The 57,671-nt window shown below is 54.5% G+C and carries 50 protein-coding genes (2 of these 50 only partly in view); 31 read left to right on the forward strand and 19 right to left on the reverse strand.

The window, feature by feature from the left end:
• Together mrcB and hrpB are read right to left on the reverse strand one after the other, a co-directional pair.
• Positions 1 to 1,042 carry the 5' end (the start) of a bifunctional glycosyl transferase/transpeptidase gene (gene mrcB, locus GY169_RS19240; protein ID WP_167576724.1) on the reverse strand. The gene continues 1,493 nt to the left of window position 1, outside the view, so 1,042 of the gene's 2,535 nt are visible here — the first part of the coding sequence; its start codon is at positions 1,040 to 1,042; the stop codon falls past the left edge of the window.
• A 162-nt stretch (positions 1,043 to 1,204) separates the two neighbouring features.
• Positions 1,205 to 3,637: an ATP-dependent helicase HrpB gene (hrpB, locus tag GY169_RS19245; RefSeq protein ID WP_167576726.1), complete on the reverse strand. Its 2,433-nt coding sequence runs from the start codon at positions 3,635 to 3,637 to the stop codon at positions 1,205 to 1,207.
• 73 nt (positions 3,638 to 3,710) lie between these two features.
• On the opposite strand from hrpB, the gene thpR reads away from it, so the two are divergent.
• The 17 genes from thpR to panD all read left to right on the forward strand — a co-directional run bounded on the left by thpR (position 3,711) and on the right by panD (position 19,370).
• Positions 3,711 to 4,241, forward strand: coding sequence for an RNA 2',3'-cyclic phosphodiesterase (thpR, locus tag GY169_RS19250; protein WP_064547537.1), 531 nt, complete (start codon positions 3,711 to 3,713; stop codon positions 4,239 to 4,241).
• 13 nt (positions 4,242 to 4,254) lie between these two features.
• On the forward strand, positions 4,255 to 4,977 hold the full coding sequence (gene sfsA / locus GY169_RS19255; RefSeq protein ID WP_167576727.1) for a DNA/RNA nuclease SfsA: 723 nt from the start codon (positions 4,255 to 4,257) through the stop codon (positions 4,975 to 4,977).
• A gap of 156 nt (positions 4,978 to 5,133) precedes the next feature.
• The gene (dksA, locus tag GY169_RS19260) at positions 5,134 to 5,589 is read left to right on the forward strand and encodes an RNA polymerase-binding protein DksA (protein ID WP_001155227.1); all 456 of its coding nucleotides are present in this window, start codon (positions 5,134 to 5,136) and stop codon (positions 5,587 to 5,589) included.
• A gap of 68 nt (positions 5,590 to 5,657) precedes the next feature.
• Positions 5,658 to 6,554: a tRNA glutamyl-Q(34) synthetase GluQRS gene (gene gluQRS, locus GY169_RS19265; protein WP_167576729.1), complete on the forward strand. Its 897-nt coding sequence runs from the start codon at positions 5,658 to 5,660 to the stop codon at positions 6,552 to 6,554.
• 55 nt (positions 6,555 to 6,609) lie between these two features.
• Entirely contained in the window at positions 6,610 to 8,007 is a 1,398-nt protein-coding gene (gene pcnB / locus GY169_RS19270; protein WP_223804103.1) for a polynucleotide adenylyltransferase PcnB, read from the forward strand.
• The gene (gene folK / locus GY169_RS19275; protein ID WP_167576730.1) at positions 8,004 to 8,495 is read left to right on the forward strand and encodes a 2-amino-4-hydroxy-6-hydroxymethyldihydropteridine diphosphokinase; all 492 of its coding nucleotides are present in this window, start codon (positions 8,004 to 8,006) and stop codon (positions 8,493 to 8,495) included. Before pcnB ends, folK begins: the two co-directional genes overlap by 4 nt.
• Before the next feature lie 589 nt (positions 8,496 to 9,084).
• The gene (locus tag GY169_RS19280) at positions 9,085 to 9,684 is read left to right on the forward strand and encodes a fimbrial protein (protein WP_167576733.1); all 600 of its coding nucleotides are present in this window, start codon (positions 9,085 to 9,087) and stop codon (positions 9,682 to 9,684) included.
• A gap of 236 nt (positions 9,685 to 9,920) precedes the next feature.
• On the forward strand, positions 9,921 to 10,526 hold the full coding sequence (locus GY169_RS19285) for a fimbrial protein (RefSeq protein ID WP_163448019.1): 606 nt from the start codon (positions 9,921 to 9,923) through the stop codon (positions 10,524 to 10,526).
• A gap of 81 nt (positions 10,527 to 10,607) precedes the next feature.
• Positions 10,608 to 11,348 carry a fimbrial chaperone gene (locus GY169_RS19290; protein WP_167576734.1) on the forward strand — a complete coding sequence of 247 codons (741 nt, stop codon included), beginning with the start codon at positions 10,608 to 10,610 and terminating at the stop codon, positions 11,346 to 11,348.
• Positions 11,349 to 11,384: 36 nt separating this feature from the next.
• Complete coding sequence (locus GY169_RS19295; protein ID WP_167576736.1) at positions 11,385 to 13,982, forward strand: outer membrane usher protein; 2,598 nt, start codon at positions 11,385 to 11,387, stop codon at positions 13,980 to 13,982.
• A gap of 15 nt (positions 13,983 to 13,997) precedes the next feature.
• Positions 13,998 to 14,567 carry a fimbrial protein gene (locus tag GY169_RS19300; RefSeq protein WP_167576738.1) on the forward strand — a complete coding sequence of 190 codons (570 nt, stop codon included), beginning with the start codon at positions 13,998 to 14,000 and terminating at the stop codon, positions 14,565 to 14,567.
• Between the two features lie 14 nt (positions 14,568 to 14,581).
• Positions 14,582 to 15,166 carry a fimbrial protein gene (locus tag GY169_RS19305; RefSeq protein WP_167576740.1) on the forward strand — a complete coding sequence of 195 codons (585 nt, stop codon included), beginning with the start codon at positions 14,582 to 14,584 and terminating at the stop codon, positions 15,164 to 15,166.
• 4 nt (positions 15,167 to 15,170) lie between these two features.
• Positions 15,171 to 15,746: a fimbrial-like protein gene (locus GY169_RS19310; RefSeq protein WP_167576742.1), complete on the forward strand. Its 576-nt coding sequence runs from the start codon at positions 15,171 to 15,173 to the stop codon at positions 15,744 to 15,746.
• A 15-nt stretch (positions 15,747 to 15,761) separates the two neighbouring features.
• On the forward strand, positions 15,762 to 17,027 hold the full coding sequence (locus GY169_RS19315; RefSeq protein ID WP_167576744.1) for a fimbrial protein: 1,266 nt from the start codon (positions 15,762 to 15,764) through the stop codon (positions 17,025 to 17,027).
• 123 nt (positions 17,028 to 17,150) lie between these two features.
• The gene (gene panB, locus GY169_RS19320; protein ID WP_167576746.1) at positions 17,151 to 17,945 is read left to right on the forward strand and encodes a 3-methyl-2-oxobutanoate hydroxymethyltransferase; all 795 of its coding nucleotides are present in this window, start codon (positions 17,151 to 17,153) and stop codon (positions 17,943 to 17,945) included.
• A gap of 11 nt (positions 17,946 to 17,956) precedes the next feature.
• The gene (gene panC, locus GY169_RS19325) at positions 17,957 to 18,805 is read left to right on the forward strand and encodes a pantoate--beta-alanine ligase (protein ID WP_167576748.1); all 849 of its coding nucleotides are present in this window, start codon (positions 17,957 to 17,959) and stop codon (positions 18,803 to 18,805) included.
• 184 nt (positions 18,806 to 18,989) lie between these two features.
• Positions 18,990 to 19,370, forward strand: a complete 381-nt coding sequence (panD, locus tag GY169_RS19330; protein WP_035891933.1) for an aspartate 1-decarboxylase — start codon at positions 18,990 to 18,992, stop codon at positions 19,368 to 19,370.
• A 35-nt stretch (positions 19,371 to 19,405) separates the two neighbouring features.
• Here panD and GY169_RS19335 read toward each other — a convergent pair whose 3' ends face one another.
• The 4 genes from GY169_RS19335 to GY169_RS19350 form a co-directional block, all read right to left on the reverse strand.
• Entirely contained in the window at positions 19,406 to 20,635 is a 1,230-nt protein-coding gene (locus tag GY169_RS19335) for a polysaccharide deacetylase family protein (protein WP_167576750.1), read from the reverse strand.
• 63 nt (positions 20,636 to 20,698) lie between these two features.
• The gene (locus tag GY169_RS19340) at positions 20,699 to 21,139 is read right to left on the reverse strand and encodes a PTS sugar transporter subunit IIA (RefSeq protein WP_163448029.1); all 441 of its coding nucleotides are present in this window, start codon (positions 21,137 to 21,139) and stop codon (positions 20,699 to 20,701) included.
• A gap of 111 nt (positions 21,140 to 21,250) precedes the next feature.
• On the reverse strand, positions 21,251 to 22,021 hold the full coding sequence (locus GY169_RS19345) for an ABC transporter permease (RefSeq protein WP_167576752.1): 771 nt from the start codon (positions 22,019 to 22,021) through the stop codon (positions 21,251 to 21,253).
• Positions 22,018 to 22,944 (reverse strand): ABC transporter ATP-binding protein, encoded by a 927-nt coding sequence (locus GY169_RS19350; RefSeq protein ID WP_163448031.1) that lies wholly within the window; start codon positions 22,942 to 22,944, stop codon positions 22,018 to 22,020. The genes GY169_RS19345 and GY169_RS19350 overlap by 4 nt, the downstream gene beginning before the upstream one ends.
• A 101-nt stretch (positions 22,945 to 23,045) precedes the next feature.
• On the opposite strand from GY169_RS19350, the gene can reads away from it, so the two are divergent.
• A complete protein-coding gene (gene can, locus GY169_RS19355) occupies positions 23,046 to 23,708 on the forward strand; it encodes a carbonate dehydratase (protein ID WP_065356543.1) in 663 nt (220 codons plus the stop codon).
• A gap of 93 nt (positions 23,709 to 23,801) precedes the next feature.
• On the opposite strand, the gene hpt is transcribed toward can, so the two are convergent.
• The gene (gene hpt, locus GY169_RS19360; protein WP_064547513.1) at positions 23,802 to 24,338 is read right to left on the reverse strand and encodes a hypoxanthine phosphoribosyltransferase; all 537 of its coding nucleotides are present in this window, start codon (positions 24,336 to 24,338) and stop codon (positions 23,802 to 23,804) included.
• A 204-nt stretch (positions 24,339 to 24,542) separates the two neighbouring features.
• Between hpt and GY169_RS19365 the strand changes: the two genes are divergently transcribed.
• Positions 24,543 to 26,933: a glucose/quinate/shikimate family membrane-bound PQQ-dependent dehydrogenase gene (locus GY169_RS19365; RefSeq protein WP_167576754.1), complete on the forward strand. Its 2,391-nt coding sequence runs from the start codon at positions 24,543 to 24,545 to the stop codon at positions 26,931 to 26,933.
• Positions 26,934 to 27,009: 76 nt separating this feature from the next.
• Here GY169_RS19365 and GY169_RS19370 read toward each other — a convergent pair whose 3' ends face one another.
• Together GY169_RS19370 and cueO are read right to left on the reverse strand one after the other, a co-directional pair.
• Entirely contained in the window at positions 27,010 to 27,534 is a 525-nt protein-coding gene (locus GY169_RS19370; protein WP_163448033.1) for a hypothetical protein, read from the reverse strand.
• Positions 27,535 to 27,656: 122 nt separating this feature from the next.
• The gene (cueO, locus tag GY169_RS19375) at positions 27,657 to 29,222 is read right to left on the reverse strand and encodes a multicopper oxidase CueO (protein WP_167576756.1); all 1,566 of its coding nucleotides are present in this window, start codon (positions 29,220 to 29,222) and stop codon (positions 27,657 to 27,659) included.
• 144 nt (positions 29,223 to 29,366) lie between these two features.
• Between cueO and GY169_RS19380 the strand changes: the two genes are divergently transcribed.
• Positions 29,367 to 29,714: a YacC family pilotin-like protein gene (locus tag GY169_RS19380; RefSeq protein ID WP_062772020.1), complete on the forward strand. Its 348-nt coding sequence runs from the start codon at positions 29,367 to 29,369 to the stop codon at positions 29,712 to 29,714.
• A gap of 27 nt (positions 29,715 to 29,741) precedes the next feature.
• Here GY169_RS19380 and GY169_RS19385 read toward each other — a convergent pair whose 3' ends face one another.
• Positions 29,742 to 30,737, reverse strand: a complete 996-nt coding sequence (locus GY169_RS19385; protein WP_167576758.1) for a LacI family DNA-binding transcriptional regulator — start codon at positions 30,735 to 30,737, stop codon at positions 29,742 to 29,744.
• Between the two features lie 240 nt (positions 30,738 to 30,977).
• On the opposite strand from GY169_RS19385, the gene GY169_RS19390 reads away from it, so the two are divergent.
• Together GY169_RS19390 and GY169_RS19395 are read left to right on the forward strand one after the other, a co-directional pair.
• Positions 30,978 to 32,381, forward strand: a complete 1,404-nt coding sequence (locus tag GY169_RS19390; RefSeq protein WP_167576760.1) for a sugar porter family MFS transporter — start codon at positions 30,978 to 30,980, stop codon at positions 32,379 to 32,381.
• Between the two features lie 18 nt (positions 32,382 to 32,399).
• Complete coding sequence (locus tag GY169_RS19395; protein WP_223882116.1) at positions 32,400 to 34,451, forward strand: glycoside hydrolase family 36 protein; 2,052 nt, start codon at positions 32,400 to 32,402, stop codon at positions 34,449 to 34,451.
• A 47-nt stretch (positions 34,452 to 34,498) separates the two neighbouring features.
• Here the strand turns inward: GY169_RS19395 and yacL are convergent, their stop codons facing one another.
• Positions 34,499 to 34,861, reverse strand: a complete 363-nt coding sequence (gene yacL, locus GY169_RS19400; protein ID WP_163448035.1) for a protein YacL — start codon at positions 34,859 to 34,861, stop codon at positions 34,499 to 34,501.
• Positions 34,862 to 35,106: 245 nt separating this feature from the next.
• Between yacL and GY169_RS19405 the strand changes: the two genes are divergently transcribed.
• On the forward strand, positions 35,107 to 35,949 hold the full coding sequence (locus GY169_RS19405; RefSeq protein ID WP_167576762.1) for an HNH endonuclease: 843 nt from the start codon (positions 35,107 to 35,109) through the stop codon (positions 35,947 to 35,949).
• A 50-nt stretch (positions 35,950 to 35,999) separates the two neighbouring features.
• Here the strand turns inward: GY169_RS19405 and acnB are convergent, their stop codons facing one another.
• Positions 36,000 to 38,597 carry a bifunctional aconitate hydratase 2/2-methylisocitrate dehydratase gene (acnB, locus tag GY169_RS19410; protein ID WP_163448036.1) on the reverse strand — a complete coding sequence of 866 codons (2,598 nt, stop codon included), beginning with the start codon at positions 38,595 to 38,597 and terminating at the stop codon, positions 36,000 to 36,002.
• Positions 38,598 to 39,058: 461 nt separating this feature from the next.
• On the opposite strand from acnB, the gene GY169_RS19415 reads away from it, so the two are divergent.
• On the forward strand, positions 39,059 to 40,723 hold the full coding sequence (locus GY169_RS19415) for a DUF3300 domain-containing protein (RefSeq protein WP_167576764.1): 1,665 nt from the start codon (positions 39,059 to 39,061) through the stop codon (positions 40,721 to 40,723).
• An 11-nt stretch (positions 40,724 to 40,734) separates the two neighbouring features.
• The gene (locus tag GY169_RS19420; protein WP_167576766.1) at positions 40,735 to 41,541 is read left to right on the forward strand and encodes a DUF2950 family protein; all 807 of its coding nucleotides are present in this window, start codon (positions 40,735 to 40,737) and stop codon (positions 41,539 to 41,541) included.
• A 56-nt stretch (positions 41,542 to 41,597) separates the two neighbouring features.
• Here GY169_RS19420 and GY169_RS19425 read toward each other — a convergent pair whose 3' ends face one another.
• The 5 genes from GY169_RS19425 to pdhR form a co-directional block, all read right to left on the reverse strand.
• On the reverse strand, positions 41,598 to 41,882 hold the full coding sequence (locus GY169_RS19425; RefSeq protein ID WP_163448039.1) for a hypothetical protein: 285 nt from the start codon (positions 41,880 to 41,882) through the stop codon (positions 41,598 to 41,600).
• A gap of 275 nt (positions 41,883 to 42,157) precedes the next feature.
• Positions 42,158 to 43,582, reverse strand: a complete 1,425-nt coding sequence (gene lpdA, locus GY169_RS19430) for a dihydrolipoyl dehydrogenase (RefSeq protein WP_064547498.1) — start codon at positions 43,580 to 43,582, stop codon at positions 42,158 to 42,160.
• A gap of 206 nt (positions 43,583 to 43,788) precedes the next feature.
• Positions 43,789 to 45,681: a pyruvate dehydrogenase complex dihydrolipoyllysine-residue acetyltransferase gene (gene aceF, locus GY169_RS19435; protein ID WP_167576768.1), complete on the reverse strand. Its 1,893-nt coding sequence runs from the start codon at positions 45,679 to 45,681 to the stop codon at positions 43,789 to 43,791.
• 14 nt (positions 45,682 to 45,695) lie between these two features.
• The gene (gene aceE / locus GY169_RS19440; RefSeq protein ID WP_163448041.1) at positions 45,696 to 48,359 is read right to left on the reverse strand and encodes a pyruvate dehydrogenase (acetyl-transferring), homodimeric type; all 2,664 of its coding nucleotides are present in this window, start codon (positions 48,357 to 48,359) and stop codon (positions 45,696 to 45,698) included.
• Positions 48,360 to 48,515: 156 nt separating this feature from the next.
• Positions 48,516 to 49,280: a pyruvate dehydrogenase complex transcriptional repressor PdhR gene (pdhR, locus tag GY169_RS19445; protein WP_064547482.1), complete on the reverse strand. Its 765-nt coding sequence runs from the start codon at positions 49,278 to 49,280 to the stop codon at positions 48,516 to 48,518.
• A 537-nt stretch (positions 49,281 to 49,817) separates the two neighbouring features.
• Here pdhR and aroP point away from each other — a divergent pair.
• The 3 genes from aroP to GY169_RS19460 all read left to right on the forward strand — a co-directional run bounded on the left by aroP (position 49,818) and on the right by GY169_RS19460 (position 53,713).
• A complete protein-coding gene (gene aroP, locus GY169_RS19450; RefSeq protein WP_167576770.1) occupies positions 49,818 to 51,188 on the forward strand; it encodes an aromatic amino acid transporter AroP in 1,371 nt (456 codons plus the stop codon).
• A 165-nt stretch (positions 51,189 to 51,353) separates the two neighbouring features.
• Positions 51,354 to 52,763 carry a glycoside-pentoside-hexuronide (GPH):cation symporter gene (locus GY169_RS19455; protein WP_167576772.1) on the forward strand — a complete coding sequence of 470 codons (1,410 nt, stop codon included), beginning with the start codon at positions 51,354 to 51,356 and terminating at the stop codon, positions 52,761 to 52,763.
• On the forward strand, positions 52,763 to 53,713 hold the full coding sequence (locus GY169_RS19460) for a family 43 glycosylhydrolase (protein ID WP_167576774.1): 951 nt from the start codon (positions 52,763 to 52,765) through the stop codon (positions 53,711 to 53,713). Before GY169_RS19455 ends, GY169_RS19460 begins: the two co-directional genes overlap by 1 nt.
• Positions 53,714 to 53,751: 38 nt before the next feature.
• Here GY169_RS19460 and ampE read toward each other — a convergent pair whose 3' ends face one another.
• Positions 53,752 to 54,606 carry a beta-lactamase regulator AmpE gene (gene ampE / locus GY169_RS19465; RefSeq protein WP_167576776.1) on the reverse strand — a complete coding sequence of 285 codons (855 nt, stop codon included), beginning with the start codon at positions 54,604 to 54,606 and terminating at the stop codon, positions 53,752 to 53,754.
• The gene (gene ampD / locus GY169_RS19470) at positions 54,603 to 55,166 is read right to left on the reverse strand and encodes a 1,6-anhydro-N-acetylmuramyl-L-alanine amidase AmpD (protein WP_167576778.1); all 564 of its coding nucleotides are present in this window, start codon (positions 55,164 to 55,166) and stop codon (positions 54,603 to 54,605) included. The genes ampE and ampD overlap by 4 nt, the downstream gene beginning before the upstream one ends.
• A gap of 87 nt (positions 55,167 to 55,253) precedes the next feature.
• Between ampD and nadC the strand changes: the two genes are divergently transcribed.
• The 3 genes from nadC to gspE form a co-directional block, all read left to right on the forward strand.
• Positions 55,254 to 56,147: a carboxylating nicotinate-nucleotide diphosphorylase gene (nadC, locus tag GY169_RS19475; RefSeq protein ID WP_167576780.1), complete on the forward strand. Its 894-nt coding sequence runs from the start codon at positions 55,254 to 55,256 to the stop codon at positions 56,145 to 56,147.
• A 176-nt stretch (positions 56,148 to 56,323) separates the two neighbouring features.
• Positions 56,324 to 56,761 carry a prepilin peptidase-dependent pilin gene (gene ppdD / locus GY169_RS19480; protein ID WP_167576782.1) on the forward strand — a complete coding sequence of 146 codons (438 nt, stop codon included), beginning with the start codon at positions 56,324 to 56,326 and terminating at the stop codon, positions 56,759 to 56,761.
• Positions 56,762 to 56,775: 14 nt separating this feature from the next.
• Positions 56,776 to 57,671, forward strand: partial view of a type II secretion system protein GspE gene (gspE, locus tag GY169_RS19485; RefSeq protein ID WP_167576784.1) — the 5' portion only. The gene runs 490 nt beyond the window's last position; 896 of the gene's 1,386 nt are visible here — the first part of the coding sequence; the start codon lies at positions 56,776 to 56,778; its stop codon lies off the right edge, out of view.

Here is a 57,671-nt window from a genome sequence, read left to right on the forward strand (position 1 = left end):
GCGCCTGCTGGTCAAGGCTCAGCTCTTCCACCGGACGGCCAAAGTAGTAGAGGCTCGCCAGCGGGAAGCCGCGAATTTCGTTGTCACCGCTCTGACCGAGGTACACCTCGTTCATATACAGCTCAAGAATGCGGTCTTTGCTGTAGCGGGCGTCCATAATCAGCGCCATGTAGGCTTCGTTGGCCTTACGCCAGTAGGAACGCTCGCTGGAAAGGAACAGGTTCTTCACCAGCTGCTGGGTCAGCGTACTCGCCCCCTGCACCGTCCGCCCGGCAGTCAGGTTCGCCAGCACCGCACGGCCCATGGAGTAGAAGCTGATGCCATCATGCTCGTAGAAGTGGCGGTCCTCGGTCGCAATCAAGGTATCGATCAACAAGTCCGGGAAGCCGCTGCGCGGCACAAACAGACGCTGTTCGCCGTTCGGCGAGGACATCATGGTAATCAACCGCGGATCGAGTCGGAAATAACCGAACTGACGATTGTTATCCATGTTTTCGATGCTATCGAGACGCGCGCCGTCGAAGGTCAGACGCGCGCGCACCTGCCCCTCTTTGCTGTCCGGGAAATCGAACGGACGACGGATCATCTCGATGCTGTTGGCCTGCACGGTGAATTCACCCGGGCGCGTCATCGCCGTCACCTGACGATACTGGGTCGCCGTCAGCAGTTGAATCATCTCGTTCTTGCTGATGGCCATATCCGGCTCGAGGCTAACCATGCGGCCATACACCGCCGCCGGCAGCTGCCAGACTTTACCGTCAATGCGGCTACGGATTTTTTGATCCAGATAGACGCCATAGATAGCAATCAGTACCGCGAAGACGATCCCCAGTTTGACCAGGAACCAGAACCAACGGCGTTTGCCGCGCGGTTTTTTCCCCTTGCCGCCTTTACGCGCACGTGGTTTTTCGTCGTCGTAGCCATCATCATCATAATCGTCGTCATACTCATCATCTCTGAGCTGTCGACGGCTTACCTTTTGTTTTGCCGGACGTGCAGGCTTGCCCTTCCGTCCAATCGGCTCGCGGTCATTCCCCGCCATGCTTTTTCTCCGCAACATTCAGGCATAAAGGCCTGATTCTCAATTCTTCTGTCACAGGACAGAAGAAGATATCTCTCAATTTTACGCTGTGTTTATGCCGGATGGCGGCTTCGCCTTATCCGGCCTACTCGCTTAACCGTAGGCCTGATAAGCGTAGCGCTATCAGGCAGAATACTTCTTCGTCCGCCGCGTTGGCGCGGTATTCGCCGGATCGTCCGGCCAGACGTGTTTCGGATAACGCCCTTTCATCTCTTTTTGCACCTCGCGGTACGCCCCCTGCCAGAACGCGCTTAAATCGCGCGTAATTTGCAGCGGCCGCTGCGCCGGTGACAGCAGCTCCAGCACCAGCGCTACGCGCCCCTCGGCGATAGTCGGCGTACTGGCTTCGCCAAACATCTCCTGCATACGTACGGCAAGCGCAGGCGGATTATCTTCGTGGTAGCGAATCGCAATACGGCTTCCCGTGGGCACAGTGTAATGAGTTGGCAGCGAACTCACCAGACGTTGTCGTAATGACCACGGCAACCAGTCGAGTAGCGCCTGGTGAATATCCAGCGATTTCAGGCCACGCAGCGAATGTATGCCGCTCATCTGCGGCAACAGCCAACTCTCCAGTTCCGCCAGCAGCGACGCGTCATCCACCGCGGGCCATGCCTCTTCCGGCAGCCACTGCGCCGCGCATTGTAACCGCAAGCGTAGCTGTTCCGCTTCGTTCGTCCAGTTCAACACGCTTAATCCTTTCTCGCGAATACCCGTGAGCATCGCCTGATGCAATTCACTTTCGGACGGCTTGGCCAACGGGCGTACACTCAACGTCAGTTGGCCAATTTGACTACGCCGCAGCGCTTTCAGCGTGCCCTGCACATCATCCCACTCAATGGTGTCGGATTGTTGAAGCAGCGGCGGGCAGCGGCTGACCAGCGCGTCGATATCCACCGCGCAGGCCTGCAAAATACGCGCGTCCGGCGAGGCGCTGCCCTGCAACAGTAGCGGCGCAATCAACCACTCGTGACGGCCTAACGCATCGTCAGCATCCAGCATTGCCCCCATGCCATTCGCCAGCTGATAGCGGCCTTCCTGGCCGCGGCGGCGGGCAATACGGTCAGGGAACCCCTGCGCCAGCAGCGGCGCAATGGCGTCCACATCCGGCTGCCCGGCGCGACGGTTCAATCGCTTGCAAAGCTGCTGGCTACGCTGCTGCCATGGCCCATGAGCGCGGGAAAACGCCTGCAGCAGGTCGCTATTGCCGCCGCGCGGCGGTTCTTCAAGGATGGCCGCCAACCGGGCCGCCGTCGCCACCTCGTCGTCGCTCTGCGCCGCCAGCAGCATCGCCGCCAGACGCGGATCGATGCCAAGCGCCGCCATCTTTTGCCCTTTCACCGTCAGGCGTTCGCCCTCCAGCGCCTGAAGCTGCGTCAGCAGCCGACGGGCCGCCGCCAGGTTCACCGCGGGCGGCTGATCGAGCCAGCTCAGTTGCGATGGGTCGGCACAGCCCCACTGCATCAGATCCAGCAGCAGCGAGGAGAGATCGCTTTGTAAAATCTCCGCGTCGCTCTGCGCCGCCGCGCGCTCGGCCTGTTCCTTCGCCAGCAGATGCACGCACACGCCCGGCTCCAGACGTCCGGCACGCCCCGCGCGCTGGGTCATCGAGGCCTGGCTGACACGCTGAGTGAGCAGACGCGTTAACCCGGTGCGCACGTCAAAACGCGCCACCCGCTCCTGGGCGCTGTCCACCACCAGACGAATGCCTTCAATGGTCAAACTGGTTTCGGCAATATTGGTCGCCAGCACCACCTTACGCTTGCCGGCTGGCGCGGGCAGAATGGCCTGCCGCTGTTCGCTCAGCGGCAACGCGCCGTATAAAGGGCACAGCAGCACATCATCGGCCACGCGTTCAGCAAGGTGATTCTGCACTCGCTGAATTTCACCGACGCCGGGTAAGAACAGCAGCAGCGAGCCGTGCTCATGACGCAGAAGCTCGGCCGTCGCGATCGCCACGGCCTCATCAAAACGCTGATGCGCGGGCAATGATTGATAGCGGCGTTCGACGGGGTAAGCGCGCCCTTCGGAAACCACTGTAGGCGCGTCCGGCAGCAGGCGCTGCAGGCGCTCGTTATCCAGCGTGGCCGACATGATCAGCAGCTTGAGATCGTCGCGTAGCCCCTGCTGAACATCAAGCAGCAGCGCCAGCGCCAGATCCGCCTGTAAACTGCGTTCGTGGAACTCATCGAGGATCACCAGCCCCACGCCCGTAAGTTCGGGATCGTGCTGGATCATGCGGGTGAGGATCCCTTCGGTCACCACTTCTAAGCGGGTATTTGGCCCCACGCAGGTCTCTGCGCGCATCCGGTAGCCCACCGTCTCGCCCGGCTTCTCGCCGAGGAGCTCCGCCAGACGCTGGGCGACGTTACGCGCCGCTAGCCTGCGCGGCTCCAGCAGCAGGATGCGACCATCGATTCCGCCCTCGCGCAAAATTTGCAGCGGCAGCCAGGTGGATTTACCCGCGCCCGTCGGCGCGTTCAGCAGCACCTGCGGGGCTTGCCGTAAGGCGTGGAGAAGTTCAGGAAGGACGCTTGCGACCGGCAACAGGGACACGAATGGCTCCAGAGGGTTAACATTAAACGGCGGACATTGTAGCATCGCCTCAATTCATAACCGAGTCCCCACCATGTCTGAGTCAAAAAGACTGTTTTTCGCCATTGCGATTCCGCCGAAAATCCAGAAGCAACTGGTGCAATGGCGCGCGGATCATTTTCCCGCCGATGCGGGCGTGCCGGTGGCGGCAGCCAATATGCATCTGACGCTGGCTTTTCTGGGCGAAGTCAGTGCGGAAAAACAGCGCGCGCTGGCGGCCATGGCGGGGCGCATCCGTCAGCCAGGCTTTACGCTACATCTTGACGACGCAGGCCAATGGCTGCGCTCGCGCGTGGTCTGGCTTGGCACGCGCCAGCCGCCGCGCGGTCTGCTTCAGTTGGCCAACATGCTGCGCGCCCAGGCCGCACGCAGCGGCTGTTATCAAAGCCCACAGCCGTTCCACCCGCATCTCACGCTACTGCGCAACGCCGGACAGGCAGTGCCGATTCCCGCGCCCGGTTTTCACTGGGAAATCCCGGTCACCGAGTTTGCGCTGTACGAATCGCGCTTCACCGGCGGTCGTACGCGATATACCTCATTGCAGCGCTGGACGCTCAGCGAATAACGAAGGAAACCCGATGCAGTTTATCCCCGCGCTTCAGTCCGCGACGCTTATCAAGCGTTACAAACGTTTTCTCGCCGATGTCATTACGCCAGAAGGCGAAACCTTTACCCTGCACTGCCCTAACACCGGCGCAATGACCGGCTGCGCAACGCCAGGGGACACCGTGTGGTATTCCACATCAGAAAATACTAAGCGTAAATATCCCCACACATGGGAATTAACCCAGACGCAAAACGGGGATTTTATTTGTGTGAACACGTTACGCGCAAATACCCTGGCCAAAGACGCGATTCTGACAGGCTGTATTCCCGAACTTACTGGCTACAACACCCTGAAAAGCGAAGTGAAATATGGTGAGGAAAATAGTCGAATTGACCTCATGTTACAGGCAGATGATCGCCCCAACTGCTATATTGAAGTGAAGTCGGTCACACTCGCGGAAAATGAGTTCGGCTATTTTCCCGATGCCGTCACCGTGCGCGGACAGAAGCATTTGCGCGAGCTGATGGGCGTTGTGGCCAGCGGCGAACGTGCCGTTTTGCTGTTTGCAATATTGCACTCAGCCATTGAATATTTCTCTCCAGCACACCATATTGATGCTAAATACGCACAGTTGTTGCAAGAAGCGCAAAAACAGGGGGTGGAAATTTTGGCTTATAAAGCGGAACTTTCTGCCGATAAGATGACTCTGATATCGCCGTTACCCGTTGCGTTAACGCGGGGTGGAGTTGAATAGAAAGTGTTCGGGCTGCGGCGCAAATACGCTTTTCCTCACAGCATTGTCAAGTGTTACGTTTAGATAATTGCCATCCGGAAAAGCATCTGCTATTTATAGCGGCCTGATTTTTCCCCCGAACACGGGGATCGATAGTGCGTGTTAAGGAGAAGCAACATGCAAGAAGGGCAAAACCGTAAAACATCGTCCCTGAGTATTCTCGCCATCGCTGGGGTGGAGCCGTACCAAGAGAAGCCAGGCGAAGAGTATATGAACGAAGCCCAGCTGGCGCACTTCAGACGTATTCTTGAAGCATGGCGTAATCAACTTAGGGATGAAGTCGATCGCACCGTTACACATATGCAGGACGAAGCTGCAAACTTCCCGGATCCGGTAGACCGTGCCGCACAGGAAGAAGAGTTCAGCCTCGAATTGCGTAACCGCGATCGTGAACGCAAGTTGATCAAAAAGATCGAGAAGACGTTGAAGAAAGTCGAAGACGAAGATTTCGGCTACTGCGAGTCCTGCGGTGTTGAAATTGGTATTCGTCGTCTGGAAGCGCGTCCAACGGCTGACCTGTGTATTGACTGCAAAACGCTGGCAGAAATCCGCGAAAAGCAGATGGCAGGTTAAGAGAACGCTAACACTCTATCTTCAAGGCGGGAATCTCTCCCGCCTTGTTGTTTTTTATTGCACTAAACATGTCAACACAACCTTATATCGGGCGCTTTGCCCCTTCTCCTTCCGGTGAGCTACATTTCGGCTCGTTGATTGCCGCCCTTGGCAGCTATCTCCAGGCCCGCGCTCAGCAGGGTATCTGGCGCGTCCGCATTGAAGATATCGACCCCCCTCGTGAAGTTCCCGGTGCTGCAACCACCATTTTGCATCAGCTGGAACATTACGGCCTGCACTGGGACGGCGACGTGCTGTGGCAGTCGCAGCGCCACGATGCCTATCGTGAAGCGCTGGCTTGGCTGAAAAGCCAGGATCTGTGCTACTACTGCACCTGCACGCGCGCGCGCATTCAGAGCATTGGCGGTACCTATGACGGCCACTGTCGCGATCTCAGAAACGGCCCGCAAAATGCCGCCCTGCGTCTACGTCAGACACATCCGGTGACCGAATTCACTGACCTGCTGCGCGGCACAATCAAGGCCGACGAACGCCTGGCCCGCGAAGATTTCATTATTCATCGCCGTGATGGATTATTTGCTTATAATCTCGCCGTGGTGGTCGACGACCATTTTCAGGGGGTGACGGAAATCGTCCGCGGGGCCGATTTGATCGAGCCAACCGTCCGCCAAATCTCGCTGTACCAGCAGTTTGGCTGGCCAGCGCCCGACTATATTCACCTGCCGCTGGCATTGAATGAAGAAGGTGCTAAACTTTCCAAGCAAAATCATGCACCTGCTCTTCCTGTTGGGGATCCACGCCCGGTACTTATTGAGGCGCTGCGCTTTTTAGGCCAGCCGGTTCCGACGCAATGGCAGGATGTCAGTACGGCGGATTTATTGCACAATGCGGTTGCTCAGTGGTCGCTGACGACGGTGCCTGAGACGGCGAAGATCAATCCGCCATTCTCAAATGCGTTGTGCTGAGCTATGATTAGCCGCTATTTTTTTGTCCTAAAGTCAGATACTACCGAGGTGCACCATTTTTACCCGAGTCGCTAATTTTTGCCGCAAGGTGCTGAGCCGTGAGGAGAGCGAGGCTGAAAACGCCATCGCAAAACCTGCTATGACCGTCATTCCGCGCGAGCAGCACGCTATTTCCCGCAAAGATATCAGCGAAAACGCCCTCAAGGTTCTTTATCGTTTGAACAAAGCAGGCTACGAGGCTTACCTCGTTGGCGGCGGCGTTCGCGACCTGCTGCTTGGCAAAAAACCAAAAGATTTCGACGTGACCACCAGCGCCACCCCCGATCAGGTGCGTAAGCTGTTCCGCAACTGCCGCCTGGTTGGTCGTCGCTTCCGCCTGGCCCACGTCATGTTTGGCCCGGAAATTATTGAAGTTGCCACTTTCCGTGGTCACCACGAAGATGGTCAGTCCGATCGCACCACCTCCCAGCGTGGGCAAAACGGCATGCTGCTGCGCGACAACATCTTCGGCTCTATTGAAGAAGACGCCCAGCGTCGCGACTTCACCATCAACAGCCTTTATTACAGCGTGGCGGACTTCACCGTACGCGACTACGTTGGCGGCATGCAGGATCTGTCAGACGGCGTCATCCGTCTGATCGGCGATCCGGAAACCCGCTACCGTGAAGATCCGGTACGTATGCTGCGCGCCGTGCGCTTTGCCGCCAAACTGGATATGCGCATCAGCCCGGAAACCGCCGAGCCGATTCCGCGCCTGGCGACCTTAATGCACGACGTACCTCCGGCGCGCCTGTTTGAAGAATCGCTGAAGCTGCTACAGGCGGGCTACGGCTTTGAAACCTACAAGCTGCTGCGCGAATACAACCTGTTCCAGCCGCTGTTCCCGACCATCACTCGCTACTTCACCGAAGACGGCGACAGCCCGATGGAACGCATCATCGCCCAGGTGCTGAAGAACACCGACAACCGCATTCGTAACGATATGCGCGTTAACCCGGCGTTCCTGTTCGCCGCGATGTTCTGGTATCCGCTGCTGGAAATGGCGCAGAAAATCGCTCAGGAGAGCGGACTGGCCTATTACGACGCTTTCGCGCTGGCGATGAACGACGTGCTGGATGAAGCCTGCCGTTCGCTGGCGATTCCAAAACGCATTACCACGCTGGTGCGTGATATCTGGCAGCTGCAGCTGCGCATGTCCCGCCGTCAGGGTAAACGCGCGTGGAAGCTGATGGAGCATCCTAAATTCCGCGCCGCCTACGACCTGCTGGCGCTGCGCGCCGAAGCCGAAAACAACCACGAATTGCAACGCCTGACCCAATGGTGGAGCGAATTCCAGGTGGTCGCGCCGCCGGCGCAAAAAGAGATGCTCAACGATCTGGGCGACGAACCGGATACCCGCCGTCGCCATCGCCGCCCGCGTAAACGCGCACCGCGCCGTGAAGGTAGCGCGTGACCGTCGTTTATATCGCCATCGGCAGCAACCTCGCCTCTCCGCTGGAGCAGGTGAATGCTGCCATTGAGGCGCTCGGTGCCATCCCCGAAAGCCGCTTGCTGGCGGTATCGTCGTTTTACCGCACGCCGCCGTTAGGCCCACAGGACCAACCTGATTATCTGAACGCCGCCGTGGCCCTCGATACTGACTTGTCGCCTGAGGCGTTGCTGGCTCATACCCAGCGCATTGAGCTACAGCAGGGCCGCGTGCGTAAAGCCGAACGCTGGGGCCCGAGGACGCTGGATCTGGATATTATGCTGTTTGGCGATGCGGTGATCGATACGGAACGTCTGACGGTTCCGCACTACGATATGCACAACCGCAGCTTTATGCTGTGGCCGCTGTTTGAAATTGCGCCTGAGCTACGTTTCCCGGGAGACACCCCGCTTGGCGACTATCTGGCGGCTCGCTATCCTGAAAGCCCAGCCCTCTGGCACACCGCCCGCTAGACAACTCCCCGCAATGTGTGGGGAGTAACATGACAACAGCCTCTGCTCCCGACCATATTCCCCCTTTATCGCACTGATGTTACTTTATTTGCATAATACGATCGCTAGTGGAGATATTAATTAATATCAGAGGTTCAAATTTATTACATTGTATAAAATATTTAACAAAGAATCGGTTATTTTTTTTAAATAACTTTTTTAAATTTTCTAATCAGAAATAATTCATTACATATGGTGATATGAACGGGAAAACAATCGTATTTATCATCCTACCATTCCCTCCTCTCCCCCTACAAATTATCAATATTGATCGCCGTAACATCACCATCAGGCATGTTAAATTTGTAAAAGCATTCGTAACCCCTTAATTTAAACACCAATCAATAAGTAGTAAAAATACAAACAAAAAGCAAATTGGTCAATAAAAATACAATCTAAAAATAAAATTCACAAAACTAATCTTTTATTGATTAGAAATAATTTCTAGTAATTTTACAAATTTGGTTATTTTCCGGTTAAATACGCAAGGAATAATTTATCCACCAGTTATTCCTGTAACCTAAATTAATATATATAAGGACATTATAGAATGAACAAGACGCTACTCGCTGCCACATTGTCAATGGCAACGCTCTCCTCCTCAGCCTTTGCCCTGGACGGCGGTCAGATTGATTTCGCCGGTCTGGTCAGCGACAACACCTGCGTGATGAGCGTAAACAATGGCGCTCAGGATGCCCAGATCCAGCTGGAAACCGCTTCCGTTGCTGAAGTGAATAGTGCAGGTATGGTAAAAGCCAACACCGTTGGCGCGAAAGCGAAAGCCTTCACCATCAGCGTTGACTGCAGCAAAGCCGGCTTCGACACTCAGACAACGGCTAACCTGACCATGACCTCCCAGTTCCGCAGCAACGGCCAGGGTACGCTGAACAATGACTCCAGCATTACTGATGCCGCGAAGGGCGTGAATGTGGCTATCCACGAAGTAAACCCGACGACGGGCACCTACACCATGGTAACCGTTGACGGTAAAGATACCCACACCCAAACCTTTGATACCAGCAAAAAAGCACAGTGGAGCTTCGTCGCTTCGTATGTCGCCCAGACCGATCCAGCCGCGACTCCGGTTGTCGTGCCGGTCACCGCTGGCTTTGTTAAAACCAACGCGGCATATACTATTGCCTATAATTAATTTTTATTAATTATCCACTAAGGAAATGGGTTAACCATTTCCTTATTTACCAGACACAATTAGCGCCCGTGAAATCGCGGTTATTCACCATAGCAATATCAATTAATCGTGACAAATAACATGGAAGAGAAACATACACCTTGCTTATTTTACTCAGCGAAATTGAATAACGTATGCTTACCCGGTGAAAAATTTATTTTCACTCACCGTTGATTTATTTAAAAGGACGTTTAATTGTGAACAAAAAATTACTTGTCATCTCCCTGGCATTTTCTGCGGCAACGCTTTCCTCTTCTGCTTTTGCATTAGATGGCGGCCAGATTGACTTCGCCGGTCTGGTTAGCGACAACACCTGCGTGATGAGCGTAAACAACGGCGCTCAGGATGCCCAGATCCAGCTGGAAACCGCTTCCGTTGCTGAAGTGAATAGTGCAGGTTTGGTAAAAGCCAACAGCGTTGGCGCGAAAGCGAAAGCCTTCACCATCAGCGTTGACTGCAGCAAAGCCGGCTTTGAAACCCAGACAAAAGCTAACCTGACCATGACCTCCCAGTTCCGCAGCAACGGCCAGGGTACGCTGAATAACGACGAAAGTATCACTGATGCCGCGAAGGGCGTGAATGTGGCTATCCACGAAGTAAACCCGACGACGGGCACCTACACCATGGTGACCGTTGACGGTAAAGATACCCACACCCAAACCTTTGATACCAGCAAAAAAGCACAGTGGAGCTTCGTCGCTTCGTACGTCGCCCAGACCGATCCAACCGCAACACCGGTTGTCGTGCCGGTCACCGCGGGCTTTGTTAAAACCAACGCGGCCTACACGATTGCCTACAACTAATTCCGTGTTGTTAGTCGTGATATAAGCCTGAAAAAGGAAATGGCTACGGCTATTTCCTTTCATGAATATTAAGGAGAGCATATGACCAGGATGCGTCATCTTACCCACTGTTTACTCTGTGTATTGTGCATGGCCTATGGCACGCAGGCCAGCGCCGATATTGTCCTGTCCGGTACCCGAATTATTTATAAAGAATCGCAGAAAGACGCCTCTATTCGTATGGAGAATAAAGGAGAAAGACCGCTGCTGGTACAAAGCTGGCTGGATAACGGTAAAGATAACGAAGATCCCAGCACCATTCAGGTTCCCTTTACCGTGACGCCTCCCGTTTCGCGCATTGACGCCAAACGCGGCCAGACGGTGAAATTTACCTATACCGGCAGTATTGCGCTGCCCAAAGACCGGGAAAGCGTATTTTGGTTTAACGCGCTGGAAATCCCCCCCAAACCCAGCGAAGCCGATGCCAAAGGTAAGAACCTGCTGCAGTTAGCGTTCCGCACGCGCATTAAGCTGTTCTACCGCCCGGAAGGGCTGGCGGAAACATCATCAAAAGCGCCAGAGAAGCTAACCTGGCAGGCCAAAAAAGCCGCGACGGGCGCTGTCGTTCATGTCACTAACCCTACGCCTTATTTTGTCTCTTTCAGTTCCATCGCGCTGGAAAGCGCGGGCAAAAAATATGAAGTCGCGGCCACGATGGTTGCGCCGAAAAGCAGCGCCGATTTCCCCATCAAAGGGCTGAACACGCCGCCGTCGCCAGCCAGGCTTGAATACCACGCAATCAGCGATTTTGGCGGTGATATCAGCGGCAACGCCTCTCTGTAATTCATTTGCGGTTTTTTTCTTTACTGTGGGAAAGCTATGTCACGCGTATCAAAAAAATGCCAGATAACCCGGCTTGCCTGGGCTATCGCCTGCTGCATATTGACCTCCAGCCATTACGCCCGGTCCGAAGAAAACCTGGAGTTCGATCGGACATTCCTGATGGGCACTTCCGCAAACGGTATCGACCTGGATCGTTATGCTAACGGTAACGCGACGCTTCCCGGCACCTATGATGTGGGTGTCAGTGTAAACAATCAAACCGCGGGCAATATGCAACTGACGTTTATTGATATGGGGGATAAACGCAGCGCCAGAGCCTGTATTACACCATCCATGCTGATGCGCCTGCATATTCGCCAGCCGGAATACAAAGGCAACGAAGGCATTCTGCAAAAGCGCGACAGTGATATAGAAAACTGCCTGGACCTGGCCAAACTGATACCGCAGTCGTCAATCGAGTATAACGTCAACGATCAGCTACTGAATATTTCAGTTCCCCAGGCGTGGGAAGAGAAGATCTATAGCAACTATATCGACCCCTCCTTCTGGGAAGATGGCGTTAACGCAGCGATGTTCTCGTATAACGCCAACGCCTGGCACAATGAATATGCCGATGACTCCGACGATAGCTTCTACTCCGGCCTGAACGCGGGGATCAACCTCGGGGGCTGGCATCTGCGCTCACAGGGCAACTACTCCTGGCGCAACGATGAAGGCGGGTCTTTCGATCTGCAGCACAGCTACGTGCAACATGATATTCCGGCGCTGCGTTCGCAATTTGCCGTGGGCGAACAAGGGACTTCCGGCAATACCTTCGACTCAGTGAGCGTGCGCGGCGTTCGCTTATACAGCGAAACGTTAATGCTGCCGCCAGTCCTGGCCAGCTACTCCCCCAGCGTGCATGGCGTTGCCAGAAGCAACGCGAAAGTCACTATCACGCAAAACAACTATAAAATTTACGAAACCACTGTCCCACCGGGGCCGTTTGAGCTGACCGATTTTACTCCCGGCGGCTACGGCGCCGATCTGGTGGTCACCATTGAAGAAGCCGACGGCTCTAAACGAACCTTTACCCAGCCCTATTCCTCGCTGGTGCAAATGATGCACCCAGGCGTCGGCAGTTGGGATATGAGCCTCGGTGAAATTCAGCAAGACGATCTGGTCGAAGCGCCAATGCTGGCGCAGGGCACCTTTTATTACGGCTTCAATAACACCTTTACCGGCTATACCGGTTTTCAGATCACCGATAACGACTACTATGCCGGTCTGCTTGGCGTGGGTATGAACACCGTCCTGGGGGCTTTCTCCCTCGATGTGACGCATTCGCAAACCACCATACCCAATATAAAAACCTATACCGGCCAGAGTTACCGTATCTCGTGGAATAAATTCTTCGCGCCAACCAACACCTCGCTGAACATCGCGGCTTATCGCTATACCACCAAAAACTACCTCAGCCTGACTGATGCGATGGAGCTAATCGATAGCGCGAAGCATATGACGCACGATGAATACCAGAACATGAATAGCTATAGCCGACTGAAAGATCAGGTCAATTTGAGTATGAACCAGTCATTACGCGACGGTAAAAATGACTATGGTTCCTTTTACCTGACCGGGACATGGAGCCGCTACTGGGTCACCAATGATAGCCAGAGCAGCTTTTCATTCGGCTACAGCAACAGCTTTAAGTGGGCAAGCTACAGCGTTGGCATTCAACGTTCTTACGATGAGGAAGGCGAGGAAGACGACGCTATCTACCTGACGCTGAACGTCCCTCTCGACAAACTGTTTGGTAAAGAGTCGGGCAGCGGCGGTTTCAACTCGCTGAGCAGCTCGGTGAACAGCGATCTGAAAGGCAACGATCAGTACAACACGACGGTGAACGGCAACAGCAAAGATAATCGCTGGAACTACAGCGTGAACGCGGGCTACAACCGGGTGAATGGCGATCAGAACCTCTCCACCGTCGGCACCTATGCTTCGTATGAGTCGCCATGGGGCACCTATTCCGGTTCCGCCTCGGCCAGCAACGACCAGTCCCGTCAGTACTCGCTGAGCACCGATGGCGGCTTCGTCTTGCACCGTGGCGGATTAACCTTCTCCGGCGACGGCTTCAACGAAAACGATACGCTGCTGGTGGTGAACGCGCCAGGAGCGCAAGGGGCACGAATTGGCTATGGCAGCAACACCGTCGACCGCTTTGGCTATGGGGTCTTCAGCTCACTGACGCCTTACCGCGAAAACACCGTCTCGCTGGACATCAGCGAGCTGGATAACGATGTCGAAATGAAGAGCACCAGTACCACCGTTGTTCCCCGCCAGGGCGCGGTGATTTTCAGCACCTTTGAAACTGACCAGCGTCGTTCGGCAATCTTTAACCTCACGCGCAGCGACGGCCAGCCGCTGCCTTTCGCCGCCAGCATCTTTGATACCAAGGGTATATCGCTGGGCGCCGTTGGTCAGGGCGGTCAGGCGTTTGTACGCGGCGTGGAGGATGAAGGGGATATAGTGGTGCGCTGGACGGTGAAAAATCAGCCGCAGAGCTGTAAGGCACATTATCAACTACCGCAAACTGACGCAGACAAAGGGCAGATGCCCATCGTCAACGCCGCCGTTTGTCAAATAGAATAATCTCAGGAGGAGATAATGAGAGCGCCTTCTTACATCCCGGTTTCATTGGTCACGCTGCTCCTTCTGGCCGGTGAACTGCACGCGCAAAACCTGTCGGTCAACTTTGACGCCACGGTGGAAGAAACCACCTGCGCCATGACGATAACAGCGCTGGGAAGCGCGACGGCAAGCGGCAGCGTAGCCGACGGCTACACGCTGAATGTTCCTCAAATGACCGTGCTGGATATCATCAACCAGACTGCGAATACGGAAGGCAGTTTCAAACTTATGCCCGCCGAGTGTAATAACGAAATCGTCAGCATCGTGATGACCATTAGCGGCAACGTTAACCCCGGAAACATCTACTTTATCGATAACGATACCAGCATCAGCGGCTACGCCGAAAACGTCTCGATGGCAATTAAACCAAAAGGCGGTACCGACGGCCAACGCATCAAGCTCAATGGCGCTCAGAGCGTCACATGGACCAGCGATCAAATAACCAACGGAATGGATCTCTCCGTTTCATTCCGTCGCCTGACCACGGCTCCTCCCGTTGCGGGGGTATTTCAGGCTAACGCCACCTTCTCCTTTACCTATCAATAACAAGGACGTTCACGATGCCGCGTATTTTCTCACTGTGTCTGGCGCTGCTGCTCACGTTGAGCGGTCACCTCCTTGCAGCAGGCACCACGCAGCTCACCGTAAAAACGACGATAACCCCCAGTACCTGCACGACGCAGCTATACGATAGCAATAACCGTCCGGCCACGGTGATTGATATTGGCGACGTGTACGTGCCGGAAATCGTCAAAAAAACCAACGTAAAGCGCTTTTCACTCGTCTTTAGCGCCTGTGAAGGGCTGATAAAATCACAGGCGCTGGTGACGCTCAGCGGGCAGAGCGGCTGCGGCGGAACCGCGGGCAACGGCGCGGGCTTTAAAAATAGCCTGAGCGGCACCGACGCCGCCACCGGCGTGGCGGCGGAAGTCTGGACCACCGCCACGCCAGCGGGCGCGGGCAGCACCCAGCTCAACTGCAATACCAAACCCAAATCTACCGTTGATGTCAGCGGGGCGATAGATGATCAAACCGTTTCCTGGCCACTCAGCACCCGTATCGTCTTTGAGACAGGGAAAAGCATCGTCGACCTTCAGCCTGGCGCGTTTTCAACCCAAACCGTTTTTACCGTCGAGTATGAGTAACACCATGATGAAACGCTTACTTTCGTTGCTTGCTCCGGCGTTATGCGCCATACCGTTGCTCTGCGCGGCCGATACCAGCATGGAGATTAAGGCCAATATCATTAACCCAAGCTGCCAGATTAGTCTCGATAATAATGGCACGGTCGATCTCGGTACCGTAAGTCAGGACTATTTTGCCAACAATGAAACACCGGAAGATTTTCTGGCCGGCGGCAGAACGTTCTATATTGAGGTGAATAACTGCGCTTCCGTGGGCGGCAAAACGCCAACGCAAATCACTTTCCAGTTTGCGCCGCTGTCAGGCAGTTTCTCCCCCTATTCCGGGCAAATATTTGCTAACGAAGACAAAACCGGGCCAGATAACGTGGGGGTGGTGATTTTCTCCACTCACGACGAGCAAAATATCTTTAACGTGCTGAACACCGACGGCACGCCGCGCAGCGTTTATAACGTCACCCAAGCTGATTACACCAACGCAAAATATACGTTTTATGCCCGGATGCAAAAGGTGGTGGCTTCCCGCTCCGTTACCGGGGGAAAAATCAAATCCAGCGTGCTGGTTTCTGTCTATTATGAATAATTCAAAGGATAGCCGATGAGTATTTTTTCCAGCACCTCGCCGAAATGGATTAAGCGCACACTGATTCTGACTCTATCTTCAGTCGTGAGCTATATACCTCATGCTCTTGCCGATGGCCCTGCCACCTATATTGTCGGAAACAACGCACATACGGGTAGCTATGATCGCCAAGGGCCAACCGGAGAAGGCATTACCAATACCACGATATCACTCACCGGAAACCAAACGGTTATTTTCTACAAGTCCAGCACGTTACAGCCGAGCAACGTCTCTACATGGGTAACTAACTCATCCAACAGCGGCTCAAACAACGGCACAATTTATTGTACCACCAACGAGGGAGCGACAGGCGCAGATCTTGTACTGGAAAATAATTTTCAGGATTCAGGTTTGGTCTATGGCGGACATAAATTACTGAAGACAAATATCCAGGGGCTCTATTTCACCTACAGTATAGCCAATATGGGTTCCTGGAATATAAGCTTTACCCCCAACCCATTATACGTTGGAGATTATTCAGCCCCCGTATCACTCATTGAACACGATAAGAGTGGTGGTAGCGGCTGCGCTGACCAGAAAACAGGGATGGGTTATAAACCGATTGGCGGTTTTACCGGTGGGGCAACAATTACCTTTTATAATGACGCCACATTTGACCCTAAGGGCGCAGAAACGATTTCGCTGTTAAACAACGGCGGGTATTCCTACCGCATCTACAACCCAAATCCGGGGCCGGGCATTATTTCTTATCATGATACCTATACCATTTCGACCAGTAACTTTAAGATTTCGCTACCAACCTGTTCGGCAGCTGTTCTGGGCGGTGATAACTCTAGCGGAACAACAGTATCAATGGGAGCTTTCAGCCCAAACGATATTATCAATGGCGCAAAACCGGTTCCGTTTAGTATTGAGCTCAGCGGCTGCAGTCGGGTACGCAATATCGCCGTTAAACTGACCGCCGGAACCACCGGCAAAGATCCCACATTATTGGGAAATACCCTGATATCAGGAAAAGCCGATGGCGTGGGGCTGCAAATTAAAGGGCTGGCTAATAGCGTCAGTGATGAAATGGTGCTGATTCCGAACGACGACACTTCCGTTTATCAGGACTATGAAGAGGAGACCGATACTTCATCCGGCATCGGCGGTACCGGGGGGACTATTGTCACTACCACCCAAAGCCTGAAATTCAACGCAACGCTAAAACGCGACAGCAGTGCGAAAATACTGTCCGGCAAATTTTACGCCACCGGCGTATTTTCTATCACCTACCCTTGACCTTTGAACGGCAAATCCTGGTGTCTCTCGCCGCCGGGATTTGCCCATAAAGGGCTAACACTCTCCCTCCTCTTCCCCTACAATGCGGCCAATCTATTTGTTTTTATGATGGCCGGAGAGGTTATGAGCAAACCCACTACTATCGCCCTGCTGCAGAAATGCAAACAGGAAAAAAAGCGCTTCGCGACGATTACCGCCTACGACTATAGCTTTGCCAAACTGTTCGCCGATGAAGGCATCAACGTGATGCTGGTCGGTGATTCGCTGGGCATGACCGTCCAGGGGCACGACTCCACCCTGCCGGTGACCGTTGAAGACATCGCCTACCACACCCGCGCGGTACGCCGTGGCGCGCCGAACTGCCTGCTGCTGTCCGATCTGCCGTTTATGGCTTACGCCACGCCGGAACTGGCGTTTGAGCACTCTGCTACGGTGATGCGCGCCGGTGCCAACATGGTCAAAATCGAAGGCGGCGCATGGCTGGTGGATACCGTGAAAATGCTAACCGACCGCGCCGTACCGGTCTGCGGCCATCTGGGGCTGACGCCGCAGTCGGTCAATATTTTTGGCGGCTACAAGGTACAGGGGCGCGGCGACGCAGGCCAGGTGCTGCTGGACGACGCGCTGGCGCTGGAAGCGGCAGGGGCACAGCTGCTGGTGCTGGAGTGCGTGCCGGTTGAGCTGGCAAAACGCGTCACCGAAGCGCTGTCGATTCCGGTGATTGGTATTGGCGCGGGTAACGTCACCGATGGACAAATTCTGGTGATGCACGACGCGTTTGGCATCACCGGCGGCCATATTCCGAAATTCGCCAAAAATTTCCTTAGCACGGCGGGCGACATGCGCGCCGCAGTGCGGCAGTATATTGCTGAAGTGGAGTCCGGCGTTTATCCGGGCGAAGAACACAGTTTCCATTAAGGAGTCAAGGTGTGTTGATTATTGAAACCCTGCCGCTGCTGCGCCAGCATATCCGTCGTCTACGTCAGGAAGGCAAGCGTGTCGCACTGGTTCCCACCATGGGCAACCTGCACGACGGCCATATGACGCTGGTTGAAGAAGCGAAAACGCGCGCGGATGTGGTTGTTGTCAGCATCTTCGTCAACCCGATGCAGTTTGACCGCCCGGAAGATCTGGCGCGCTATCCGCGCACGTTACAGGAAGACTGCGAGAAGCTAAACAAGCGTAAGGTTGATTTTGTTTTCGCCCCGTCGGAGAAAGAAATCTATCCGCAGGGACTGGAAGGCCAAACCTATGTTGACGTTCCCGGCCTTTCCACCATGCTGGAAGGCGCCAGTCGTCCAGGCCACTTCCGCGGCGTCTCGACCATAGTCAGCAAGCTGTTTAACCTTATCCAGCCTGACATCGCCTGCTTTGGCGAGAAAGACTTCCAGCAACTGGCGCTGATTCGCAAAATGGTCGCCGACCTGGGCTACGATATCGAGATCGTCGGCGTGCCGATTATCCGTGCTAAAGATGGCCTGGCATTAAGCTCACGCAACGGCTACCTGACGGCAGAGCAGCGTAAAATCGCCCCGGGTCTGTACAAAGTCATGAGTCGTGTAGCCGAGAAGCTCAAAGCGGGCGAACGTGAGCTGCCAGAGATCATTGCTATCGCCGAGCAGGAACTGAACGAGAAAGGCTTCCGCGCCGATGATATTCAGATTCGCGACGCCGATACCCTGCTCGATCTCACCGAGAACAGCAAACGCGCGGTGATCCTGATGGCGGCGTGGCTGGGCCAGGCGCGTCTGATTGATAATCAGAGCGTAGAGCTGTAACGTCGGCGTGATAATCGCCAGGTAGGCCGGATAAGGCGTTACGTCGCCATCCGGCCTACGCAAAATCGTAAGCAGGCTTAATCGCATATGGACACCCGTCAGAAATCGGGCAATACTGCCTGCGAAATTTCTCAAGGCAGTCAGAAGACTGCTTTGTATCCGTTAAGAATTAAAGGTAGACGCTATGATTCGCACTATGCTGCAGGGCAAACTTCACCGCGTTAAAGTGACGCATGCAGACCTGCACTACGAAGGTTCCTGCGCCATTGACCAGGACTTCCTCGACGCAGCCGGTATCCTGGAAAACGAAGCCATTGATATCTGGAACGTGAACAACGGCAAGCGCTTCTCCACCTATGCCATTGCGGCGGAACGCGGCTCTAAAATTATCTCCGTCAACGGTGCGGCGGCGCACAACGCTGACGTCGGCGACATCGTCATCATCGCCAGCTTCGTGACCATGAGCGACGAAGAAGCGCGTACCTGGCGTCCGAACGTGGCCTATTTCGAAGGCGACAACGAGATGAAGCGCACCGCCAAAGCGATTCCTGTTCAGGTTGCCTGATCCTCTCTGGCGCGCCGCTCACGCGGGGCGCCAGCTTATCCCTGCGGTTGGTTACTGATTAGCCGCGACATAGTCTCCAGCGAATCCGTCCGCAGAATATACAGCCTTTTAAGCAACATCGGGTTATCCCCCGGCTTCACCTTCCCTTTCACCGTCGTCACCGCCAGCTGAAAACCGGCATCTTTCGCCGCCTTCACCGCCGTCGCGTTATACCCGCCAAACGGGTATGAAAGGAACAACACGTACGGGTTAAACTGTGCCAGAGCCCGGCGTGAACGTTCAAAATCAAACAGAATATTGTGGTAGCTGCGGCTGAGCAGTATGGGCCGTCGATAACCGTCGACACGATGCAGAAAATGCGTGTGCGACTGGAAATCAAAGACGTCCTTAATCTCCTCCAGCTCGGAAACACTCATAAACTGTAGCGACTTCGGCACCCACTTCTGTGGGTGGCGCTTAATGCGCGATGAGATGATAAACGCGGTGGCCTTAAAGCCGTACAGCTTGAGTATCGGGTAGGCATAGCGGCTCACCGACTTCAGACCATCGTCAAAGGTAATAACCACCGCGCGCCCCGGCAGATTTGCGCGGTTATGCACATAGTCATCCAGCTGATACATCGTCAGCGTGGTATAGCCCATATCGCGCAGCCAGGTCATCTGGTTACTAAAGGCGCGTACCGAGGTGGTGGTCGAGGTGTGACGAAAGCGGGTGTTCTCTTCATCGCGCAGAATATGGTGATAGGTGATGACCGGAATACCGTTATCAACCTGCGCATCAAGCGCGCTGATATAGGCCAGGCGTTCACCGATACGGATCTGGTACCAGGTCTGATTCAGCCGATCTTTGAGTTTATTGACCACCGGATAGCGCAGGTTCTCTGCCAGGGTACCGAACGGCGCGCTCCCCACATCCGGCGCGTTATATACCGGTGTATCTTTCCAGGTGATCACATTCTGATTACTGAGCGGCTTGTTCAGATCTCCTAGCCCATCCTCCACGCGCTGCCGCCCCTGCACGGGCTCAAGGTGGCCTTTGTCAATAAATCCTTTCCCGAAGCCAAAGCTAAATGTGTAGTAATCTTCGGCGCCCGGCTCAATGGCAATAATCTGCCCGGCGCGCAGATTACCGACCGTCTGGGTTTTATTGCCAATGCGTGCCCAGACCGTCGCGTCCTCAGTGGTTTGCATATAACGGGCAGGCAAAGCGGCGCTCACGCCACCAGCGAGGAAGAGCAGAAGAAAAACAACCGAGCGTATAGCCATGAGCAATAACCGAAGCGGGAACCGACTTCGCTATTGTAACAAAAGTGCGATCAATACCAATGTTTAAGGCTTATACAAATCATGGAGCAGTATAAATGGCGGATTTTTTTGCTGTTGGTGCCACAGGCTCGTCACACCGGGCGTTCCCAGCTCAACAATACGGTTGCGGAAGTCGCTACTGCTGAGCGTATCCCTCAGAGAAACCATTCTCTCAATCAATGAATACTGAATCCCCGCGATCACCTCACAGCCGCTGTGCTTATGGCTCATCAGCGAAGCAACGCGATAAGGCGCGGACCCGGCATTGTCGGTCAGAAAAATGACGCCGTCGCCGGAGTCGGTTTGATGCAGCGCATCACACATCATCCGGCTCAGCATATTGGCGCTTAATCCACGCCAGTAATTTACCGCCCGGCATTGCGGTAGCGGCCCGAACTTTTTTTCCAGACGATCCAGCAGTTCCTGTGCGCGATCGTCATGGCAGGAAATCACCCAACCTAACATAGCTTGCCTCCTTAGCAGGCAAGTAGTTTAGCGGAGTGATTGATAAAGAGGGGTGATGACTGTCAAAGAATACTTCCCGGCAGACGCTGTCTGCCGGGAAATTACGCACAATCAGCTGCGCAGACCGCGCCCGCGCTGAATGAGATACCAGCACAGCATGTAGAAGGCGATGATAAACACCACCAGCACGCCAAAGGTGGTGGCCAGCGGCACATCGTTAATACCGAGGAAGCCGTAGCGGAAGCCGCTGATCATGTAGACGATCGGGTTCAGGTGCGACAGCCCCTGCCAGAACGGCGGCAGCAGCGTCAGCGAGTAGAACACGCCGCCGAGATAGGTCAGCGGCGTCAGCACGAAGGTCGGGATCAGGCTGATATCATCAAAAGTTTTCGCAAACACCGCGTTCAGCAAACCGGCCAGCGAGAACAGAATCGCCGTCAGGATCAACGTCAGAGCCACAAAGACCCAGGAGTGCACCTGGAACGGCACGAAGAACAGCGAAACCGCCGTCACCAGGATGCCCACACACAGACCACGAGCGACCCCACCGCCGACAAAACCGGCGATGATCACGTGCGTCGGCACCGGCGCAACCAGCAGTTCTTCGATATTGCGCTGGAACTTAGCGCTGAAGAACGACGACGCCACGTTGGCATAGGCGTTGGTAATAACCGCCATCATAATCAAGCCCGGCACGATAAACTGCATGTAGGTAAAGCCGTGCATTTCACCAATACGTGAACCGATCAGGTTACCGAAGATAATAAAGTACAGCGTCATGGTGATAACCGGCGGCACCAGCGTCTGCACCCAGATACGCATAAAGCGATGGATCTCTTTCGCCCAGATACTTTTCAGCGCGACCCAATAAAGCTGCATCATGCGCGATCTCCTTGTTTTTCATGAACCAGCGAAACAAACAGCTCTTCCAGACGGTTCGCTTTGTTACGCATACTCAGCACCTGAATGCCCTGGGCGCTCAGTTGGCTGAAGACGCTGTTAATCCCCTGCTCGCGCAGTACTTCCACTTCCAGCGTTGAGGTATCGACCAGGTTGTACTGATAACCTTCAAGCTTCGGCAGCGGGCTTTTCGGCGCCAGATCGAGAATAAAGGTTTCCGATTTCAGCTTGGAAAGCAGCGCCTTCATCGAGGTGTTTTCCACCAGCTCGCCGCGCTGAATAATGCCGATATTGCGGCACAGCATTTCGGCTTCTTCCAGATAGTGAGTGGTGAGAATAATGGTGGTGCCTTTATCGTTGAGATCCTTGAGGAATCCCCACATGGAACGACGCAGTTCGATATCCACGCCCGCGGTCGGCTCATCGAGGATCAGCAGCTTCGGCTCATGCATCAGCGCACGCGCGATCATCAGACGGCGCTTCATACCGCCGGAGAGCATTCGCGCGCGTTCGTTGCGTTTTTCCCACAGATCGAGCTGCTTCAGGTATTTTTCGCTGCGAATAACCGCTTCTTTACGCTCAACTCCGTAATAACCAGCCTGATTCACCACAATTTGCTGCACGGTTTCAAACGGGTTGAAGTTGAACTCCTGCGGCACCAGCCCGAGCTGACGCTTGGCGTTGACCACGTCTTTTTGCAGGTCGTAGCCAAAGACGCTGACACGCCCGGAGGTTTTATTCACCAGCGAGCTGATGATGCCGATAGTGGTGGATTTACCCGCGCCGTTCGGCCCCAACAGCGCGTAAAAATCTCCGGCTTCCACTTTCAGATCGATCCCACGCAGCGCTTGCACACCGCCCGGATAGGTCTTCGTCAGTTGCTCTAATTCCAGTGCAATGGTCATAGATTTTCGCTTACCTTACATTCCGATACTTGATATTGGGTTTTAATAAATCAGGACTTGCCCTATATTAACCCAACGAAAATTACTGGGTTACCGCTTCCATGAACGACATAGATACACTCATCAGCAACAATGCACTATGGTCAAAGATGCTGATAGAAGAGGATCCCGGTTTTTTTGAGAAACTGTCGCAAGCGCAAAAACCGCGCTTTCTATGGATCGGCTGTTCCGACAGCCGCGTTCCCGCCGAACGTCTCACCGGTCTTGAGCCTGGCGAACTGTTTGTTCACCGTAACGTGGCAAACCTGGTTATCCACACTGACCTCAACTGCCTTTCCGTGGTGCAGTATGCCGTTGATGTACTGGAAGTTGAACACATAATTATCTGCGGCCACTACGGTTGCGGCGGGGTACAGGCGGCGGTAGAGAACCCGGAGCTGGGCTTAATCGACAACTGGCTGCTGCATATCCGCGATATCTGGTTCAAACATAGTTCATTGCTGGGCGAGATGCCGCAGGAACGTCGTCTGGATACGTTATGTGAGCTGAACGTGATGGAACAGGTGTATAACCTGGGGCACTCCACCATCATGCAGTCTGCGTGGAAGCGCGGCCAGAAAGTGATGATTCACGGTTGGGCCTACGGTATTCATGACGGCCTGCTGCGCGATCTCGATGTGACCGCCACCAGCCGCGAAACCCTGGAGCAGCGTTACCGCCACGGGATTTCCAACCTCAAGCTAAAGCATATCAATCATAAGTAGCGCAGGGATTGCCGGGTGGCGGCTAACGCCTTACCCGGCCTACAAGCCTGCGCCGTAGGCCTGATAAGCGAAGCGCCATCAGGCACCCGCACATTACTCGTCTAACAGCACCACTTTGCCGACGTACGGCAGATGGCGGTAACGCTGCGCGTAGTCGATACCGTAACCGACCACGAATTCGTCCGGGATGGAGAAGCCGACAAACTCAACCGGCACGTCCACTTCGCGGCGAGACGGTTTATCCAGCAGCGTACAGATCGCCAGCGACTTCGGCTCACGCAGGCCGAGAATCTCGCGCACTTTCGACAGGGTATTGCCCGAGTCGATAATGTCTTCAACGATGAGCACGTCTTTACCGCGAATGTCTTCATCCAGGTCTTTAAGGATTTTCACGTCGCGGGTGGTCGACATACCGCTGCCATAGCTGGATGCCGTCATAAAATCGACTTCGTGCGGTACCTGCACTTCACGGCACAGATCGGCCATGAACATGAATGAACCGCGCAGCAACCCCACCAACACCATTTCGCTGCCGCTATCTTTATAGCGCTCGTTAATCTGACGACCCAGTTCGGCGATACGCGCTTTGATCTCCGCTTCCGGGATCATCACTTCAACAGTATGTTTCATTTAACTAACCACATGATTTTAAATGTAAATCACTCAACCTGTTAACCCAGAGCCGCGAGGTTGATCAGCAAGCGAGAAAGTATACCAGCAAAACGATTAATGCGGCTAATTCGATAATAAAGCTCATTTTGTGATTTCGATCACACTTGTTAAATCCTATAATCAAATGAAAGCAATAATTAACAAACAAACGGACACCTTTCTATGGCTGAAACAAAAAACCAACAACCACGACTGCTCGCGAGGTTAACCACCCTCTTTGCGGCTTTTTGTGGTTTGTATCTTCTGATTGGCGGAGCATGGCTGGTCGCCGTTGGCGGCTCCTGGTATTACCCGGTCGCCGGTCTGGTGATGCTAGGCGTTACCGCGCTGCTGTGGCGCGGTAAACGTTCGGCGCTGTGGCTGTATGCGGTACTGCTGGTCGCCACCATGATCTGGGGCGTGTGGGAAGTCGGCTTCGACTTCTGGGCGCTCACCCCGCGTAGCGACGTGCTGGTCATCTTCGGCGTGTGGCTGATTCTGCCGTTCGTCTGGCGTCGCCTGATCGTGCCATCCAGCGGTGCCGTTGGCGCACTGGTGGTGGCACTGTTGATCAGCGCCGCTATTCTCACGTGGGCAGGATTCCATGACCCGCAAGAAGTGAACGGCACGTTGAGCGCCGACGCCACGCCAGCAGAGCCTATCTCAAAGATTGCAGACCAGGACTGGCCCGCCTATGGCCGTAACCAGGAAGGCCAGCGCTTCTCGCCGCTTAAACAAATTAACGCGGAGAACGTGCATAACCTGAAGGAAGCCTGGGTGTTCCGCACCGGCGACCTGAAGCAGCCAAACGATCCGGGTGAAATCACCAATGAAGTGACGCCGATTAAGATTGGCGACATGCTCTATCTGTGTACCGCCCACCAGCGTCTGTTCGCGCTGGATGCGGCCACCGGGAAAGAGAAATGGCACTTCGACCCGCAGTTAGGCACCGACCCGAGCTTCCAGCACGTGACCTGCCGCGGCGTGTCTTATCACGAAGCGACGGCGGCAAACGCCTCGCCTGACGTGGTGTCCGATTGCCCGCGCCGTATTATTCTGCCGGTGAACGATGGCCGAATTTTTGCCCTCAACGCCGAGACCGGTAAGCTGTGCGAATCCTTTGCAAACAAAGGCATTCTGAACCTGCAAACCGATATGCCGGTTACCACGCCAGGGATGTATGAACCGACTTCACCGCCGATCATCACCGATAAAGTGATTGTGATTGCCGGCGCGGTTACCGACAACTTCTCAACCCGTGAGCCGTCTGGCGTGATTCGCGGTTTCGACGTCAACAGCGGCAAACTGCTGTGGGCCTTTGACCCGGGCGCGAAAGATCCTAACGCCCTTCCGCAACCCGGCCAGCATTATACCTTCAACTCGCCGAACTCCTGGGCACCCGCGGCCTACGATGCGAAGCTGGACCTGGTCTACCTGCCGATGGGCGTTACTACTCCGGATATCTGGGGCGGCAACCGTACACCGGAACAGGAACGCTTTGCCAGCTCCATTGTGGCGCTGAACGCCACCACCGGTAAACTTGCCTGGAGCTACCAGACCGTTCACCACGATCTGTGGGACATGGATATGCCGTCCCAGCCGACGCTGGCAGACATCACCGTCGATGGCAAAAACGTACCGGTTATCTACGCACCGGCCAAAACCGGCAACATCTTCGTGCTGGATCGCCGTAACGGCGAGCTGGTTGTCCCGGCACCGGAAAAACCGGTCCCGCAGGGCGCGGCGAAAGGCGACTACGTCACCAAAACCCAACCATTCTCTGACCTGAGCTTCCGTCCGAAGAAAGACCTGAGCGGTGCAGACATGTGGGGCGCCACCATGTTTGACCAGCTGGTGTGCCGCGTGATGTTCCATCAGCTGCGCTATGAAGGCATCTTCACCCCACCGTCAGAGCAAGGCACGCTGGTGTTCCCGGGTAACCTGGGGATGTTTGAGTGGGGCGGTATCTCCGTCGATCCGAACCGACAGGTGGCGATTGCCAACCCGATGGCGCTGCCGTTCGTCTCTAAACTGATTCCACGCGGCCCAGGCAACCCGATGGAGCAGCCGAAGGACGCGAAAGGTAGCGGTACCGAAGCCGGTATCCAGCCCCAGTATGGCGTGCCGTACGGCGTGACGCTGAACCCGTTCCTCTCTCCGTTCGGACTGCCGTGCAAACAGCCAGCCTGGGGTTATATCTCCGCGCTGGATCTGAAAACCAATGAAGTGGTGTGGAAAAAACGTCTGGGTACACCGCAGGATAGCCTGCCGTTCCCGCTGCCGATTCCATTGCCGTTCAATATGGGGATGCCAATGCTGGGCGGCCCGATTTCCACCGCCGGTAACGTGCTGTTTATCGCTGCAACCGCCGATAACTACCTGCGCGCTTACAATATGAGCAACGGTGAGAAACTCTGGCAAGGACGTCTGCCAGCAGGCGGCCAGGCGACGCCGATGACCTATGAGGTCAATGGCAAGCAGTTCGTGGTCATTTCAGCAGGTGGTCACGGTTCGTTTGGCACAAAAATGGGCGACTACATCGTGGCCTACGCGTTACCTGACGACGCGAAGTGAATAAAATGCCGACCCTTGGGTCGGCATCCTCACTCCCCCGGGTCACGCGCTTTTTGTGGCCCGGGGAAATACGCAATTATTTATCAAACTTAATCGACAGCAGCGACGCCCTGGCCGCCTCCTGATACTGCCCCACCAGATCTTTCGTCATATTAAACGCCGCCTGAACCGCTTTATCGTTTTCAGACGTCACCAGCAGCATATTCAGAATGTCCGTATCCGCCGCCTGAGAGCGGAAGGTAATCAACCACGCTTTATGCCCATCAACCGTCACGGATTCCGCCTGCGGCTTATAGTTACTCAGCATTTTCAGCGTCGCGTCCTTTGCCACATCGAGCTTATCTGCGGGCAGCGCGTGACGTCCGTTACTCACCCCCAAGGATGCTTTTCCACGTTCATCACTATAAATAACCTGCGGCCGGTTTTCTGACGGGTATTTGATTTTTGCCATATCGTCAGGCATCGGCGTGAACGCCTGCGGGATCTCGATGCTCAACTTCAGCTCGGGAATGTTTTTACGTTCCATCTTCATGTCAGCCTGTGCTGACACCGCCACCATCATGACCAAAGACGCTGCCAGAACCTTACCAAAGAGAGACATGTTCACCTCGTGATTAATTGTTAGCCACACGAGTATATATTTAATTTATCCGTTTGATACGACGCAAATTTGTATCGCCCTTCAGCCGTTACCGGGTAGCGTCGCCACTACCCGGTTTCTCGCTAGACGGTAAAGCCCAGCATCATGCCGGTATCTTCATGCTCCAGCAGGTGACAGTGCGCCATATAGGCTTGATCTTTCGGGGCCTCATGATCGAACTTCACCAGCACTTCGCTCACGCCACCTTCCACGCGCACCGTATCTTTCCAGCCCGTGCGATGCGTCGCCGGTGGTTGACCGTTTTCCCGCAAAATGCGGAACTGGGTACCGTGAATATGGAACGGATGCAGCATCATGTCGCCCTCGCCGGAAATCACCCAGCGCTCAAACTTGCCCTTTTCCGCCGCGAACATCGGCTGATTCATATCAAAGGCTTTACCGTTGATCTTATTGGCATTATGGAAATCGAACCCGCCTTCGCCGTGCTGCATGTGGCCCATGTTGCCGTGGTCCATTTTCATACCGCCGTGGCCCATCATGTCGCCATGATCCATTCCGCCCATCGCCTGATTGCCGTATTTCTTCATCAATGCCTGCATGCCCATCATATCGAGCATCGGGTCCATCGATAGCTGGAGCTTACGCTCGGTCAGGCCGTCAAGTGACGGCAGCGCGGGCATTTTCGCCAGCGTATCCGGCAGCGTACCAGAGCCGGGAATACCGATCGGCTGGATGTGCAGCACCGGTACGGCCTTATCAAACGGCGCAACCGCCATCCCCATCTGGGTGACCGGCAGCGTTACCAGGTCGAATGCTTTGCCATCGCGCGCATCCACCAGCACTTCAAAACGCTCGCCCATCAGCATGGGTAGCTCGTTCACTTTTACCGGCTCGGCCAGCAGGCCGCCGTCGCTCGCCACCACGTACATCGGGCGTTTGTCGCTGATAGCCAGCGTCAGCGAGCGCGCGTTACAGCCGTTGAGCAGGCGCAGGCGCAGCCAGCCCCGCGGCGGCGCATGCTGCGGGAACGGGGCGCCGTTAGTCAGCAGCGTATCGCCAAACCAGCCAACGGCAGCACTCATCACATCCAGCTGATAATCAATCTCGCCAGCGGCGGTGAATTTTTTGTCCTGCATAATCACCGGAATATCGTCGATACCCCACTGCTTAGGCAGCATCAGCTTCTGGCTGTCTTCATCCTCAATCAGCACCAGTCCAGCCAGCCCCATCGCGACCTGATGCCCGGTTTTACCGTGCTGATGCGGATGGAACCAGCAGGTCGCCGCTCGCTGCATCGGCGTAAAGCTCACCGTGCGGCTGGCACCGGGCTGAATGATCCCCTGTGGGCCACCATCGACTTCACCTGGCACTTCCAGACCGTGCCAGTGCACGGTGGTCTCTTCCGGGAGCATATTCTGAATTTTGACCGTGGCAGGAGTCCACTGCTGCAGACGAATAGCCGGGCCCAACAGGTTGCCGTTATAGCCCCAGGTGGTCGCCGCTTTCCCCGCAAACTGCGTTTTCCCGGCCTGCACGGTCAGCAGGATCTGGTTATTCGCGTCTGCGGTAAGGATCGGCGGAATGGCGAGCGTAGGACGTTCAGCGGCAAATACCGCACGACTCCATAGCGGCAAGGCGCTGGCAACGCCGACGGCGGCGCTTAATTTGAGAAAATCACGACGATGCATCGGTACTTCCTTTTCGGCTTGTGGTGATTATTTGAGCTTAAACCCTCCCCCTGCAGGAAGGTCAAGCGGAAAGCCATGAATAATGCTCCCCGTGTTGTGGGTAAATATGTTAACGTGGAATATCGACGATGTAAGGTAGAAGAAATGAAGACGTTTTTCCGGACGGTGCTGCTTGGATCGCTGCTGGCGATGTCCAGCTCGAGTTATGCTTTAAGCGAGTCTGAAGCGGAAGATATGGCCGATCTGACGGCGGTATTTGTGTTTCTGAAAAACGACTGTGGCTACCAGAACCTGCCCAACACGCAAATTCGTCGCGCGCTGGTCTTTTTTGCCCAGCAGAACCAGTGGGACCTCAGCAATTACGACACCTTCAACATGAAGGCGCTGGGTGAAGACAGCTATCGCGACCTCAGCGGCATCGGCATCCCAACGGCGAAGAAATGTAAAGCGCTGGCGCGTGATTCGTTAAGCCTGCTGGCGTACGTGAAATAATGGCGTGGCGGAGCCCTGACGCTCCGCTTATCGTTTAACCGGCAGCGTCAGCAACACCGACTCCACCGCACTTTCTTGCTGGGTTACCCGCAATACCGCCCGCCCTAACTGGCGGCCAACCTCTTCATGATTGACAGTAAACAAGCAGGATGACGACATCACCCGCGCCGAGAAATCACTGCTTGCCGTAGCGCACAGCATATTTTTTTCATTTAGCGGACACGCCGGCAACGAAGCCAGGTAGTGACTCGCCCCCATCTGCAAGAAGTCATTGATAAAGATTACGAAATCAGGTTGTTCTGGCTGCCGCATAAACTGGCGCGCCGCCTCTTCACCAGAAGACTCCGCAACGGTGCCATAGAAGATCAACCCATCCGGCTGATGAATTCCCTGCTCCGCCAGCGCTTCTAAACATCCTGCCAAAAACTGGTGGCCATGCATGCTCTCCGGTCCAAGTGTAGCAATGGCAATACGCCGGGCACCGCTATCCAGCGCCGCGCGCACACATTGACGCCCCATCTCTTCATGATGAAAATCCACCCAGTTAAAGCTGCCCCCTAGCGTGCGGCTTTGTCCCATCGTCACAAACGGAAACTGCAGTTCATCCAGCAGCAGAATGCGCTCATCTTCAATGCGGGTATCGGTGAGAATAATGGCGTCTGCACGGTTTTGTTCTACGATCTTTCGCAACAGTAGCCGCTCACTCTCACGATCGGTCGAAATGTGGATAACCGGATCGATGGCGCTTTCTTTTAAGCTGGCCTGTAACCCTCTGGCGATCGCCATAAAAAACGAAGCGGTATGGATATTGCCGTCATCGGCAACCGGCAGGAGCAGCGCAACCACGCCCACTTTACCGCTGCGCAAATGTTTCGCCGAGGCATTTGGTCTGTAGCCCAGTTTTTCCGCCGCTTCGCGTACTTTTTTCCGCGTATGACTGCTGATATCGCTTTTGTTATTCAGCGCCTTTGATACCGTCGCCGTCGATAGATTCAGACACGCCGCCAATTCTTTTATATTCATATTTCTTTATGGATTAAATGGCTTCGAACAAGGATATTCCTGCCAATCTAAACCAATCGTTTTCATGTGACAATAAAAAACCGTCTTAACACCTTCGCAATGTGCAGTCACGATCACATTTACGTAGTTAAAGCCATTGCCAACCTTATTTTTCAGATCTAGCATAAAATAATACGAAATCGATTAAGTATTTTGAATGGAACCCTTAATTATAATTACCATGATAAAGGTACTTACACCATGCAATTAGATAGTGCACTTCCTGCTTCAGCTGTAAAAAATAAAACACGGCCACAGGTTATATGGATTTGTCTGCTTGCAGCGCTGGCCGGCCTGCTATTTGGTCTGGATATCGGTGTCATTTCCGGCGCCCTCCCACTGATTGCTAAAGAGTATCATCTGCTGGATAGCCAGCAGGAGTGGATCGTCAGCTCAATGATGGTCGGCGCAGCCGTCGCGACGCTATGTAGCGGCGTTCTGGCCTATCGGCTTGGGCGGAAATACTCACTGCTCATCGCCGCCGCCTCGTTTTGCCTGGGTGCCATCATTTGCACCTGTGCCGTCAGCCCTGAGATGCTGATCGTAGGGCGATTGATTCTCGGCGTGGGATTGGGCGTCGCCTCCTACGCGACACCGCTCTACCTTTCTGAGATTACGCCCAAAAATATTCGCGGTGCGATGATTTCCGCCTATCAGTTGATGATTGCGCTGGGTATTTTACTGGTCTTTCTCACCAATACCGCCTTTAGCTATAGCGGCAACTGGCGCGGTATGTTGCTGGTTGTGGCGATCCCTTCGCTGGTCTTTTTGTTCGGCGCTCTGTTTCTGCCGCGCAGTCCGCGCTGGCTAATGATGCATGGCCGCGAAGAAGCTGCCCGCGCCGTCCTGCTACGTCTTCGCAATAGCAGCGAGGAGGTTGAAAACGAGCTGCGGGAGATTAAAGAGCAGCTCAACGTTAAGCAGCAGGGATGGCATTTATTCAAGGAAAACAAAAACTTTCGCCGCAGCGTTGGCCTGGGTATCGTGCTGCAAATCATGCAGCAGTTCTCCGGGGTTAACGTGATGATGTATTACGCGCCGCGTATTTTTCATGAAATCGGCTTTACCACCACCGCCGAGCAGATGTGGGGAACCGTTATCGTGGGCTTAGTGATGACCATCGCCACGTTTATCGCCGTCGGTTTCGTCGATCGTTGGGGTCGAAAACCGATGCTGTACATCGGCTTTATAACAATGGGCATCGCCATGAGCGTGGTGGGGACGCTGCTCGGCGGCGATGCGCTGTCGGCCGTGGAGAAGGGAATCACCGTCGCGATGCTACTGCTGTTTATCGTCGGGTTTTCTATGTCGGCAGGCCCGCTTATCTGGCTGCTTTGTTCTGAAATTCAGCCGCTGAAAGGGCGTGAATTCGGCATTACGTGCTCCACCTTTACCTGCCACATTGCCGGGATGATTGTCAGTGCCACCTTCTTGTCATTGCTGAATACCTTAGGCAGCGCGCATACCTTCTATCTCTATGCGCTATTAAATATCGTGGCCCTCGTGATTATCTACCTATTTGTTCCGGAAACAAAAAATATTTCCCTGGAACAAATTGAGCAAAATCTGATGGCAGGGAAAAGATTAAGAAGCATTGGCCGATAATAAAAGGACAAGTGAAGAATGAGCTTTCTGGAATTTAATGAAGATAATTTTCATATTATCTTTGAGATTGATGACGAGCAGCGGATTTATATCAGCCAGTTTTTAGTTAACGAGCAGCGTGAAGCGCACGGCGCATTTCCTCTTATTCAAGTCCACGCCAGCGGCTACAACCAGAATGATCATCATGCTCGCAAGCATACCGGCAGCGAGCCGGGATCGTCCCTGCGCTACCATGCCCATCACGAGAGCGAAAACGCGCAGGGGAAAAAACTGGAGATCGATCTTCACGGCCCGGCCATTCATGCTCGCTGGCATCTGCAACATTTTCGCGGGCTACGCTCAGCCCGGGTATGGTGCGAGATCGAAAATGTCAGCACTGAAGTCATTGGTCTGGAATATGTCAGCTCGCTGGCGCTGTTCGCCATTGATAGCCTACCGTGGGAAAACAACAGCGTCTTACACCTGCCGCACAATAACTGGTACGGCGAAGCGCAGTGGAAAAGCGCCACGCCGTCGCAGCTCGGGCTGGATAAAGTTAACCGTTTTTCCCTGGATCGCATCGCTATCGAAAGCACCGGTACGTGGTCCAGTATCGGTTATCTGCCCGTTGCTGCTTTTGAAGATAAGGCGGCAGGCACAACGCTCCTCTGGCAAATTGAGCATAACGGCTCCTGGCAGTGGGAAATCGGCGATTTCCGCGACCGCCTCTATCTGCTCGTCAGCGGCCCTACTGAAAATGAAAGTCACTGGTGGAAATCACTGGCACCCGGTGAAATCTTTACCTCTGTGCCGGTTGCCGTCAGCAAAGTTCAAGGAGGCCTACAGGAAGGATTACAGGAGATAACCCGCTACCGTCGGCGAATCATGCGCCCTGCACTCGATAACAAACAACTGCCGGTCATTTTCAATGATTACATGAACTGCCTGTCCGGCGATCCTACAACCGAGAAACTGCTGCCTCTGATTGATGCGGCAGCCGAGGCGGGCTGCGAATATTTTTGCATCGACTGCGGCTGGTATTCGGACGGCGAGTGGTGGGACGGAGTGGGTGAATGGCAACCTTCGCCGCGGCGTTTTCCGGGCGGGATCCGCGAACCTCTCGATTATATAACGGCTAAAGGGATGAAGTCAGGCCTGTGGCTGGAACTGGAAGTCATGGGCATCGCCTGTCCGCTGGCGCAAACGTTGCCCGACGCCTGTTTTTTCCAGCGTCATGGTAAACGGGTTATCGACCACCAGCGCTACCAGCTCGATTTTCGTCATCCTTTGGTGCAGGCCCATGCCGATCGGGTCATCACGCGCCTGGTCGAAGAGTACGGTATCAGCTACATCAAAATGGATTACAACATCAACGCCGGAAGCGGCACGGATCACCAGGCCGATAGCAGCGGTGACGGTCTTTTACAACATAACCGGGCTTATCTTGGCTGGCTGGCTAAAACAATGGACCGCTACCCGCAGCTGGTTATTGAGAACTGCGGTAGCGGCGGCCTGCGCATGGATTATGCCATGATGCAGCTACACAGCATCCAATCGGTGACCGATCAGACCGACTATCGTTTGATGGCCTCCATTGCCGCGGCCGCCGCGTCTGCCGTCACGCCGGAGCAGGCTGCAATCTGGTCCTATCCACTGCGCGAGGGCGACCGGGATGAGGTGGTGATGAACATGGTCAACAGCCTGCTGCTTCGCGTACATCAGAGCGGCCATCTGGCCGAGTTGAGCGGAGAACGTCTGGCGTTGGTCAAGGAAGGGATTGCACTGTACAAAACGTTTCGCGCGAAAATTCCACATTTACAGCCGTTTTGGCCATTGGGGATGCCCTCGTTCGCCTCGCCGTGGCTGGCATTTGGCCTACGAGATGAGCAGCAGGCGTGGGTCGCGATCTGGCGTATGGACAGCGAGCAGGCAACCATGACGCTGCCAATGGCATCGGTTGAAACCATGACCTGCGTTTACCCACAGGCCGAGCAACAGTGCTGCCAGCCGACGCTTCTGTCGCAAAACGTCTGTGTCACTCTACAGAAAAAAATGACGGCAAGGCTCTTCCACCTCACCTATGCTAGTTAGCGCAGCATTATGCCGCCCGGACACCGTGCCGGGCGGACTGCACTGAACTAACGCTGTTGCACAAACTCGCGGTACGCAGCGACTACCTGCAGGAAATCTTCCACGCCGCAGAGCGACAGGCTCTCCTCGTCGTAGTAGCTCATCCCCTCTTCCATTTCGTCGCCGGAAAATTCCAGCTGATTAGCGCGAACCATCACTTCTTCGCCGTCCATCCACAAAGTGTATTCATGCCCGGCGCGCTGCCATGAACGCTCGCTGCCTTTAACGGTACGTGCAGCCTCTTCCACTTCATCCAGTAGCGAGAGGTTGTCTTTAACCTCTTCATTAAACCAGTGACCGACCACCTCGTGGCCCATCGACATTCGTACTTTTACCCCTCCGGTAACGTCGCGCAGAAATTCATAATCCATGATCTGTTCCTCTACAAAGGCAATGCGTCACCGCTGCATTGTACCTATGGGTAATTATCGCAGCTATGTAGAGGAAAAAAAGTGGATACGTCTAATTGTCGTAAATTTATCTATAAGAAGATCGGGTTATCTGCATTCTGGTTCCACAAGTAGTATCGTCCCATGCTATCACTATGAATGTAGTAAATTTACACTGCTAGCATGTATAATGATAATTATCATTCACTTTATAGTATAGAAATATAATGGGAACCTTAAAACTTATTCAATATCCATCTCAACTTCTTTCATTAACCATATCAGATGTAATTAACAAACAAAATTTATCTCAGCTCATCCAAAAATCTAAAAAAGATGACAGTGAAAATTGGGAAGGCAAGGATTGGATAATTAAGAACACACCTCAACAAGGAATAAATTGGATAGGAGAACATCCTAATATAAAAGCAGTGATAATAAAAACAAAGGATGGTTCTTACGCTGATGATGGCTGGAAAAATAATGAAAAAACCATATATTCTTACTCATTTAAAGCAGCAAAAGGAATCATTAATTTTAATGATTCTGCGAACAGGGTTCTAATTAACCAACCGATAAGCAACTATCCTATTCTGTTATTTACTGATTCATCTAATAAATGGGAATTTCAGGGGCGCTTTAGAATCATAGACATACTAGAAAAAGCAGTCATCTTAGAAAAAATGGTAAGTTTCCCAAGTCTAAATGATAAGAGTAGTGACAATGATGACATCATTTTGTATAAAAACGAGCACACTGAAGGGAAAATTAAATACATAACTCATATGTTATCTGAGCGGAATAGAAAAATAATAGATGAAATAAAAGATAACTCGCAATGGGTTTGTGACATTTGTGAGATTAAATTCTTAGATAAATATGGTAAAAACTATATTGAGGCCCACCACAAAATACCAATACATACTTTTAACGGTGAGCATAGAATATTAAAAACTGACTTTGCATTACTTTGCCCAAATTGTCACAAAGCTGTTCATATATACTTAAGAGAGGAAAACCTACAATATGAAGAAGCTAAAATAAAAATACGCAACATCTTAAAAAGATAGAAACATATAATATGAATAAAAAGGGGGCAATTAGCCCCCTAAAATGTAAATTAGACCGCCGTCTGGAAAATCACGCCGTCCGCTTTCTCAGTGTACTGAGAGAGCTGGTCGAAGTTCAGGTAACGGTAGGTATCCACCGCCGTCTTATCCACCTGTGCCACGTAGGTCTGGTACTCTTCCGGCGTCGGCAGTTTGCCGATCAGCGCCGCAACCGCCGCCAGCTCCGCAGAAGCCAGGAAGACGTTCGCACCGGTACCTAAACGGTTCGGGAAGTTACGGGTAGAAGTGGAAACCACCGTCGCACCGTCAGCCACGCGCGCCTGGTTACCCATACACAGGGAACAGCCAGGGATCTCAATACGCGCACCGCTCTTACCGAACACGCTGTAGTAACCTTCTTCGGTCAGCTGCGCGGCGTCCATACGGGTTGGCGGCGCCACCCACAGGCGAGTCGGCAGTTGGCCTTTATGGTTGTCCAGCAGCTTGCCGGCAGCACGGAAGTGGCCGATGTTGGTCATGCAGGAGCCGATGAACACTTCGTCGATCTTCTCGCCCTGCACGTCAGACAGCAGACGCGCGTCGTCCGGATCGTTCGGCGCACACAGAATTGGCTCTTTGATATCCGCCAGATCGATGTCGATCACCGCCGCGTACTCTGCGTCAGCATCGGCTTCCAGCAGTTGCGGGTCCGCCAGCCATTTTTCCATGCCCTGGATACGACGTTCCAGCGTACGACGGTCGCCGTAGCCTTCGGCGATCATCCACTTCAGCAGGACGATGTTGGAGGTCAGGTATTCAACGATCGGCTCTTTGTTCAGCTTGATGGTACAGCCGGCAGCAGAACGCTCGGCAGAAGCATCGGTCAGCTCAAACGCCTGCTCCACTTTCAGATCCGGCAGACCTTCGATTTCCAGGATGCGGCCAGAGAAGATGTTTTTCTTCCCTTTCTTCTCAACGGTCAGCAGGCCCTGTTTGATGGCGTACAGCGGGATAGCGTGTACCAAATCGCGCAGGGTGATGCCCGGCTGCATTTTGCCTTTGAAGCGCACCAGCACGGATTCCGGCATATCCAGCGGCATCACGCCGGTCGCGGCGGCAAACGCCACCAGACCAGAGCCCGCCGGGAAAGAGATACCAATCGGGAAACGGGTATGGGAGTCACCGCCGGTACCTACAGTATCTGGCAGTAGCATACGGTTCAGCCAGGAGTGGATAACGCCGTCGCCCGGACGCAGAGAGACACCGCCACGGTTCATAATGAAGTCAGGCAGCGTGTGGTGCGTGGTCACGTCAACCGGCTTCGGATACGCGGCAGTGTGGCAGAAGGACTGCATTACCAGGTCAGAAGAGAAGCCCAGGCACGCCAGGTCTTTCAGTTCGTCACGGGTCATCGGGCCGGTAGTATCCTGAGAACCTACGGAGGTCATCTTCGGTTCGCAGTACGCGCCCGGACGGATACCTTTCACGCCACAGGCGCGGCCCACCATTTTTTGCGCCAGAGAGAAGCCACGGCTGCTTTCTGCCACGTCTTTCGCCTGACGGAATACATCGCTGTGCGGCAGGCCCAGCGCTTCACGCGCCTTGGTGGTCAGGCCACGGCCGATAATCAGCGGAATACGGCCACCGGCGCGCACTTCGTCGATCAGCACGTCGGTTTTCAGTTCGAAGGTTGCCAGCAGTTCGTCGGTTTCATGATTGCGCACTTCGCCTTTGTACGGATAGACGTCAATCACGTCGCCCATATTCAGGTTGGCTACGTCCACTTCGATTGGCAGCGCGCCCGCATCTTCCATAGTGTTGAAGAAGATTGGTGCAATTTTGCCGCCAAGGCACAGACCGCCGCCGCGCTTGTTCGGTACATGAGGGATATCGTCACCCATGAACCACAGTACGGAGTTGGTCGCTGATTTACGGGAAGAACCGGTACCCACCACGTCGCCCACGTAGGCCAGCGGGAATCCTTTTTTCTGCAGGGCTTCGATCTGCTTGATCGGGCCAACGCTGCCCGGCTGATCCGGGTCGATGCCTTCGCGGGCGTTTTTCAGCATCGCCAGCGCGTGCAGTGGAATATCCGGGCGAGACCAGGCATCCGGCGCCGGAGACAGGTCATCGGTGTTGGTTTCACCGGTCACTTTAAAGACGGTAACGGTGATTTTGTCCGCCAGCGCTGGGCGGCTCAGGAACCATTCGGCATCAGCCCAGGACTGAACAACCTGCTTCGCGTAGGCGTTGCCCGCTTTGGCTTTCTCTTCGACGTCGTAGAAGTTATCGAACATCAGCAGGGTGTGGGAAAGCGCTTTGGCAGCAATCGGCGCCAGCTTCGCATCGTCCAGCGCATCAATCAGCGGATGGATGTTGTAACCACCCTGCATGGTGCCTAACAGTTCGATAGCTTTTTCTGGGGAGACCAGCGGGGAAGTGGCTTCGCCTTTCGCAACGGCGGCGAGGAAACCCGCTTTAACATAGGCGGCTTCGTCAACGCCCGGCGGTACGCGGTTGGTTAACAGATCTAACAGGAATTCTTCTTCGCCAGCAGGCGGATTCTTCAGCAGCTCAACCAGCGCGGCCATTTGGGTTGCATCTAAGGGTTTGGCAACAATCCCAACGGCTGCACGCTCAGCTACGTGCTCACGGTATTCTTTTAGCACGACGGTATCTCCTCGCTCTCATTGTCATATGCGGTCGGCGATCTCTTCACGCTCCTGTGAGACAGCAGTTTGTAGGGTAAAAGCCCGGTACCGCGTGGGCCAGCATAGCAGGATTTCCGGGGACTGTTAATCCGTTTACAAAAAAGCAACATTAAATATTTGCTGAATCGTTAATGTTGGTATAAGAGAATAGAAAATCGCCCTTTAAGGCGGGATTCAACCATCTGTTAGTCATATTGTTCCTTGTTTTGTTATGAAAATATTGCATATACGTAATTAACATCCGTGGAGCCTGGCGGATACCTCCTTACGCGAACTTCGCACCAGAGGGGCAACTCGTGTCAGATTTTTCCGACAACGCGCAAAATCCCTGCTTTAATCAAAAAACAAACAACAGTCTCTTTATACTCGCGGCATATCCGATCCCTCATACGGACTGTGTAGTTCTCTGGAGATCCACCATGAACTTGCCCTTTAAGCCCCACTATATTGCACTGGTGTGCAGCGCCGGGCTGCTTGCGGCGGCCGGTACGCTGTATGTGAAAAGCCGCGAACCTGCCGCTCCGGAAGCGCCGCCGGTTGCCGCCGTCGCCGCGCCGGAAGCCGCAGCGACGCCGACCTACTCCACAGCGCAAATCACCCAGTGGGTGGCGCCCATCGCCCTTTACCCCGACCCGCTGCTGTCGCAGGTGTTGATGGCCTCCACCTACCCGGATAGCGTCACTCAGGCCGTGCAATGGTCGAAAGATCATCCCGGCCAGCAGGGCGATGCGGCGGTAAAAGCCGTCGCCGGGCAGCCGTGGGACGCCAGCGTGAAATCGCTGGTCGCCTTTCCACAGCTGACGGGCATGATGGGGGAAGATCCTCAATGGGTTACCAACCTCGGCAACGCCTTCCTGGCGCAGCCACAGGATGTGATGGATGCAGTGCAAAAGCTGCGCCAGCTGGCGCAGCAGACAGGTTCGCTGAAATCGACTCCTCAGCAAACGGTGACCACCACGAAACGCGCGGTTTCCTCCACCAGCACCAGCCATGCTACCAGTAGCACCAGTAGCGCAAGCAGCTCGCCAACGGTGATCAAAATCGAACCGAGCGATCCGCAAGTGGTGTACGTTCCGAACTACAACCCGACGGTTGTTTATGGCAACAGCTGGCCTTATACCTCTGCGCCACCGGTTTATCTGCCGCCGCCCCCCGGGGAACAATTTGCCGATAGCTTCGTGCGTGGCTTTGGCTATAGCCTGGGCGTGGCGACAACCTACGCGATTTTCAGCAACATTGACTGGGATGATGACGATCACCACCACGATGATGATCACCATCACGATGACGATCATTATGATCATGGCGGCTACCAGCATAATGGCGATAACATCAATATTAATGTAAATAATTTCAATAAGATAACTGGAGCAAACCTGAGCGGCGAAACCCGCAACTGGCAGCATAATCCGGCCTATCGCGGTAATACGCCTTATCCGAATAATACGGTGGCCAATCAGTTCCACCGGACCAACGTCGCCGGCGGGCTGAGCGCCACTCACCAGACTCCGGCGTTAGTTGCCCCGCACCAGACCGATGTGGCGGGCGGCCTCAGCGCCACCCAACATACTGCGCCGAACCGTGATACACAGCGTCAAGCGGCAATGCAGCAGCTTAACCAGCGCACGCATAGCAACGGCGCGACGCCAGCGGCCGCTGACTCGCGAGACGCTCAGCGCCGCGCCGCATCGCAGCAGCTCAACCACACCGCACAGCGCAATAACTTCCGCGGCTACGACGCCCCGACGAGCCATATCGCCACGCGGAATACCCAGCCGCGTGAGGCCGCGCAGCGCATCCAGCAGTCGCATCCGCAGTTAAACGACAGCCAGCGACAGAGCCTGCAACGTGAGCGTCAGAACGGCGAGAAACTGCACCTTAATCAGGACATGATGGGCCAGCGCAGCGCATTACAGGCACAGCGTGAAGGTGCACGCAGTAATGTTTTCAGCGGCAACGAAAGCCGCGCCCCCTCCTGGCAGTCACAGCAGTCACGCGGGCTGGAGAGCCGTCGCGCTTCCGGCCTCGGCGGCGAGCAGCGTAGCGGTGGCCTTGCTGAGCACCATGAGTTCCGTCGACGCTAAAGGATAACAAGATGAAAAAGCAGATACAGATAGCGCTGCTGGCGCTGACGATGTCGCCGCTGATGGCGTGGGCGCAGCAGACGTTTTCGACGCCAGACCAGGCAGCCAGCGCGCTGGTTGATGCGGTCAGCCACGAAGACAACAGCAAGCTGGATAAACTCTTCGGCGAAAACTGGCAGCAGTTTTTACCCCCTGACGGCGTTGACCAGGAGGCCGTTGCTCGTTTTCTTCGCGACTGGCGGCTCGGACATCGGATCGTCCTACAGAGCAACACCGCCTGGCTGGATGTTGGCAACGATGGCTGGCGGCTGCCCATCCCCATAGAGAAAAACGACAAAGGCTGGGAATTTAATATCGCCGCTGGCGAGGATGAGATCCTGACCCGCGCAATAGGCCGCAACGAGCTTTCGGCTATTGAAGCCATGCACGCCTACGTGGATGCCCAGCAAGATTACTATCAGTTGAACCACGCCTGGGCGCAGAAAATTATCAGCAGCGACGGGAAAAAGGACGGCCTCTACTGGCCCATCAAACCAGGAGAAGATCCTAGCCCTCTGGGGCCAAACTTCAGCCCTTCGGTGCCAGGTGAAGGCTATCACGGCTACCATTTCCGCATTATCGCCAACGGCGATAAAGGCGAAGTCGCTCTGCTGGCCTGGCCGGTTGAGTGGGGGCAAACGGGCATCATGAGCTTTATGGTCGATAAGACCGACCGCGTTTACGAAGCGAACTTAGGTGCAGAGACGGCGCAAAAAGCGCAGGCGATTACCCAGTTCTCACCGGACTCCAGCGTCGGCTGGAAGGCCGTCGCCGAATAAAAAAATACCCGGCAGCGTGGAGACGCTGCCGGGTATTTTAAAACCTCAATGTGCTCTTACCCCTGATGAGGCATGAGCTCTGGATGGCCTTTCACCGGCGGTTTGCTGCTGGTCAACGCGGCTTCATCCGCACTGATGCTGCCGGAGTTATCCGCCCAGACGCCTTCCTGCGTTTTTGTCACCTGCTGATGCTGTGCATTCAGATCCTGTCCCATCGCCGCAATATGCGTGCTCTCGGTACCGCCGCTGTTATCCGCCCAGGGGATGGTGGCGTCCTGCGCAAAAGCCATACCGGAAATCAGGGTCGCAGCCAGCGCTGCCGTTGTCAGAATCGTTTTCATATCTAGCACCTCAATTTATTAGCATGCTACTATTTTATATCGTTATTATTATTCAAATAACGGCAAGATATAACAGAACGTTTCCCGAGGGGACGGCTAATCCGGGGGCAAATAACGGGATCGTCGCGTACAGCGGACGTTGGTCGATTGAGCACCGCCGGCATGTGTTACCAGCCTCACAATCTTTGCTACGCTTCGACACAGCTTTGTGACAGAAAGCATAAAAAAAGCGGCCCTCAGGCCGCTTATGTCATTCCGATAACCGGGAAAAAGAATTACTTCTTCTTCGCTTTCGGGTTCGGCAGGTCGGTGATGCTACCTTCGAACACTTCGGCAGCCAGGCCCACGGACTCGTGCAGAGTCGGGTGCGCGTGGATGGTCAGCGCGATGTCTTCAGCGTCACAGCCCATTTCGATCGCCAGACCGATTTCACCCAGCAGCTCGCCGCCGTTGGTGCCGACAATCGCACCACCGATCACACGGTGAGATTCTTTGTCGAAGATCAGTTTGGTCATACCGTCTGCGCAGTCGGAAGCGATAGCACGGCCAGAAGCAGCCCACGGGAAGGTGGCGGTTTCGTAGCTGATGCCTTTCTCTTTCGCTTCTTTCTCAGTCAGGCCAACCCATGCAACTTCTGGCTCAGTGTACGCGATGGACGGGATAACTTTCGGATCGAAGTAGTGTTTCTTACCGGAGATAACTTCGGCAGCCACGTGACCTTCGTGAACACCTTTGTGCGCCAGCATCGGCTGACCGACGATATCGCCGATAGCAAAGATGTGCGGCACGTTGGTGCGCAGCTGTTTGTCAACGTGGATGAAGCCACGGTCGTCAACTTCCACGCCAGCTTTGCCTGCGTCGAGGTTTTTACCGTTCGGTACACGGCCGATAGCCACCAGCACCGCGTCGTAGCGTTTTGCTTCAGACGGCGCTTTTTTGCCTTCCATGGAAACGTAAATACCGTCTTCTTTCGCTTCAACGGCAGTCACTTTGGTTTCCAGCATCAGGTTAAATTTCTTGCTGATGCGCTTGGTGAAGACTTTAACGATATCTTTGTCAGCAGCCGGGATAACCTGGTCGAACATTTCAACCACGTCAATCTCTGAACCCAGCGCGTGGTACACGGTACCCATTTCCAGACCGATGATACCGCCGCCCATAACCAGCAGGCGTTTTGGCACTTCTTTCAGTTCCAGTGCGTCTGTGGAGTCCCAAATGCGCGGATCTTCATGCGGAATGAACGGCAGCTGAATTGGACGAGAACCCGCCGCGATGATCGCGTTGTCGAAGTTGATCACGGTTTTGCCGTTTTCGCCTTCCACTTCCAGGGTGTTCGCCCCGGTGAATTTACCCAGACCGTTAACCACTTTCACTTTACGGCCTTTGGCCATACCAGCCAGACCGCCGGTCAGTTGAGTGATGACTTTCTCTTTCCAGGTACGAATCTTGTCGATATCCGTTTTCGGCTCACCGAAGACGATACCGTGTTCAGCCAGCGCTTTGGCTTCTTCGATAACTTTTGCTACGTGCAGCAGCGCTTTAGAAGGGATACAGCCAACGTTCAGACAAACACCACCAAGGGTGCTGTAACGTTCTACGATTACGGTTTCCAGACCTAAATCAGCGCAACGGAAAGCAGCAGAGTAACCCGCCGGGCCCGCCCCAAGTACCACGACCTGAGTTTTAATTTCAGTACTCATCATGACCTCTATCATTTGTATCCGGCGGTCTGACGTTATAGTTATTACGCCCATCATCCACCGGGACGTTCTATCCGCGTGTATTTTACAAAATTGTTAACAATTTTTAAACAACAAACGGCAAACGATTTTGTCCTTTGTTGCTGATAACCCCTAACCACTCCGAGGTTACCAGAAAAAAGCCGGCCGTCAGGCCGGCTTTTTCATTACATCACCAGACGGCGAATGTCAGACAGCATGTTGTTGATGATGGTGATAAAGCGCGCACCATCCGCACCGTCGATAACGCGGTGGTCGAAGGAGAGCGAAATCGGCATCATCAGACGCGGCATAAACTCTTTACCGTTCCACACTGGCTCCATAGAGGACTTGGAGACACCGAGGATCGCCACTTCCGGCGCGTTCACAATCGGCGCGAAGTGGGTGGTACCCAAGCCGCCGATGCTGGAGATGGTGAAGCAACCGCCCTGCATTTCGCCAGCAGTCAGCTTGCCATCACGCGCTTTCTTGGAGATGGTGGTCAGTTCGCGAGACAGCTCGGTAATGCTCTTCTTGTTCACGTCTTTGAAGACAGGAACAACCAGACCATTCGGGGTATCTACCGCAACGCCGATGTTGATGTATTTCTTCAGCGTCAGACGCTGACCATCTTCGGACAGAGAGCTGTTGAAGCGCGGCATCTGTTCCAGAGCGGCGGCAACGGCTTTCATGATGAAGACCACTGGGGTGAATTTCACGTCCAGTTTACGTTTTTCAGCTTCGGCGTTCTGCTGTTTACGGAACGCTTCCAGATCGGTGATATCGGTCTTATCGAAGTGGGTAACGTGCGGGATCATCACCCAGTTACGGCTCAGGTTAGCACCAGAGATTTTCTGGATACGGCCCAGTTCCACTTCTTCGATTTCACCAAACTTGCTGAAGTCCACTTTCGGCCAAGGCAGCATGCCCGGAATACCGCCGCCTGCTGCTGCAGCCGGAGCCGCTTCAGCACGCTTGATAGCGTCTTTCACGTAAGCCTGAACGTCTTCGCGCAGGATACGACCTTTACGGCCAGACCCTTTCACTTTCGCCAGGTTCACGCCGAATTCGCGCGCCAGGCGACGAATCAGCGGAGTAGCGTGGACGTAAGCGTCGTTCTCAGCAAACTCAGATTTGCCTTCCGCTTTTGCGGCCGGAGCAGGCGCTGCTGCTTGTGCAGACGCGGCGGCCGGAGCCGGAGCTGCTGCCTGAGCCGGCGCGGCAGCAGGTGCTGCGCCTTCCACTTCGAAGACCATAATCAGAGAACCGGTTTTGACTTTGTCGCCGGTGCTGATTTTGATCTCTTTCACGGTGCCCGCGAACGGTGCCGGAACTTCCATAGAGGCTTTGTCGCCTTCTACGGTAATCAGTGACTGCTCAGCGGCAATTTTATCGCCGACTTTAACCATCACTTCAGTGACTTCAACTTCGTCACCGCCGATATCCGGTACGTTAACTTCTTTGGAGCCCGAAGCTGCTGCCGGAGCCGCCGCTGCGGCAGGCGCTGCTGCCTGAGCCGGTGCAGCCGCTGGTGCCGCGCCAGCAACTTCGAAGACCATAATCAGAGAGCCGGTAGACACTTTGTCGCCGGTGTTCACTTTGATCTCTTTCACGGTACCCGCGAACGGCGCCGGGACTTCCATAGAGGCTTTATCGCCTTCTACGGTGATCAGCGACTGCTCTGCGGTCACGGTGTCGCCCACTTTCACCAGAATCTCGGTCACTTCAACTTCGTCACCGCCGATATCCGGAACGTGTACGTCTTTAGCTGCCGCTGCAGCAGGTGCTGCTGCCGGAGCCGCTTCTTTCTTCTCTTCTGCCTTGGCAGGTGCAGCTGCTGCTGCACCGTCGGCGGAATCGAAAATCATGATCAGTTTGCCGGTCTCAGTTTTGTCGCCAACAGAGACTTTGATCTCTTTAACGATACCAGCCTGAGGAGACGGAACTTCCATAGAGGCTTTGTCGCCTTCTACGGTGATCAGCGACTGTTCAGCTTCAACTTTGTCGCCTACTTTGACCAGGATCTCGGTGATTTCAACTTCATCAGCCCCGATGTCCGGTACATTGATTTCGATAGCCATTGTTCTTTTACCTCTTACGCCAGACGCGGGTTAACTTTTTCTGCATCGATGTTGAATTTGGTAATTGCTTCCGCAACCACTTTCTTATCGATTTCGCCACGTTTAGCCAGTTCGCCCAGTGCCGCTACAACCACGTAGGAAGCATCAACTTCGAAGTGGTGACGCAGGTTTTCACGGCTATCAGAGCGGCCAAAGCCGTCGGTACCCAGTACGCGGTAATCATCAGCCGGTACATAAGTACGAACCTGCTCAGCAAACAGTTTCATATAGTCGGTAGAGGCAACTGCCGGTGCGTCGTTCATCACCTGAGCGATGTACGGAACGCGCGGCGTTTCCAGCGGGTGCAGCATGTTCCAGCGCTCACAATCCTGGCCATCACGCGCCAGTTCAGTGAAGGAAGTCACAGAGTACACGTCAGAGCCCACACCGTAGTCTTTCGCCAGGATCTGCGCTGCTTCACGGACGTGACGCAGGATAGAACCGGAGCCCAGCAGCTGAACCTTACCTTTGCTACCTTCGATGGTTTCGAGTTTGTAGATACCTTTACGGATACCTTCCTCGGCACCTGCTGGCATTGCCGGCATGTGGTAGTTTTCGTTCAGCGTGGTGATGTAGTAGTAAACGTTCTCTTGTTTCTCACCGTACATACGCTCCAGACCATCGTGCATGATGACCGCAACTTCGTACGCGTAAGACGGATCGTAAGAGATACAGTTCGGGATAGTCAGAGACTGAATATGGCTGTGACCATCTTCGTGCTGCAGACCTTCGCCGTTCAGCGTCGTACGACCGGAAGTACCACCTACCAGGAAGCCGCGAGCCTGCTGGTCGCCAGCCTGCCAGCACAGGTCACCGATACGCTGGAACCCGAACATGGAGTAGTAGATGTAGAACGGAATCATCGGCAGGTTGTTGGTGCTGTAAGAGGTCGCAGCCGCCAGCCAGGATGCGCCAGCACCCAGTTCGTTGATACCTTCCTGCAGAATCTGGCCTTTCTCGTCTTCTTTGTAGTAGGCAACTTGCTCGCGGTCCTGCGGGGTGTACTGCTGACCGTTCGGGCTGTAGATACCAATCTGACGGAACAGACCTTCCATACCAAAGGTACGCGCTTCATCGGCGATGATCGGCACGAGGCGGTCTTTGATGGATTTGTTCTTCAGCATCACGTTCAGAGCACGTACGAACGCGATAGTGGTAGAGATTTCTTTGTTCTGCTCTTCCAGCAGCGGCGCGAAATCTTCCAGAGTCGGCAGCTCTAACTTCTCATCGAAGTTCGGCTGACGGCTTGGCAGGTAGCCGTGCAGTTTCTGACGCTGGGCGTGCAGATAGGTGTGCTCTTCAGAACCTTCCGGGAAGGTAATGTACGGCAGTTTTTCGATATCAGCATCGGCAACCGGCACATTGAAACGATCGCGGACGTAGCGAACGCCGTCCATGTTCATTTTCTTCACCTGGTGAGCGATGTTTTTACCTTCAGCGGTGTCACCCATGCCGTAACCTTTAATGGTATGGGCGAGGATTACGGTAGCTTTGCCTTTGGTTTCCTGCGCTTTTTTCAGTGCAGCGTAGACTTTCTTCGGATCGTGACCACCACGGTTCAGGGCCCAGATCTGCTCGTCAGTCCAGTCGGCAACCAGCGCTGCGGTTTCCGGATATTTACCGAAGAAGTGCTCACGCACGTAAGCGCCGTCTTTGGATTTGAAGGTCTGGTAGTCACCGTCAACGGTTTCTTCCATCAGCTGGATCAGTTTACCGCTGGTATCTTTACGCAGCAGCTCGTCCCAACGACCGCCCCAGATAACCTTGATAACGTTCCAGCCAGCGCCCGCGAAGATGCCTTCCAGTTCGTTAATGATTTTGCCATTACCGGTAACCGGGCCATCAAGACGCTGCAGGTTACAGTTGATAACAAAGACCAGGTTGTCCAGTTTTTCACGGGTCGCGATGGTGATAGCGCCTTTAGATTCTGGTTCATCCATCTCGCCGTCGCCCAGGAAGGCGTAAACGGTCTGTTTGGAGGTGTCTTTCAGACCACGGTGTTCCAGGTATTTCAGGAATTTAGCCTGATAGATAGCGCCGATCGGGCCCAGACCCATAGATACGGTCGGGAACTGCCAGAAGGTCGGCATCAGTTTCGGGTGCGGGTAGGAAGACAGACCTTTACCGTGAACTTCCTGACGGAAGTTGTTCATCTGTTCTTCGGTCAGACGGCCTTCCAGGAAAGCACGCGCGTAGACGCCCGGGGAGATGTGGCCCTGGAAGTACACCAGGTCGCCGCCATCCTGCTCGTTGCGTGCGCGGAAGAAGTGGTTGAAGCACACTTCGTAGAAGGTCGCAGAAGACTGGAAGGAAGCCATGTGGCCGCCCAGCTCGAGGTCTTTTTTAGACGCACGCAGCACGGTCATGATGGCGTTCCAACGGATAGCAGAACGAATACGACGCTCCAGCTCCAGATTGCCCGGGTATTCCGGTTCATCTTCAACGGCAATAGTGTTGACGTAACCGCTAGCACTTGCACCCGCCGCTACCTGAACGCCGCCTTTGCGTGCTTCAGAAAGCAGTTGGTCGATAAGATACTGAGCGCGCTCAACACCTTCTTCACGGATGACCGATTCGATCGCCTGTAGCCAGTCGCGAGTTTCGATCGGATCCACGTCATTGTGTAAACGTTCTGACATGGGTTATTCCTTATCTATCTAGTACGTTGATTTGTCTGGAACCTGTCCCATTGCGCTTTCGTGGGAAAACGCAATAAGACAGGTTCTGCGTTTAGTTGCCGCGCTCTCAATGGCGCATTTTCACATTTCCCGGTCAAACAGCTGCCGGGAAAAAGCTTAATCCTTTCGCTGCTGGAGACGACGTAACGAGCGCTCACGGCGGCTCTGTTCACGGCTTCTGTCCAACAAAATCTCTTCAATGAAGGCCAGGTGGCGATGAGACGCTTCGCGCGCCTGCTCAGGTTCGCCGGCCATGATCGCTTCAAAAATACGGGTACGATGATTGCTGACCTGCGGGAGCATTTCCCTACGGGCGTAGAGCAACTCAAAGTTTTGACGAACGTTTTGCGCCAGCATCGGCTCCATACACCGTAGCAAATGAAGTAGCACCACGTTGTGAGCCGCTTCAGTGACCGCAATTTGATACTGGACGACGGCGTCAGATTCAGCGTCAAGGTCGCCCGATTGCTGAGCCCGTTCGATGGCCTGATGCAGCTCGCGAATGCGTACGCGATCTTCATCAGTGCTGCGCAGTGCCGCGTAATAAGCCGCGATACCTTCCAGCGCGTGACGGGTCTCTAGCAGATCAAACTGGGATTCAGGGTGGTCGGACAGTAGCTCAACCAGCGGATCGCTGAAGCTCTGCCATAGGCTGCTCTGAACAAAAGTCCCGCCGCCCTGGCGACGAAGCAGGAGCCCTTTGGCTTCAAGGCGTTGAATCGCCTCACGCAGCGAAGGGCGAGAAACGTCGAACTGTTTAGCCAGTTCGCGTTCAGGTGGAAGTTTTTCGCCGGGGCGTAACGTCCCCTCAAGAATCAAAAACTCCAACTGCTGCTCAATCACATCGGATAATTTTGGTTGGCGGATTTTGCTGTAGGCCATTGTTCCCTGTCTCTGCCATTAGCCCGGAGTCAATTGGTCTTACCAATTTCAAGTTCGTAGCGCTAAAGTAACAAAGTATTCACCTTATGTCCATACAGGTTTTGATTGAAATCAGTAAACCCGGCACTTTTTAACAACATTACAGAAATGATGTTTCAGAAATGTAACTTTGCACAAAAAATGACTTTACCTATAAAGAAGTACAATTAACTAAAACCAAACAATATTAAGCAAACTGAACCGTTTCAATTCCGCCATAAATGAATTTTTATTCAATTTAATGATTATTAATTCAATATTATCGCGATGACGCCATTTCAGCGCGGCGTGACCGTTGTTGTCTTTTTATCCAATCTGTCATCACCCCTTCATAAAGCAGGTGCATTCCTTCGCGCTTACCACTATTCTGCTCATGACGAAAGAGCCTTACCTCTTTTTAAGAAAAGCTTTTCGTAAACATAACAATACAGAAAACGGAATTTCTTAAGTACATACGCACAACAGCGTCACAATAATAACCACACACGAGGTTTCACAATGGAAGGTCAACAGCAAGGCGCGCAGCTTAAGCGCGGCCTGAAGAACCGCCATATCCAGCTGATTGCTCTGGGCGGCGCTATCGGCACCGGCCTGTTTCTTGGCAGCGCCTCCGTCATTCAATCCGCCGGTCCCGGTATTATTCTCGGCTACGCAATCGCCGGTTTTATTGCCTTTATGATCATGCGCCAGCTCGGTGAAATGGTGGTTGAAGAGCCTGTAGCCGGCTCCTTCAGCCACTTTGCCTACAAGTACTGGGGTAACTTCGCGGGCTTTGCTTCTGGCTGGAACTACTGGGTGCTGTACGTCCTGGTTGCCATGGCGGAACTCACCGCAGTGGGTAAATACATCCAGTTCTGGTATCCCGAGATCCCTACCTGGGCTTCCGCGGCAGCCTTCTTTGTGATTATCAACGCCATCAACCTGACCAACGTTAAAGTGTTCGGTGAGATGGAGTTCTGGTTTGCCATCATCAAAGTTATCGCGGTTATCGCGATGATCCTGTTCGGCGCATGGCTGCTGTTCAGCGGCAGCGCAGGCCCGCAGGCCACCGTGCGCAACCTGTGGGAACAAGGCGGCTTCCTGCCGCATGGCTGGACGGGGCTGGTGATGATGATGGCGATCATCATGTTCTCCTTCGGCGGCCTGGAGCTGGTTGGGATTACCGCGGCGGAAGCGGATAACCCGGAGCAAAGCATTCCAAAAGCCACCAACCAGGTTATCTACCGTATCCTGATTTTCTATGTGGGCTCGCTGGCGGTACTGCTCTCGCTGATGCCGTGGACCCGCGTCACCGCGGATGTCAGCCCGTTCGTGCTTATCTTCCATGAACTGGGCGACTCGTTTGTAGCGAATGCCCTGAATATCGTGGTCCTGACCGCCGCGCTCTCCGTGTACAACAGCTGCGTCTACTGCAACAGCCGTATGCTTTTCGGCCTGGCGCAACAGGGCAATGCCCCGAAAGCGCTGCTGAACGTCGACAAACGCGGCGTGCCGGTGAGCTCTATTTTGGTTTCCGCCGTTGTGACTGCGCTGTGCGTGCTGATCAACTACCTGGCCCCAGAGTCCGCATTCGGGCTGCTGATGGCGCTGGTGGTTTCTGCACTGGTCATTAACTGGGCGATGATTAGCCTGGCGCACATCAAGTTCCGCAAAGCCAAACAGCAACAGGGCGTCACCACACGCTTCCCGGCGCTGTTCTACCCGCTGGGGAACTGGATCTGTCTGGTCTTCATGGCTGCCGTGCTGGTGATTATGGTGATGACTCCGGGCATGGCCATCTCCGTATGGCTGATTCCGGTATGGATCGCCATTCTGGGTATCGGATTTATGTTTAAGCAGAAGAGCGCCAAAACCGTAAAAGCGCACTAATCTGACAGGCCCTCTCCTCCCGGAGGGGGCTTTTTCCCTGATGTTACCTGCCTCACAGTTTCATTTTCGCAGCAGCTTTCTCCATATCAACAACGTTATCCTGCTACGCATTTCACCCTTTAACTGGCAATAATCTTCTCCATATTCCCCAAGAGAGATCTGGCGATGGACGCAAGTAAACTGTCAGTAAAAGAGAAGATTGGTTATGGCATGGGCGATGCAGGATGCAACATCATCTTCGGCGCTATCATGCTGTTCGTTAACTATTTTTACACCGATATTTTTGGACTGGCGCCAGCATTGGTGGGCGTACTGCTGCTCTCAATCCGCGTTATCGACGCCGTTACCGACCCGATTATGGGCGCACTGGCCGACCGTACCCGCAGTAAGTATGGCCGCTTTCGTCCATGGCTATTATGGATCGCCTTCCCTTACGCGCTGTTCAGCGTGCTGATGTTCACCACGCCAGACTGGAGCTATAGCAGCAAAGTTATCTATGCGTTTGTCACCTATTTCCTGCTGTCGGTCACCTATACCGCCATCAACATTCCTTACTGCTCGCTGGGTAGCGTGATTACCAACGACCCGAAAGAGCGCGTCGCCTGCCAGTCCTATCGCTTTGTACTGGTTGGCATCGCCACCCTGCTGCTGTCGCTGACCCTCCTGCCGATGGCCGACTGGTTTGGCGGCGAAGACAAAGCCAAAGGCTACCAGATGGCGATGACCGTGCTGGCCTTTATCGGCATGTGTATGTTCCTGTTCTGCTTTGCCACCGTACGTGAACGCGTACGCCCGGCGGTACAGACCAACGATGAACTGAAGCAGGATTTAAAAGACGTCTGGAAAAACGATCAGTGGGTACGCATTCTGCTGCTGACGTTGTGCAACGTCTGCCCGGGTTTTATTCGCATGGCCGCCACCATGTACTACGTCACTTGGGTGATGGGCGAAAGCACGCACTTCGCCACTATTTTTATCAGTCTGGGCGTGGTCGGCATGATGATCGGCAGTATGCTGGCCAAAGTGTTGACCGATCGCTGGTGTAAACTGCAGGTCTTCTTCTGGACGAACATCGTACTGGCCGTCTTCTCTATCGCCTTCTATTTCTTCGACCCGCACGCCACCGTGCTGATCGTGGTGCTCTACTTCCTGCTGAACGTGCTGCACCAGATCCCGTCTCCGCTGCACTGGTCGCTGATGGCCGACGTTGATGATTATGGCGAATGGAAAACCGGCAAACGTATCACCGGCATCAGCTTCTCCGGCAACCTGTTCTTCCTGAAGGTGGGGCTTGCGGTTGCCGGTGCCATGGTTGGCTTCCTGCTCTCCTGGTATGGCTACGACGCGGGTGCCAAGGCGCAAAGCGACACCACCCTCAACGGTATTATGCTGCTGTTCACCGTGATTCCTGGCGTGGGCTATCTGATTACCGCTGGCGTGGTCCGTCTGCTGAAAGTTGACCGCAACCTGATGAAACAGATTCAGGAGGATCTCGAAAAACGCCGCAATAACTACCGCGAGCTGAATGAATACCAGCAAGAATTGAAAACGACTGAACACGTAAGGAAAGCCTGATGAAGAACTGGCCTAACCCCTTTATTGAGCAACGCGCCGATCCGTTTATTCTGCGCCATAAGGATACGTACTACTTTATCGCCTCTGTGCCGGAATATGACCGGCTGGAGATCCGCCGCGCCACAGACCTCGACGGCCTGCGCACCGCTGAGCCGGTGGTGGTCTGGCGCAAGCCAGACAACGGCCCGATGAGCAACCTTATCTGGGCGCCGGAGCTGCACCACATTGACGGCAAATGGTATATCTACTTCGCCGCCGCCCACACTCAGGCGTTCGACAGTCTGGGGATGTTCCAGCACCGCATGTTTGCGCTGGAGTGCAGCGACGCCGATCCGCTCAGCGGGAAATGGGTTGAGAAAGGTCAGGTAAAAACGCCGTTCGACACCTTCTGTCTCGACGCCACCACCTTCGAACATCAGGGTAAACGGTGGTATCTGTGGGCGCAAAAGTCTCCGGAGATTGCCGGTAACTCCAACCTGTATCTGGCCGAGCTGGAAAACCCGTGGACCCTGAAAGGTAAGCCCGTCATGCTCAGCAAACCCGAATTCGACTGGGAATGTCGCGGTTTTCTGGTGAACGAAGGGCCTGCCGTTGTCACCCACGGTGACCGCCTGTTTATCAGCTACTCCGCCAGCGCCACCGACGAAAACTACTGCATGGGCCTGCTGTGGATTGATAAAGATGCCGACATGACCAACGTGGAAAACTGGCATAAGTCACCGGAGCCGGTATTCACCACCAGCTACGAAAATCGTCAGTACGGTCCGGGGCACAACAGCTTTACGCAGACGCCGGAAGGAGAGGATGTGCTGGTGTATCACGCGAGGAACTACACGGAAATTGAAGGCGACCCGCTGTACGACCCGAATCGCCACACCCGCCTGAAAACGGTCCGCTGGACGGAAGACGGAATGCCAGACTTTGGCATCCCGCCGGCAGATACGCTATAAACGCATTGCCCGGTAACGCGACGTTTACCGGGCAAAAACTACACTAACGTTCCATAAATCGTCAGCAGCGCCATTACCACCACTACCGCATACGACGTCTTCTTCGCCATCGACACCGCGGCTTTTGGCGTTTCCACCTTATCCACGTGCGGTTCGCGGGCAAGGGAATACTGCGCCAGCGTTGTCAGCACCTGATACTGCGAAGAATGCCGGTCGCCCAGCGAAGCAAACCACGCCGGAAGCGCCTTCTCACCGTGGCCAATCAGCGCATATACCACGCCAACCAAACGAACAGGAACCCAATCCACCACATGCAGGATTGCGTCTATCCCTGACAGCAAGCGATGATGCGGCGTCTGATAACGCGCGAGGAAAGACTGCCACGAACGCAAAAACGCGTAGCCTATCAATGCCATCGGCCCCCACGCCCCCCCCACCACGAACCAGAACAGCGGGGCCAGGTAGAAACGGTAGTTGATCCACAGCAGCGCATTCTGCAATTCACGCAGGAACTCGCGCTCATCGCAACCCGGCGGGACGCCATGAATCATTGTCAGCTCGCTGGCCATCGCCTCACGGGCGTGGGCATCATTGCGCGATGCCGCCTTCAGATAGGCGTGATAATGCAGACGAACGCGGCCCGCGCCGATACACAACAGCCCCAGAAGAATCCAGAAAATAAGCTGTGGCACGTTAAACAGCAGCCCATCGAGCACACGCTGGATAATTCCGACCACGGCCATTGCCGCGATGGTCATCAGCAACGTGGCGCCCAGAGAATAGTGCTTCACCCGGCGAAACAGCACTTCCAGACGGTGGTCGAGCTGCCAGTGTTCTCCGAGTTTAAACAGGCGCTCGGCAAGCAGAACCAGAAGCGTGGTAAACAACGTCATGTCATCTCCTTATCTGACGAGGGGGTGACCAGCGCGCGAAAACGCGCCCAGTCAAACGCCGGGCCGGGATCGGTTTTGCGCACAGGCGCGATATCACTGTGGCCAGTCATGTTATCGGCAATGAGGGGATATTCGGCAATGAGCAACTGGGTTAAGGCCGCCAGCTGCGCATACTGCGCATCGGTGTAGGCCAGCGTATCGGTACCTTCGAGTTCAATACCGATAGAGAAATCATTACATCGCTCGCGCCCGTGATAGCTGGAAACGCCGGCATGCCAGGCGCGTTTATCAAAGGGAACGTACTGCACAATCTCACCATCACGACGGATCAAGCAGTGGGCTGACACCCGCAGATGGCAAATTTCCGCAAAAAATGGATCGGCGTTGGGGTCGAGCGTGCCAGTAAACAGGGCATCTATCCACGGGCCGCCAAATTGACCGGGCGGCAGGCTAATATTATGCACAACCAGCAGCGAGGGGGCCTCATCCTGTGGGCGAGTATCGTGATGAGGGGACGGCACCTGCCGAACGCCCACCAGCCAGCCCTTATCTAACTGCATTCAGGATCTCCTAAAATATGGTGATACTTGCTGGTTCAGAGTAGCATGTTTCAATCTTTTGCATCGTTACCAATTTGGAGCTTTATTATGCCGCCTCGCCGCTATAACCCAGACCATCGACGTGACGCGCTACTTGAACGTATTAACCTCGATATCCCTAACGCTGTCGCCCAGGCGCTGCGCGAAGATCTGGGCGGAGAAGTGAACGCACAGAACGATATTACCGCACAACTCTTACCGGAAAAAACACAGTCTCATGCCATCGTGATTACGCGTGAAGACGGCGTATTTTGCGGTAAACGCTGGGTTGAAGAGGTCTTTATTCAACTGGCGGGCGATGACGTCACCCTGACCTGGCACGTTGAAGATGGCGATACCGTCATCGCTAATCAACCGCTGTTTGAAATTAACGGCCCGTCCCGCGTTCTGCTCACCGGCGAGCGCACGGCGTTGAACTTCGTGCAAACGCTTTCCGGTGTCGCCAGCGAAGTGCGTAAATACGTCAACCTGCTGGAAGGCACGCATACCCAACTGTTGGATACCCGCAAAACGCTGCCAGGCCTGCGCACCGCGCTAAAATACGCCGTGCTGTGCGGCGGCGGCGCCAATCACCGCCTGGGGTTATCCGACGCCTTCCTGATCAAAGAAAACCACATTATTGCCTCCGGCTCCGTGCGTCAGGCGGTAGAGAAAGCGTTCTGGCTGCATCCGGACGTGCCGGTTGAAGTGGAAGTGGAAACCCTGCAAGAGCTGCGTGAAGCGCTGAAGGCCGGTGCCGACATCATCATGCTTGATAACTTTGATACCGAGCAGATGCGTGAAGCGGTAAACATTACCCAAGGCCAGGCTCAGTTGGAGGTCTCTGGCAACGTGACCTTCGACACCATCCGCGAGTTCGCTGAAACCGGCGTCGACTTCATCTCCGTCGGCGCGCTAACCAAGCATGTGCGAGCGCTCGATCTGTCGATGCGTTTCCGCTAACCCCTGATAATGCCCTCCACCGCGAGGGCATTTTCCCGATCGTCGTTCCACTTCCCCCCTGCACATCTGCAACCCCAGTAAAAACGCTGGAAGGCGGCTTCCTGAACACCGCTTCGCCCCTCGCTGACCGCGTTAACCTCTGCCAGAGTAGCGCCAGTTTCAGCAAGGAGCAGAACATGAACAAACAACAAGGTTTTACTCTCATCGAACTGATGGTCGTTATCGGCATCATCGCCATTCTTAGCGCCATCGGTATCCCGGCCTACCAGAATTACCTACGCAAAGCAGCGCTAACCGATATGCTGCAAACCTTCGTTCCCTACCGCACCGCAATCGAACTGTGCGCGCTCGACCGCGGCGGGCTGGATAACTGCGATGCAGGCAGCAATGGCATCCCCTCACCGACCACCACCCGCTATGTTTCAGCCATGAGCGTCGCACAGGGCACGGTTATCCTGACCGGTCAGGAGAGCCTCAACGGCCTGACCGTTACCCTCGTCCCCGGCTGGGACAACGCCAACGGCATCACCGGCTGGCAGCGCACCTGTGATATCCAGAACGATGGCGCACTCCTGCAGGCCTGTGAAGACGTTTTCCGCTTTGATGTTCAGTAAGCGAAGGGGCAATGATGAAACAGGAACAATTGTTAACGTTGTGCCAACGTCACCATGCGGTACTGCTCAGCAACGCGGCCGATGAACTGAGTATCGCGGTCGTGGGTACGCCGCCTGGCGAGCTGATGGATTCGCTCCGCTTTGCCACTCAAAAGCGCATCGATATTGAATGCTGGACGCAGGAGAGGATGGACAAATATCTGCAGCAGTCGACGCCTTTAACCAATGCCACGCCGCATGATGAAAGTGATAACGCGGTTGGCCTGCTCAACCATCTGCTCAAACAAGCGCTGGTTCAACGCGCGTCCGATATCCATTTTGAGCCGACCGAACATGCGCTTCGCGTACGGCTTCGTGTCGATGGCGTGCTGCATCCTCTCGCCCCCATTGCTCTGCCGTTAATGGCACCGCTGATTGCCCGGCTTAAGGTGCTCGGCGGCCTCGATATCGCCGAGCGGCGCTTACCTCAGGACGGGCAGTTCACAATAGATATTGCCGATAAGCCGCTCTCATTCCGACTCTCGACGCTTCCCTGCCGCTACGGCGAGAAAGCCGTGCTGCGTCTGCTGCATAAGGTGGAACAGGCGCTTGATCTTCAACGGTTAGGGCTATCAGACAATGAGTTAATGCAGCTTCAGTCTGCGTTAAATCAACCGCAAGGGCTGATTCTGGTCACCGGGCCGACGGGCAGCGGAAAAACGGTGACGCTCTACAGCGCGCTGCAAAGCCGCAACCGGAGTAACGTCAATATCTGCAGTGTGGAAGACCCCATTGAGATCCCTCTTGATGGTCTGAATCAGACACAGATTAGCCCACGCGCCGGATTGACCTTCCAGAACGTACTGCGCGCCTTGCTGCGTCAGGACCCCGATATCGTGATGGTCGGTGAAATCCGCGACGGCGAGACGGC

The organism is Kluyvera genomosp. 3 (genome assembly GCF_011765685.1).
Taxonomy (GTDB): domain Bacteria; phylum Pseudomonadota; class Gammaproteobacteria; order Enterobacterales; family Enterobacteriaceae; genus Kluyvera; species Kluyvera georgiana_A.

Coding starts and splice junctions, on each gene's coding strand:
- GY169_RS19310 (WP_167576742.1), top strand. CDS start 15,171: ATGATGAAACGCTTACTTTCGTTGCTTGCTCCGGCGTTATGCGCCATA.
- GY169_RS19395 (WP_223882116.1), top strand. CDS start 32,400: ATGAGCTTTCTGGAATTTAATGAAGATAATTTTCATATTATCTTTGAG.
- GY169_RS19335 (WP_167576750.1), bottom strand. CDS start 20,635: ATGGCTATACGCTCGGTTGTTTTTCTTCTGCTCTTCCTCGCTGGTGGC.
- yacL (WP_163448035.1), bottom strand. CDS start 34,861: ATGGATTATGAATTTCTGCGCGACGTTACCGGAGGGGTAAAAGTACGA.
- panB (WP_167576746.1), top strand. CDS start 17,151: ATGAGCAAACCCACTACTATCGCCCTGCTGCAGAAATGCAAACAGGAA.
- GY169_RS19385 (WP_167576758.1), bottom strand. CDS start 30,737: ATGAATATAAAAGAATTGGCGGCGTGTCTGAATCTATCGACGGCGACG.
- GY169_RS19425 (WP_163448039.1), bottom strand. CDS start 41,882: ATGAAAACGATTCTGACAACGGCAGCGCTGGCTGCGACCCTGATTTCC.
- GY169_RS19280 (WP_167576733.1), top strand. CDS start 9,085: ATGAACAAGACGCTACTCGCTGCCACATTGTCAATGGCAACGCTCTCC.
- GY169_RS19370 (WP_163448033.1), bottom strand. CDS start 27,534: ATGTCTCTCTTTGGTAAGGTTCTGGCAGCGTCTTTGGTCATGATGGTG.
- GY169_RS19460 (WP_167576774.1), top strand. CDS start 52,763: ATGAAGAACTGGCCTAACCCCTTTATTGAGCAACGCGCCGATCCGTTT.
- sfsA (WP_167576727.1), top strand. CDS start 4,255: ATGCAGTTTATCCCCGCGCTTCAGTCCGCGACGCTTATCAAGCGTTAC.
- GY169_RS19420 (WP_167576766.1), top strand. CDS start 40,735: ATGAAAAAGCAGATACAGATAGCGCTGCTGGCGCTGACGATGTCGCCG.
- nadC (WP_167576780.1), top strand. CDS start 55,254: ATGCCGCCTCGCCGCTATAACCCAGACCATCGACGTGACGCGCTACTT.
- GY169_RS19455 (WP_167576772.1), top strand. CDS start 51,354: ATGGACGCAAGTAAACTGTCAGTAAAAGAGAAGATTGGTTATGGCATG.
- GY169_RS19295 (WP_167576736.1), top strand. CDS start 11,385: ATGTCACGCGTATCAAAAAAATGCCAGATAACCCGGCTTGCCTGGGCT.
- GY169_RS19340 (WP_163448029.1), bottom strand. CDS start 21,139: ATGTTAGGTTGGGTGATTTCCTGCCATGACGATCGCGCACAGGAACTG.
- pdhR (WP_064547482.1), bottom strand. CDS start 49,280: ATGGCCTACAGCAAAATCCGCCAACCAAAATTATCCGATGTGATTGAG.
- GY169_RS19315 (WP_167576744.1), top strand. CDS start 15,762: ATGAGTATTTTTTCCAGCACCTCGCCGAAATGGATTAAGCGCACACTG.
- GY169_RS19300 (WP_167576738.1), top strand. CDS start 13,998: ATGAGAGCGCCTTCTTACATCCCGGTTTCATTGGTCACGCTGCTCCTT.
- GY169_RS19380 (WP_062772020.1), top strand. CDS start 29,367: ATGAAGACGTTTTTCCGGACGGTGCTGCTTGGATCGCTGCTGGCGATG.
- GY169_RS19290 (WP_167576734.1), top strand. CDS start 10,608: ATGACCAGGATGCGTCATCTTACCCACTGTTTACTCTGTGTATTGTGC.
- aceF (WP_167576768.1), bottom strand. CDS start 45,681: ATGGCTATCGAAATCAATGTACCGGACATCGGGGCTGATGAAGTTGAA.
- thpR (WP_064547537.1), top strand. CDS start 3,711: ATGTCTGAGTCAAAAAGACTGTTTTTCGCCATTGCGATTCCGCCGAAA.
- dksA (WP_001155227.1), top strand. CDS start 5,134: ATGCAAGAAGGGCAAAACCGTAAAACATCGTCCCTGAGTATTCTCGCC.
- aceE (WP_163448041.1), bottom strand. CDS start 48,359: ATGTCAGAACGTTTACACAATGACGTGGATCCGATCGAAACTCGCGAC.
- GY169_RS19350 (WP_163448031.1), bottom strand. CDS start 22,944: ATGACCATTGCACTGGAATTAGAGCAACTGACGAAGACCTATCCGGGC.
- GY169_RS19305 (WP_167576740.1), top strand. CDS start 14,582: ATGCCGCGTATTTTCTCACTGTGTCTGGCGCTGCTGCTCACGTTGAGC.
- GY169_RS19405 (WP_167576762.1), top strand. CDS start 35,107: ATGGGAACCTTAAAACTTATTCAATATCCATCTCAACTTCTTTCATTA.
- GY169_RS19365 (WP_167576754.1), top strand. CDS start 24,543: ATGGCTGAAACAAAAAACCAACAACCACGACTGCTCGCGAGGTTAACC.
- ampD (WP_167576778.1), bottom strand. CDS start 55,166: ATGCAGTTAGATAAGGGCTGGCTGGTGGGCGTTCGGCAGGTGCCGTCC.
- ppdD (WP_167576782.1), top strand. CDS start 56,324: ATGAACAAACAACAAGGTTTTACTCTCATCGAACTGATGGTCGTTATC.
- lpdA (WP_064547498.1), bottom strand. CDS start 43,582: ATGAGTACTGAAATTAAAACTCAGGTCGTGGTACTTGGGGCGGGCCCG.
- GY169_RS19345 (WP_167576752.1), bottom strand. CDS start 22,021: ATGATGCAGCTTTATTGGGTCGCGCTGAAAAGTATCTGGGCGAAAGAG.
- hpt (WP_064547513.1), bottom strand. CDS start 24,338: ATGAAACATACTGTTGAAGTGATGATCCCGGAAGCGGAGATCAAAGCG.
- cueO (WP_167576756.1), bottom strand. CDS start 29,222: ATGCATCGTCGTGATTTTCTCAAATTAAGCGCCGCCGTCGGCGTTGCC.
- ampE (WP_167576776.1), bottom strand. CDS start 54,606: ATGACGTTGTTTACCACGCTTCTGGTTCTGCTTGCCGAGCGCCTGTTT.
- GY169_RS19415 (WP_167576764.1), top strand. CDS start 39,059: ATGAACTTGCCCTTTAAGCCCCACTATATTGCACTGGTGTGCAGCGCC.
- aroP (WP_167576770.1), top strand. CDS start 49,818: ATGGAAGGTCAACAGCAAGGCGCGCAGCTTAAGCGCGGCCTGAAGAAC.
- GY169_RS19390 (WP_167576760.1), top strand. CDS start 30,978: ATGCAATTAGATAGTGCACTTCCTGCTTCAGCTGTAAAAAATAAAACA.
- can (WP_065356543.1), top strand. CDS start 23,046: ATGAACGACATAGATACACTCATCAGCAACAATGCACTATGGTCAAAG.
- gluQRS (WP_167576729.1), top strand. CDS start 5,658: ATGTCAACACAACCTTATATCGGGCGCTTTGCCCCTTCTCCTTCCGGT.
- panD (WP_035891933.1), top strand. CDS start 18,990: ATGATTCGCACTATGCTGCAGGGCAAACTTCACCGCGTTAAAGTGACG.